A 45,687-nucleotide genomic window follows, 5' to 3' on the forward strand; every position below is an offset into this window, starting at 1 on the left:
GGCGCGGGACGCTCCGCCGTCCGGGGGGCGGGGGAGACGGTCCGCACCTGGGGCTGGGCAATGGGCGGCGCGGCGGAGACGGCGGCGGAACGGGTCCAGTCCGACAGCATCACGCCGCCGGCCAGGGACCGGTACTCTCCGGCGGTCATATGGACCTGTCCTCCGGCGGAAAGGCGGGTCTGGTTGGGGGTGACGGTATCCTTGGGTGCGGGCTTGGGGAGCACTGCGGCGGGGCGTTTTGTGTCCCCTTCCAGGGCGGAGCGGACGGCGTAATAGACCGCCTCAAAGACCCGGCGCTCGTTGGTGAACTTCACCTCCTGCTTGGTGGGGTGGACGTTCACGTCCACCGACCCCAGCCGGGCGGTGAGATGGAGGACGCAGCCGGGGAATTTCCCCACCATCTTCTGGTTGGCGTAAGCCTCCTCCAAAGCGGCCATCATGGTGCGGCTTTTCACATAGCGGCCGTTGACAAAAAAATGCTGATAGCCTCGGGTCCCCCGGCAGCAGGCGGGCCGGGAGACGAAGCCCGCCACCTCCATCTCCTCGCCGGAGCCCTTCACCTCCGTCATGCCCAGGGCCATCTCCCGGCCCAGCACGGCGTACAGGGCGCTTTGCAGCTGGCCGTCGCCGGGGGTGAGCAGCTCCTGCTTGCCGTCCCGCAGGAATTTGACGCTCACCTCCGGATGGGAGAGGGCCTGGCGCTGCACCACGGCAAAGACCGCCGCCCCCTCGGCGCTGTCCTTTTTCATGAACTTGAGGCGGGCAGGGGTGTTGTAAAAGAGGTCCCGCACCACCATGGTGGTCCCCCGGGGGCACCCGGCCTCCTCCTGGCTGAGCAGGACGCCTCCCTCCAGCTCCAGAGAGACGCCCACCTGCGCCTCCTCGGCGCGGGAGAGGAGGTCCACCCGGGACACCGCCGCGATGGCGGCCAGGGCCTCCCCTCGAAAGCCCAGGGTGCCGATGGCCTCCAAATCGTACTCGGTGCGGATCTTGCTGGTGGCGTGGCGGAGGAAGGCGGTCTGGGCCTCACCGGCGGCGATGCCGCAGCCGTTGTCCGTCACCCGGATGAGGCTCATCCCCCCGTGCTGGATCTCTACCGTCACGGTATCCGCCCCGGCGTCGATGGCGTTTTCCATCAGCTCCTTCACCACCGAGGCGGGACGTTCCACCACCTCGCCGGCGGCGATGAGGTCGGCCACATGGGCGTCCAGTTGTTGGATATGAGGCACAGCAATCACCCACTTTCGGAGATAAGAGATAGAGAAACACTCTATCATTGAAAGCGCCATGCGTAGGGGCGGCCCTTGTGGCCGCCCGCCCGTCATAAGGCAAGGGATGTATAGAGCGTAACGCCGTTGAGGGCCATATGGAGGAGCACGGCGCTCCAGATGGATTGTCCGCGCTCATAGCACCAGCACAGGGCCGCCGACATGGGCAGATACTCCAGCGCCAGCAGCAGATACCGCCAGTCTATCACGCCGTAGGCGTAGACGAACTGCCACACACAGTAGACGGCATAGACGGGGACGGCCAGTCCATAGGCAAGGCCCCGGCTGTACCGCCGCAGATTGCCAAAAATCAGCCCGCGAAAGAGGATCTCCTCCACCACCGGCATGAGCAATACCAAAATCACCGCCGTGGCCGCCGGGGACAGGGCGAACTGCTCGGGATAGCTCATGGTATTGGGATTTTGCACCGGCAGGGGGATGAGACCCACCAGAAACCGAAGGGCCGCCGCGGCCGCCAGTCCCACCGCCGCCGCCAGAAGATTTTCCGCCAGCCGGTCCAAAAGCCGGTCGAAACTCTGTCGCAGAAAGGTCCAGAGCAGGAGAAACAGCAGCGCGGCGCACAGAAGATAGTAGAGCACGTTGGTCTCGGCCACCGGCAGCTCGCTGCCGGTCAGCTGTTGGACCGCCCCCATCACCCCGGGAAAGACGGTGAGATAGAGGGCAAAAAACACCCAGCCCCGGAACAGCTCTCCCCGGGTGAATTGGGCGGGCCAGGGGTGACGCGGGTACATGGGGAAGCCTCCTTTTTCGGTCCGTGTGTACGGATTACACCAGTTGTTTGAGCTCGTAGAGGAGATTCATGGCCTCGATGGGGGTCAGGGTGTTCACATCCACCGCCCGCAGCCGCTGGGCCACCTGGGCGGACCCCAGATCCCCCATAGAGACCTGCTCCTCCTCCGGCGGCCGGCGCAGCTCCGGCAGGGCCCGTTCCCCCTCCAGTTCGTCCAGAATTTCTCTGGCCCGGCGGATCACCCGGTCGGGCACCCCGGCCAGCTTGGCCACCTCGATGCCGTAGCTCTGGTCGGCGCCGCCCCGGACAATACGCCGCAGGAAAATAATGTCGTCCTTCCGTTTTTTGGCGGCGATGTTATAGTTTTTGACCCCCGGAATTTGGCCCTCCAGCACGGTCAGCTCGTGATAGTGGGTGGCGAAGAGGGTCTTGCAGCCCAGGCGCTTTTTGTCGGCGCACTGCTCCAGCACCGCCCGGGCGATGGCCATACCGTCATAGGTGGAGGTGCCCCGCCCGATCTCGTCCAGGATGAGGAGAGAACGGCCGGTGGCGTTTTTCAGAAGCTCGGCCACCTCGGTCATCTCCACCATGAAGGTGGAGGCCCCGGCGCTCAGGTCGTCGCTGGCACCGATGCGGGTAAAGACCCGGTCCACGATGCCGATGCGGGCCGAGCGGGCGGGCACAAAGGACCCCATCTGGGCCATGAGGACGATGAGGGCCACCTGACGCATGTAGGTGGACTTGCCCGCCATATTGGGGCCGGTGATGATGGCCACCGTGTTTTCCTTCCGGTCCAGGTGGGCGTCGTTGGGGACAAAGGGAGCGCCGCCCAGCATCTTTTCCACCACCGGATGGAAGCCCTCGGTAATGTCGATGTGGTCCGACAGGTCCACCTCCGGCCGGCAGTAGCCCCGCTCGGCGGCCACCGCGGCAAAGGAGACCAGCACGTCCAGCTGGGCCACCGCGGCGGCGGAGCGCTGAATCTCCCCCACCTTGGCGGCGGAGCGCTGGCGCAGGTCGCAGAAGAGGTCGAACTCCAGGGCGGTGAGCTGGTCCTGGGCGGTGAGGATGGTATGCTCCATGTCCTTGAGCTCCTGGGTGATGAAGCGCTCGCAGTTGACCAGGGTCTGCTTGCGGATATAGTCCTGGGGCACCTGGTCGTAGTAGGATTTGGAGACCTCGATATAATAGCCGAACACCTTGTTATAGCCCACCTTCAGGCTCTTGATGCCGGTCTTTTCCTTTTCCCTGGCCTCGATGGCGGCTACCATACCCTTGCCGTTGGCCTGGATGTCCCGCAGGCGGTCCACCTCCGGGTCGTAGCCCGCCCGGATGAAGCCGCCCTCCCGCACGGAGAAGGGGGGCTCGTCCACAATGGCCCGGCCGATGAGGGCCCGCAGCTCCCCCAGGTCGTCCAGTTCCTCCCGCAGGGACTGGAGCAGGGGGGCGTCCAGGTCTTCCAGCAGGGCCCGCAGGTCGGGGAGCCGTCCCAGCCCGGCGGCCAGGGCCGCCAGATCCCGCCCGCCGGCGGTGCCGTAGACGATGCGGCCGATGGTGCGCTCCAGGTCGGTGATCTCCCGCAGGCAGAGGATCAGCTCCTCCCGGGCGATGGGGGCCCGCACCAGCGCCTCCACCGCCCCCAGGCGGCGGGTGATGGCGGCGGGGGAGAGGAGAGGGCGCTCCACCCAGGCCCGGATGAGCCGCCGCCCCATGGCGGTTTTGGTCTTGTCCAGCACCCACAGCAGCGACCCCTTTTTCTCCTTACTACGCAGGGTCTCGGTCAGCTCCAAATTGCGCCGGGCGGTGAGGTCCAGCTCCATATACTGGCCGCCGGCGGCGTAGCGCAGGGTGGCGATGTGGCTCAGGTCGGTCTTTTGGGTCTCGTACAGGTAGGAGAGCAGCGCTCCCGCCGCCCGGACGGGGCGCTCGTCCCCCGGCGGCAGACAGTCCAGTCCATCGGGGAATTGCCGCTCCACCGTCTGCCAGGTCCCGGCGGCGTCAAAGCGCGCCTCGTCCCCCAGCTCACAGCGGCACTCCAGCTTTTTTTCCAAAAAATCCCGCAGCCCCTGGTCCTCCCACAGGACCTGAGACAGCAGGGCCTCCCGGGGGGAAAACCGCCCCAGCTCGTTGCGCAGGTGCTCCTCCAGGCCCGCCCCGGCGTAGGAGGAGGTCCACAGCTCGCCGGTGGACAGGTCGCAGAAGGCCAGGCCCACCCCGGCCTCCTCTCCGAAGAGGGCGCAGAGGAAGTTGTTCCGCCCCTCGTCCAGCATGGTGGAGGAGATGACGGTGCCGGGGGTGACGATGCGGATGATGTCCCGGTCCACCAGGCCCTTGGCGGCGGCGGGGTCCTCCATCTGCTCGCAGATGGCGATTTTGTACCCCTTGGCGATGAGCCGGGCGATGTAGGCGTCGGCACTGTGGTAGGGCACGCCGCACATGGGGGTCCGCTGGTCCTTGGGCTTGTTCCGGTCCCGGGTGGTAAGGGTCAGGTCCAGCTCCTGGGACACCTTCTTGGCGTCGTCGTTGAACATCTCATAAAAATCACCCAACCGGAAAAAGAGAATGCAGTCCGGGTGCAGCTCTTTCATCTTCTGATATTGTCGCATCATGGGGGTGACTTCCGCCGGCATAGTCCTTGCTCCTTTTTGTGTTCTGAATAATAACAGTCCAACTCCCACTTTTGTGGATTGGTATCAATATAGTGCCAAATGCGGAGAAAATCCGCCTTATCCCGGACAATGTGGTCATAATATCCCCGCTGCCAGAGTCCCGCGGCATGTAATCCACGCTCTGCCGCCAGATAAACCGTCCGGGATTTGAGCCGTCCGATCACCGCGCCAACCGTAGGGGCGGCCCTTGTGGCCGCCCGCTCTATCGTCAATAACAGGTGCACATGATTGGGCATGATTACTTGATGCTCTATCCGGATTCCTTCCTGTCGGAACAGCTCTTCCAGCGCCTGGGCCGTGCATTCTCCCAGAGGCGTGAGATGTACCGGCGGGCGACCATAAAGGTCGCCCCTACGAATGTCAGCAAGGACGCGGCACATTCCGGACGTGCAAAAGGTAATGAAATACGTACCGTTTTCACGGTAATCCCACCCGCTGAGCCGGGGATTTTTTCGCGTGGGTCTGTCCTCCATCTCACCAGCTCCTCTGCTTCCGCAGCGCCGCAGTCATGGCGTCCTGTCCGTCCAATCAGACCGCTTCGCCGGATAGGGACCACTTGTTGGCCCCGGTGATGCGGATGTCCGCGAACCGGCCGATCAGGTCCTCGGCGCCGTTGGTGAGGCGCACCAGACGGTTGCCGCCGGTGCGGGCGGTGAGGCCCTTTTCGTCCTTGCCGTCCACCAGGCAGCGCACCGTCTTGCCGATATAGGCCCTGTGCTTGGCCTCGGAAATCTCGTCCTGCCGGGCCACCAGCCGCTGGAACCAGGCGAGCTTTTCCTCCCGGGAGACGGGGTCCTCCATGGACGCCGCCGGAGTGCCCACCCGGGGGGAGTAGATGAAGGTGAAGAGGGCGTCAAAGCCCACCTCGTCGATGAGGGTCATGGTCTCCTCGAACTCTTCGGCGGTCTCGCCGGGGAAGCCCACGATCACGTCGGAGGTGATGACCACGTCGGGGATGGCGGCCCGCAGGCGGCGGACCTTGTCCAGATAGCCCGCCCGGCCATAGACCCGGTTCATGGCCTTCAAAACCCGGTCGCTTCCCGCCTGGAAGGGGAGATGGAAGCAGGGGGCGATTTTCTCCGAGGACGCCATGGTGTCAAAGAGCTTCTGGGAGGCGTCCTTGGGGTGGCTGGTCATGAAGCGGAGGAGGAACTCTCCCGGGATGTCCGCCGCCGCCTTCAGGAGGTCGGCAAAATCCATGCCGCAGTCCAGGTCCTTGCCCCAGGAGTTGACGTTCTGTCCCAAGAGGGTGATGTCCTTATAACCCTCGGCCGCCAGACCGGCGATCTCCTCCAAAATGACCTCCGGCTTGCGGCTCCGCTCCCGGCCCCGGACGTAAGGTACGATGCAGTAGGAGCAGAAGTTGTTGCAGCCGTACATGATGGACACCCAGGCCTTGACGCTGCCCTGGCGCACCACGGGAATGCCCTCGGCGATGGAGCCGGGGTCGTCGGCAAACTCAAAGACCCGCTTTCCGGCGGCCTTGAAGCGCCACAAAAGCTCGGGGAAGCGCCACAGGGCGTGGGGCCCGAAGAGCAGGTCTACCTGATGATAGGATTCCTTCACCTTTTTGGCCACATGGGGCTCCTGGGCCATGCAGCCGCACAGGCAGATGATCTGATTGGGGTTTTTGCGCTTGGTGTGGACCAGCGCCCCCACGTTGCCCAGCACCCGCTGCTCGGCGTGCTCCCGGATGGCGCAGGTATTGACCAGCACCAGGTCGGCCTGGTGTTCGTCGTCGGTAAAGCCGTAGCCCATCTGAGAGAGGTAGCCCCGCAGGCGCTCCGAGTCGGCCTCGTTCTGCTGGCAGCCGTAGGTATCCACCATGGCCAGGGGGGTATGGTCCAGCGCAGCGTTCATGGCGTGGATTTTCTGGCAGTAATCCATTTGAACCCCGATCTCCTCGGGGGAAATACGTCTTGTCTCGCGCTTCAAATCGGTTCCTCCGTTATCAAAAGCTTATCTAGGTATCATATCACTTTCCGGAGGAAAAGACAAGGCTCCCCTCCCGCTTTTCCCCCCTTCCCGGTCCGTTTTGATTGACGGTTGGCAGGGATGCGTATATAATAGAGGGTACTTATCCGCTTTTGGCAGGCAGAGGAGGGGTGGTCCGTGCGGACGCTGGTGCTGGAAAAAAAAGCTTTGACACAAAATCTGGATGTGGTACGCCAGCGGGCGGGCTCCGCCCGGATCTGGGCCAACCTCTCGGGGGACGCCGCCGGCGCGGGCACGGTGGCCATGGCCCGCTTCCTCCGGGGGCAGGGGGTGGGCAGCTTCACGGTGTCGGAGCCGGAGGAGGCCCGGGCCCTGCGCAAGGCGGGCTTTGTGGATGAGGACATCCTCATGCTCCGCTCGGTGACCCACCGGGAGACCCTGGACCTGCTGCTGGACCTGAACGTCATCTGCACGGTGGGCTCCCTGGACGCGGGCCTGGCGCTGAACACGGCGGCGGAGGCCCGTTCCACCGTGGCCGAGGCCCACGTACAGGTGGACAGCGGCCTGGGCTTCGGCGGCTTTTTGGCCGGGGAGCCGGAAAAGCTGCTGGCAGTCTACCGCAATCTGTCCAACGTGGCCTTTTCGGGCATTTATACCCAGGTCCACGGGGTCCGGCCCGACGGACGGGACGCCGCCGGACAGCTGGAGGCCTTCCGGCAGATGGTCCGGGCGGTGGTAGACGGGGGCTACGAGACCGGGGAGGTCTATGTGGGCGGCTCCTTCGCCCTGCTCCACTGCCCGCTGGAGGGCATGGACGCGGTGCGGGCCGGGTCGGTGCTGCTGGGCCGCTGCCGCCGGACCCGAGGGGACGGCCTGGTCCGGGTGGGCTACGGAGAGGTCCCCATCCAGGAGGTCCGCTGGTTCCCCAAGGGGCGGACAGTGGGCTGTGAGACCCTGGTGACCCTGCGGCGCAACACCCGCCTTGCGGTGCTGCCGGTGGGGTATCAGAACGGCCTGGGCCTCTCCCGCAGCCGGGACCCGGGTCTGTGGGCCGCCATCCGCCGCTGGTGGCGGAGCCGCCGGGTGACGGTGCTGGTGGGAGACCACAAGGCCAGGGTGGTGGGGCCCATCGGCGCTTCCGAGACCCTGGTGGACGTGACCGACCTGAAATGCGCCCCGGGCGACCCGGTGCGCTTTGATTTGGACCCCATGTTTGCCAAGGGCTTTTCCATCGAATTTTTATAAAAGACAAGGAGTTTTACCAATATGCGTGCGGTTGTTACCCGGGTAAAGAACGCCTCGGTGGTCATTGACGGCAAGGTCAACGGCGCCATCGACCAGGGCCTGCTGGTGCTGCTGGGGGTGGGCCCCGACGATACCGAGGCCCAGGCGGAGAAAATGGCGGACAAAGTGTGCGGGCTGCGTATTTTTGAGGACGAAAACGAGAAAATGAATTTGAACCTGGCGGCGGTGGGGGGGAGCCTCCTGGTGGTATCTCAATTCACCCTGTACGCCGACACCCGCAGCCGCCGGCCCGGCTTTTCCGGGGCCGCCGCCCCGGCGGTGGCCATCCCCCTCTATGAGAAATTCATGGCCGAATGCGCCGGCCGGGGCTTCCGGGTGGAGCACGGGGAATTCGGCGCCGATATGCAGGTCTTTTCCCAGAACGACGGGCCGGTCACCATCCTGCTGGAGGTGGCCCCCTGACGGCCCGGGCTTTTATACTGAACGAGGTGATTTCCCATGAAGATCAAAATGATGCAGGTGGGGCCCATCGGCACCAACTGCTATTTGGTGGAGAACGAGCTGTCCCACACCGCCGTGGTGGTGGACCCGGGCGGAGAAGGGGAGCGCATCCTGTCCGCCGCCAGGACCGACGGGGTGACCATCCAGGCCATCCTCCTCACCCACGCCCACTATGACCACACCGGCGGCGTCCAGGCCCTGCGGGCCGCCCTGCCCGGCCTACCGGTGTACCTCCATCCGGAGGACGCCGCTCTCCTGGGCACGCCGGTCTTTCCCGACGTGGGTCCCGTCACCCCCTGCACCGACGGGATGGACCTGCAAGCGGCCGGCCTCACCTTCCACGTCCTCCACACCCCCGGCCACACCCCCGGCTCGGTGACCTTCCAGGTAGAGGATGTGCTCCTCACCGGCGACACCCTCTTCCAGGGCTCCATGGGGCGCACCGACCTGCCCGGCGGCAGCTATACCCAGATCATGGCCTCCCTGGCCAAACTGGGCCGGCTGCCCGGCAACCTCCACGTGCTGCCCGGCCATATGGACCTGTCCACCCTGGACCGGGAGCGGGCGTCCAACTACTATATGAAGGAGGCGCTGGACGGCTGAGCCTGTCCCCTTGCCTGTTATGAACCTCTATTTTCACGGTCACGACTATAAATACGCCGCCGAACAGATGCTTTTGACCCTCTTCCCCCAGGAAAGGCCGGTCTATCCCGACCATCCCCCGGCGGCGGGGGCGGACCGTCTGGTCCTCACCCTGGAGGAAGGGGACAACGGGCGTCTCACCGCCCGGGCCGACCTCCTCTTTCAGGGGCGGCGGGCCGCGGGGGAGGACACGGGCTGCTGGACCGGCGGCGCGCTGGAGCGGGACCGGACGGCGCAGCGGGTGCTGAAAATGGCCTTTTACCGGGCGGGCACCCGGCTCTTGGGCAGGGAGCCCCCCTGGGGGGCGCTGACCGGAGTGCGCCCCGTGAAGATCCCCACCCGGGCCATGGCCGCCGGCGCGTCCCGGGGGGAGACCCGGCGCCGTCTGGTGGAGGACTACCGGGTGTCCCCCGGCCGGGCGGAGCTGGCCATGGACTGCGCCGACGCCAGTCTGAAAGCCGCCGCCTCCCTGAAGCCCGACGAGCTCTCCCTCTATATCGGCATTCCCTTTTGTCCCACCCGCTGCGCCTACTGCTCCTTTGTGTCGGCAGACGTGAGCCGCACCCTCAGGCTGCTGCCCCCCTTTGTGGACCTGCTGCTGGAGGAGGTGGACATGGCCGCCGCCATGCTCAAAGCGCAGGGCTTTTTCATCCGCACCGTCTACATCGGCGGCGGCACCCCCACCACCCTGAGCGCGCCCCAGCTGGACGCCCTGCTGGCCCGGGTGCGGGAAAGATGCGACCTGTCCCGCTGTACCGAGTTCACCGTGGAGGCCGGACGGCCCGACACCATCACCGCCGAAAAGCTGGCCGTTCTCCGCCGCTGGGGGGTGGACCGGGTGTCGGTCAACCCCCAGACCATGGAGGACCACGTGCTTTCCGCCATGGGCCGGGCCCACACCGCCGATGACATCCGGCGGGCCTTTGCCCTGGTGCGGGAGGCGGGCTTCCCCTGCGTCAATATGGACCTGATCGCCGGACTGCCCCAGGACACCGTGGCGGGCTTTTGTGCCTCCCTGGACGAGGTGCTGTCCTTCGGGCCGGAAAACATCACCGTCCACACCCTGGCCCTGAAAAAGGGTTCCCGTCTGCTGGGAGACGGCTCCGGCCCCGCGCCGGCCCTGCCGCCGGCGGAGGCGGTGGACGAGATGCTCTCCTACGCCTGGCGGTCGCTGCGGGCGGCGGGACAGCGGCCCTATTACCTCTACCGTCAGAAATACATGTCCGGCTCCTTTGAAAACGTGGGCTGGAGCGTCCCCGGCTGGGAAAACCTCTACAACATCTGCATGATGGAGGAGCTTCACACCATCCTCTCTCTGGGCGGCGGCGGCATCACCAAGCTCATCGACCCCGTCACCGGCCACATTCAGCGCCTTTCCAACCCCAAATACCCCCATGAATACCTGCAAAGCCGGGAAAAACTGCGGTCCATCAAGGCGCAGACCGCCGCCTTCCTGGCAGCTGGAAAGGAGTGACCCCTTTTGCCCTATCAGCTCCGCGAAATCACCCAGGCCCTGGCCGCCGATCCGGCGGATTTTATGGCCCAGTGCGACCAGCAGTACCAGCAGCGGGTGCGCAAGGCCGCCGAAACCATCCTCAAGCGCATGAAGGAAAGCCCCATCGTCCTCCTGTCCGGCCCCTCCGGGTCGGGCAAGACCACCACCGCCCTCAAGCTGGAGGAGGAGCTGGAGCGCCGGGGGGTGTCCACCCACACCATCTCCCTGGACAACTACTTCAAGACCATGGACCGGTCCACCGCCCCCAGAACCCCGGAGGGGGACATCGACCTGGAGTCCCCCCAGCTGCTGGATATGGACCTACTGGACGAGACCTTCACCAAACTCACCCGGGGGGAGGAGGTCATCATCCCCAAATTTGAGTTTTCCCGGCAGATGCGCAACGACGCCCGGGGCCGGCCTCTCTCCCTGGGACCCAACGAGATCGCCATTTTCGAGGGCATCCACGCCCTCAATGACGACATCGCCGGCCGGCATCCCGAGGCTACCACCCTCTATATCTCCGCCCGGGCCAATATCCTGGACGGGGAGGCCCTGCGCTTCAAGGGCACCTGGATGCGCATTACCCGCCGGACCGTCCGGGATCTGAACTTCCGGGGGACCGACATGACCACCACCCTCTCCATGTGGCACAACGTCCGCCGGGGCGAAAAGCGCTACATCTCCCCCTTCAAAAACCGGGCCCATATCATCATCGATTCCTCCCTGCGCTATGAGGTCCCCCTCTTCGCCAACTACGCCTTCGCGCTGGAGGCGGCGCTGAAGGATCTGGACCCCCGCAACCCCCGCTGGAAGGAGCTCCATGAGATGGTGGCGTCCTTCCGCTATTTCCCCACCGTGGACCCTGCTCTTGTCCCCGCCAGTTCCCTGATCCGGGAGTTCATCGGCGGCGGGAGCTATCATTATTCCTGAGCGTCCAAGTCAAACCATGAAAGAAGGCACGAACTATGTCTGAATGCACCCACGATTGTTCCTCTTGCGGCGAGAGCTGTTCTGAGCGCACCGAGGCCCAGAGCTTTGAGGCCCCCGCCAATCCCCTCTCCCACGTCGGCAAGGTCATCGCCGTAGTCAGCGGCAAGGGCGGCGTCGGCAAGAGCCTGGTCACCTCCTCTCTGGCGGTGGCCATGCAGCAGCGGGGCAAACAGGTCGGCATCCTGGACGCCGACATCACCGGCCCCTCCATCCCCAAGGCCTTTGGCCTCCACCAGCGGGCCACCGCCGACGACAACGGCATTTATCCCGTCATCTCCCAGAGCGGCATCAAGGTCATGAGCCTCAACCTCCTCATGGAGAACGAGAGCGACCCGGTGGTGTGGCGCGGTCCGGTCATCGCCGGCGCCGTCAAGCAGTTCTGGACCGATGTGGTCTGGGGCGATCTGGACTATCTCTTTGTGGATATGCCGCCCGGAACGGGCGACGTGCCCCTGACTGTGTTCCAGTCCCTGCCGGTGGACGGCATCATCGTGGTGACCTCCCCCCAGGACCTGGTGCGCATGATCGTGGGCAAGGCCCTGCGCATGGCCGAGCTGATGAACATTCCCATCCTGGGTCTGGTGGAGAATTACAGCTACTACCAGTGCGAAAACTGCGGCAAGCGCCACGCCATTTTCGGCGAGAGCCACATCAACACCGTGGCCTCCAACCACGGCCTGAAGGTGCTGGCCCGGCTGCCGGTGGACCCCAAGGTGGCCGCCTCCTGCGACAAGGGCTCCATTGAGCGTTTGGAGACCAACTACCTGACGGATGTGGCCCGTCAGCTGGACGAAATGAACTGACAGAAGAAATCCCCGTCCGTTGGGACGGGGATTTCTCTTGCTCAAATACCCCCCACCGTCTCCGCCAGCAGGGCGGCGTAGCGGGGGAGGGTGTCCAGTCTGGCCCGCTCGTCCACCGAGTGGGCGTCCAGGATGTCGGGTCCGGTGCTGACCAGGTGCATGGCCGGGTTTTTGGCCCCCAGTACCGACGGCTCCAGCCCCACATGGACGGCGGACACCTCCATCTCCCGTCCCTCCACCCGGCGGAAGGCGGCGCACACCCGCCCCACCAGCGGGTCCTCCGGACTGCCCGGCCAGCCGGGATAGCGGGAGAGGGCCGAGAGGGTAAAGCCGTGGCGTCGGGCGTTTTCATCGTGGGCGGCGGCCAGGCGGTCCTCCTCCCGCTGGTCGGCGCAGCGCAGGAAGGCCATGACCCCCAGCGTTTTTCCCTCCCGCTCCACCTTGCCCAGATTGGCCGACGCGCCGGGCACGGCGGGGAAGCGGGGGTGCATGGCGCAGACCCCGTTGAAGAGGGTGGCCAGAAAGTCCAGCGCGTCCCGGGCGCAGTCCGCCGTCCAGACCTTGCGGGGCAGGGGGACCGCCCGGAGGGGAAAGCGCAGATGGGGGTCGGTCTCCCGGTGGGCCTCACCGGCCGCGGCGGCAAAGTCCGCCCAGCGCCGGCGGAACCAATCCGCCCGGCCGTCAGGCAGCACCACCACCGCCTCCGCCCGGCCGGGGATGGCGTTGTGGGCCGTCCCGCCGGAGAATTCCGCCACGGCGCACCCGGCGTCCCGCAGAAAGCCGGCCAGCGCCTGGATGGCGTTGATCCGTCCCCGGTGGATGTCGTCGCCGGAGTGGCCCCCGGTCCCGCCGGAGATCTCTACCGCCAGGGCGGTCCCGGCGGGGCAGTCCGTCTCTTCCATGGTCCGGCGGTAGCTCTCCCGCCGGCCGCCGGCAGAACCGGCAATGGCCCGTCCGTAGTGGAAGCCGTCGGTGTTCAGAAGGCCCCATGCGCCCTCCAGCCAGCGGGGCGGCACCTGAGCCGCTCCCACCAGCCCCACCTCCTCCGCCGTGGTGAAGAGGAGGCGGAGAGGCCCGTGGGGCACTCCCTTTTGGAGAAGCCACAGCACCGCCGCATTGCCCAGATGGTTGTCCGCCCCCAGGGAGGACCGGCCGTCGGTACGCACAAAGCCGTCCCTTACCCGGATGACCGGGGCGTCGGTCAGCCTGTCAAAGCCGCTCCCCGGCCGGACGGCGCATACCATGTCCATATGCCCCTGCAATACCAGCAGGGGACGGTCCTCCCGGCCGGGCGTGGGGGGGACGGAGACGAGCAGGTTGCCCGCTCCGTCCCGCTCCGCCGGTCCGATTCCCAGGGCCTCCAAAAAAGCCTCCAGCGCTTTACCCGCCGCTTCCTCGTGGCCCGACGGCCGGGGACAGCGGGAAATCTGCCGGAAAATCTCCAAAATTTCCTCCGTGATCTGTTGGGCCCCGCCCAGCGCTTCCACCGCGTCCATGCTCCCATCCCTCCGTTTTTTCTCTATCTTATCCCTCTTTTTCTCCCTTGGCAAGACTTACGGTCCAATCACCGCCCACAGGCCCAGCAACGCCAGCAGTCCGCCGCCCAGGGGCGCCAGCCACCGCCCGCCCAGCCGCAGGCCCGCCGTCCGGCCCAGAGCCAGCGCACCCAGGGTCACGGCAAAGTTGCATCCCATTCCCCACAGCACATCCACGCCCATGGCGCCCGCCGCCGCGCCGGCCGCGGCGTTGTTCACCCCCAGCGCCGCCGCCAGGGCGCACCAGGCCCACCAGCTTTCCTCCATCGGCGCTTCCTCCGCGCCCGCGCCGCCCCGCAGGGCGTCCAGCACGCACCACAGACCCACCGCCAGCAGCGCCACGCCGCCCAGCCGTTCCGCCCGGCCCAGCTGCCACAGCGCCGCCGCCGTATGTCCCACCGCCAGCGACAGACCCGTCACCAGCGTCGTCAGCGCCGCCAGCGTCAGCGCCTGCCGCCGGCTGATCCGCTGCCCCCGGCTCCTGGCCACCGCCGCCAGCAGCACCGTATCCAAATTGCAAGCCAGCGTAAACGAGAGCGCCGGCCATATCGCATCAAACATGGTTCATTCCTCCCGGTCCATCTTATGAGCCCGGCGGAAGGTGGTGCCCTTCTTCCACTGGCCGGCGGCGGCCTTTGTGTGGTATACTGAAAAGCCGGAATGGACTTTTGCCCGAAAGGACGGTTTTGTTTTATGAGCGCCCGTGAGGAATTTATCGAGCTGTACACCACCCATATCCACCGGGACGGCAGCGCCGCCCTGCTGGACTACCTGACCAGCAGGAGCGACTTTTTTACCGCCCCCGCCTCCGCCCGGTTTCACGGCGCCTACGCCGGCGGCCTGTGCGACCACAGCGTCAACGTCTACCACTGTCTCACCGATTACCTCGCCCGGGAACGGGTCCAGGAGCTGTACGGCCTGGACTATCCCCCGGAGAGCGTGGCGGTGGTGTCCCTCCTCCATGACCTGTGCAAGATCGGCTGCTACAAAAGCGGCACCCGCAACGTGAAAAATGCTGAGGGCAAGTGGGAGGCGGTGCCCACCTTCCACTTTGAGGACCCCTTGCCCTATGGCCACGGGGAAAAGAGCGTCTACATCATCAGCGGCTTTATGCGCCTGACCCGGGAGGAGGCCATGGCCATCCGGTGGCACATGGGCTTTTCCGGCAGCGAGGACCCCCGGACCATCGGGCAGGCCCTGGAGCAGTATCCCCTGGCCTTTGCCCTGAGCGTGGCCGACATGGAGGCCACCTATTTTCTGGAGGGGGAGCGGGTCTGACGGCGTTGCCAGCCCTCCGCCGGTCTGGTATAATAGGGAGAAAAGGAGGGAGTCTCATGGATCTCATTACTTGCAGTGAGTGCGGCAAGCACTATGACTATGACAAGGACGAATTTTGTCCCAAATGCGGCGTATATAACCCCTCCAGCCAGCATAAGGCGTCCATGCGCGCCAGGCCCGCCTCTCGTCCGGCTGCCCGCCCGGCCGCCAACAGAGGGTATCCGTCTCCGTTCCGGCAGGAGACACGCTCCGCCCGGAGCGCCGGCCAGGGGTCTGAGGGGAAAAAGAAGGGGCTCACCCTGTCCCAGATCATCATTATTCTGGTGGCCATCTACTTCCTCATCAGCTTTCTGATCCCCCTCTCCCGCATGGCCTTCCTTTTCTGAACGAATGGAGGTTTTCCGCTTTTGAAAAACATTACGCTTATCGGTATGCCCGGCTCAGGCAAGAGCACCATCGGGGTGCTGCTGGCCAAGTCCCTGGGCTTCGGCTTTATCGACACCGACCTGGTCATCCAGCAGCAGCAGGGCGTCCTGCTCCAGCAGGTGCTGGACCGGGTGGGCACGGAGGCTTTTCTCGATCTGGAGGCCGACGCCATCGCCGGCGTGGTCTGTGACCGGTGCGTCATCGCGCCGGGCGGCAGCGTGGTCTGCCGGGAAAAGGGCATCCGGCATTTGAAGGACATCAGCACGGTGGTTTATCTGGACATCCCCTGCGGCGTGCTGGAGCAGCGCATCCAGAACATGGGCTCCCGTGGCATCGCCTTCCAGCCCGGCGAGACCCTGGCCGACGTGTACCGCTACCGCGCCCCTCTGTACCGGCGCTACGCCGACCTCATTGTGGACGGCGACCAGCGCTCCCTGGAAGCCTCCCTCTCCGCCGTGCTCCAGGCCCTCATCGGCGTATAAAAAACGCAGTCCCGGACGAAACATCACGTCCGGGACTGCTTCTTTTTTCTCATAAAGCAGCGCGTCCCTTTTCAGGGGGACGCGCTGCGCTGTCAGGAGGGGAGAGGATCAGTCCTCGTCCTTCTCCTTCTTGCCGCGGATGGCGAGGGTCAGGCCGGTACAGGCCAGGCCCACCCCCACCACAGAGAGGGCCACCGCAATGGCGATGTCACCGCGGCTCACATTCATGCCCGTCTGGGGCAGATCGCCCATCGGCATGACGCCGTCCGTCAGAACGACGGTCTCGGTCATGGTCTCCTCCGTGTCCAGGACCGGCTGAACCTGGGCCTCGTCGGACAGGGGAATCTGCGCTTCTTCCAGCTCGGTCATCTCGTCCTGGGGCTCCTCGACGGGCTCCTCAGCGGGGAGCTGGGGCGCAGCGTCCAGGGGGGTCTCTTCGTCCTCGAGAGAGATCTCCTCCTCGTCCAGGTCGGCCTCGTGGCGGATGCCCTCGTGGCCGGTGATGACAGTGGAGCCGGTGTCTCCGGGCTGCTCGGGATCGGTGGTATCATCGGGATCGGGCTTGGTATCGGGATTGGTGTTGTCGCCAGTGTTGTCGCCAGTGTTGTCGCCGGTGTTGTCGCCGGTGTTGTCGCCGGGGGTCAGGGCATCGTCCGAGAGGAAATACTCGGCAAAGGACAGGCCCATGCAGGGGTCATAGCTGGCATAGTTCAGGTCCTCGGCAGGGATGGTGACGTCCACCCACTCAAAGCTCCAGGGCAAATGATAGGTCAGGGTAATGGAGGCAACATCCTCGGGCTGGTGATTGGCAGGGTCGATAGGAGTCGCGGACCAGGTGCTGTAAACATCATTCCAGCCGCTGAGAACCCAGTAGTCATCGCTGAAGTTGAACTTTACGATGTCGCAGGTATAGTCCTCCAGGTCCATGTCCAGCGCCTCTTCGGCGTAGGTCTTGAAGTCAGCCAGCGCGGCGCCGGTCACATGATGCTCACGGACAAAGACCTCATCGGGATAGTCCTCGCCGGGAATCTCCTCCTCGAAGATATCCACCAGCATGTCATCGTCGATGGGAAACTCAGAGTTGTCAGGTTCGGCCACGATCTCCTGATCCACCATCATGTCGTCGTCGATGGGGAACTCAGAGTTGTCAGGTTCGGCCACAATCTCCTGATCCACCATCATATCGTCGTCATTGGGGTCGCCGGGCTCCGCCGTGATGTTGTCCCAGCCGTTGTGGTTGCCGTTGTCGGGCTTGCCGTTGGGCTTTTCGTGGTAGTTGCCGTTCTCGGGGCGGCGCTCCTGCTGGACCAGAACGTCCGCGGGGGTGTTGTCGCTGTGGGTCTGACCCTCGGCGGCGAGGGCGGCGGGGGAAAGCATGCTCAGGGCCAGTACGCCGCTGAGCACCAGGGTAAGGGGTTTCTTATTTGCCATCATCGTTCATTCTCCTCAAAAATTGAAGTTTGAGAATAAACTCAGTGGCGGCCGGACGGGCATAGCGCCATAAGACGCCTTAGCCTCCAAAGCTTTGCGTCCCGGTCTTTCGGCCGGTTTGCCCTTTTACGCTGAGCCGGCCCCCCTTGGGAGGACCGGTTCTCTGTGTGCCGGTTTTATGAGGAGAGTATAACACACGACGGTTACATTTACAGTAACATTTGCTATTAAAATATTAAAAAGTAATCATTCTACGAAACCGTCAATAAATGCCATCCAATACCTGGATAATCTGTGCAATACAGCTCTCATCACAGGAGCTCACCAGCTCCGCCCCCCACTGCTTCACCACCGGGGCGCAGTTGGAGGGGGCGAAGGGAATGGCCGATACCGCCAGCATGGGGATATCGTTCTCATTGTCCCCCACGCAGTAGATGTCCTTTTTGGCCACCCCCAGATGCTCCGCCAGCCGGAGCACCATGCCCCCCTTGGTGCTTCCCTTGGCGGTCACCTCCAGCAAAACGTCGTTGGAAAAGATGATCTCGTAGTATTCCTGCCACCGCCCGGCCATATAGGCCCGGACCTCCTCCAGCACCGCCCGCTCCTGCTGCAAAATCACCTTGGTAAAGGGGGTGGTCATCTGCCGGATGGGCAGCTCCGTACCGGTGCAGCCCGCCCGGCGCAGGTGGTTCCAGGTGACCTGGTTGGGGTTGTGGAGGTAGATGGTATCGCCGTGGTAGGCCTCAAAGCCCACGGCGGGGACGGCGGCGGCGGTCTCCATCAGGTCCTCCCGGATGCGTGGGGGGAGGAAGGTCTCACAGATGGTCTCGCCGGTGCGGAAGTCGTAGATGGCGGCCCCGTTGGAGATGATGACGGGGGCGTTGATGGGGGCCAGGTGGAAATAGCGGGCGAAGGTGGGCCGGGCCCGGCCGGTGGCCACGGTGAAGTAACCCCCTTCCCGGATAAAGTAGGAGATGGCCGCCACGTTTTCGGGGGAGACGGTGCGGTCAGAGCCGTACAGGGTATCGTCAAAGTCGCTGGCCAGCAGGACATTCTGGAATTTTCCCATATCAAAACACCTCTTCTGTGACAAAATACAAAAGGGACCGGACCCCATAACGGGTCCGATCCCATGATACCGTTCCTTGTTTGGTTTGGCAAGTGTTCAGGCCAGGTCCCGGCCGGTGAGGTAGCGGTTCAACGGGCGGTAGAGCACGCCAAAGACGATGAGGCACAGCACCGTGTCAATGAGTACATAGCTGCCGTTATAGGCCAGAGAATACATCCAGGGGCTGGTAAAGGTGGCGTTGAACAGCTCGGTGGGGGCCAGGATGCGGTAAACAGTGATGCCGCTGATAAAGTGCATCACAAACCGGGCAAAGGCGCCCAGCACGCTCCCCCAGAAAATGCCCCACTTGTGCCCCCGGGCCAGACCGGCTGCGCTCAGCACGGCAAAGGCCAGCACATAGTCCAGCAAAATGGACTGCCAGGCATAGCTCACGACCCCTTGGACAAAAATTTGCAAAATTCCAAAAGCAAAACAGCCGATCAGGCCGCTCTTTACGCCCCAGCGGACGCAGAATAGAAAGAGGGGCAGCATCTCCAGGGAGATGGAGCCGCCCTGGGGCAGCTCAAAGAGCTTGATCAGCCCCAGAATGAGGGACAGGGCCACCATAAGGGCCCCCTCGCACAGCATCTGTACCGTCCTGTGATGGATGGGCCGTCTTTTTCCCGCGGTTTTTTCCATATCGGTTCCTCCCAAATAAAAACGTACCGCAGCCCACATCTGATGAGCGGCTGCGGTACGAAAAAACAACACGGACAGCCCCAACTTCCTACGCCGGCATTACCCGGATCAGGTGTGAGGGACACGGGCGGCATGACTACGCCCCGATCTCAGCCGGACTTGACATCCAGCGCCCCTTGGGAACGGTATGCAATTGCTGCGGTCGGGTTGATTATACCATCCTGCGAAGCTTTGTCAAGAGGGCCTCGAACCAGTCGGGGAGGGGACACTCCACCGTCATCTCCTCCCCCGTCCGGGGATGGGTAAAGGTGAGGGTGCGGGCGTGGAGACACTGGCCGGTCAGACCCGGATAGGGGGTCTTGCTGCCGTACACCGTGTCCCCCAGCAGCGGATGGCCGATGTGGGCCATATGGACCCGGATCTGGTGGGTACGCCCCGTCTCCAGCCGGCAGGCGATGTGGGTACAGCCGGGAAAGCGCTCCAAAACGGTGTAGTGAGTCACCGCCCGCCGTCCGGTCTGCCAGTCCACCGCCATTTTCTTCCGGTCGGTGCGGTGGCGGGCGATGGGGGCGTCGATGGCGCCGCTGTCCTCCTTCGGCCCCCCCACACAGACGGCCTCATACCCCCGGTAGAGGGAGTGGTCCTGCAATTGTTCGGCCAGGGCCAGGTGGGTAAAGTCGTTCTTGGCGGCGATGAGAAGCCCCGAGGTGTCCCGGTCGATGCGGTGGACGATGCCGGGCCGCAGCTCCCCGTTGATGCCCGACAGGCTGCCGTTGCAGTGGTAAAGCAGGGCGTTGACCACGGTACCGTCGGGGTGGCCGGGGGCGGGGTGGACCACCATGCCCACCGGCTTGTTGATAACGATCAGGTCCCCGTCCTCATAGACCACATCCAGCGGCAGGTCCTGGGGGAGGACGTCCACCGGCGACGGGTCGGCGATGACCACCGTAATGAGGTCCGCCTCCCTGAGCCGCTCATTTTTTTTCAAAGCCTTTCCGTCCCGGGTGACCTTCCCCTCCTCCAGCAGCTTCTGGGCGGCGGAGCGGGTGAGCTGGGGGAGGGACCGGGCCAGAAAGGCGTCGCACCGCTCGCCGGTCCGGTCAGCGGTGAGAGTCAGCGGAGTCATGGCCGTCCTCCTTCTCCCCGAAGAACAGGTAATACACCACAAAGGAGATCCCGCCGCAGACGATGCAGATATCGGCCACGTTGAAAATGGGGAAGGTGATAAACAGGGTCTGAAACATATCGGTGACGTAGCCGAAAATGACACGGTCGATCAGGTTGCCCACCGCGCCGGCCAGCACCACCGCCAGGGAGCACATGGCCCACCGCTGGGGGAAGGTACGCCGCGCCAGCAGCACCACCAGCAGCACCGACACCACCAGGGAGGTGAGGGTTAGAATCCAGGTGTGCTGATGGAAGATAGAGAAGGCGGCGCCGGTGTTCTGGGCATAGGTGAGACCCAGCACATGGGGGAGAAAGGGAAGCTGAGCGCCCACGGGGATATACAGGCGGACCAGGGCCTTGACGATCTGGTCGGCGGCCACCAGCACGGCGGCCAGGAAAAAATAGAGCATGGCGGAACCTCCCCGGTCAGTCGTCGCTGAGGTAGTAGGGCTTCATCAGGCTGGGCTGCTCGGTGGAGTCCTTCACCGCGCCGGAACGGGGGGCCAGCTCGGGACCGCCCGACCGTCTGGGGGCGTTTCCGCCCCGGCGGCGCTTCTTCTGCCCTCCGCCATTAAGCACCTCCAGCGCGCTGGCGGGGGCGCGCTCCTTGCCCCGGCGGGTTTTCTGTTCCGTCTTGGGCTCCTTGGGCTTCCGGGCCGGCTTGGCCTGCCGGGCAGACTTGGGCTCCTGAGCCGGTTCCTGGGCGGGCTTTTTCCGCTTTTGGCCGGCGCTCTTCTCCCGGACGGTCCGGCTGGAGGTCCGGGGAGCCAGAAGCCGGGCGGTGGCGTCCATGATGACGTCGCCGGCCAGGGGGTCCCGGCGGAAGGCGGGAGAGACCGGCTCGGCGGGCGGGACGGTACGGGGCGCGGTGGCGGTGAGGGCCTCCTCCAGGGTGGCGGAGGCACGGTGGGCCCGGCCCCGGCGCTTCTTTTTCTCCGGCTCCGCCGGTGCGGGCGGGGCAGAGGGAATGGTCACTGGCTCCGCCGGACGCTCGGCCTTGGCGGGGCGCTCACTCTTGCGGCGCTCGGCCTTGCGGGCCCGGGCGGCGGAACGGGCTTCGGCGTCCTCCGGGTTGACCAGCCGGCCCTTCTTGTCCCGGGGCAGGGGGGTGAGCACCTCCATGGGCCAGGGATGGTCCTTCACCTCGGGGATGGGCTTACCCAGCAGCCCCTCGATGGCCTTGAGCTCGTCGGCCTCGTTCACGTCGCAGAAGGAGATGGCGGTGCCGCCGTGACCGGCCCGGCCGGTGCGTCCGATGCGGTGGACGTAGGTCTCGGGCACGTCGGGCAGGTTGTAGTTAAAGACGTGGGACAGCTCCTCGATGTCCAGACCCCGGGCGGCGATGTCGGTGGCCACCAGGGCCTTCACCCGGCCGGCCTTGAAGTCGGCCAGGGCCTGCTGCCGGGCGGTCTGGCTCTTGTTGCCGTGGATGGCGGCGGCGGGGACGCCCCCCTTTTGCAGCTCCCCGGCCACCTTGTTGGCTCCGTGCTTGGTGCGGGTAAAGATCAGGGCGTTTTTCACCCCTCCGGTCATCAGCAGGGAGAGGAGGAGCTTGGTTTTGTTGCCCCGGTCCACCCGGTAGAGCTTCTGGTCGATGACCTCCACCGGGGAGGACACCGGCGTCACCGCCACCCGGACCGGGTCCCGCAGCAGCTGGTCCACCAACTCGGTGACCTCGGGGGGCATGGTGGCCGAGAAGAAGAGGGTCTGCTTGCGCCTGGGCAGCCACTGGAGGATCTTTTTCACATCGTGAATAAAGCCCATGTCCAGCATCCGGTCGGCCTCGTCCAGTACAAAGATTTCCAGCTTGCCGAAGTCCAGCAGCTTCTGCTGATAGAGGTCGATGAGCCGGCCCGGCGTGGCCACCAGGATATCCACCCCCCGGCGGACGGCGTCCACCTGGGGCCCCTGTCCCACGCCGCCGAAGATCACCGCCGAGCGCAGGCGGAGGTTTTTCCCATAAGCCACAAAGCTCTCCTGGATCTGGAGGGCCAGCTCCCGGGTGGGGGTGAGGACCAGGGCGCGGATGGGGCGGAGGCCCCGGGTGTGGGTGGCGGAGAGGCGCTGCAAAATGGGCGCAGCAAAGGCGCAGGTCTTGCCGGTGCCGGTCTGGGCGATGCCCAGCACGTCCCGCCCGTTCAGGGCCGGCGGGATGGCCTGTTCCTGGATGGGGGAGGGCCGCTCATAGCCCAGGTCGGCCAGCGCCCCCAGGATGGGCTCTATGAGGCCGAGAGATTGGAATGTCATAGTATACAAATTCCTTTACCAAATGATTTTCCGGGCGGCGCGCCGCCATGACGCACCCGCGCCCGCTGGCAGGGGGACCAGCGGGCGCGTTGCGATTTGGTTATTAGTATAGCATATTTACCCCCAAAATACAAGCGGCGCGGCGGGACTACTATGACACCGGTTATGACAACCTTTCCTCCCCTTTTGTTCTTGCACGAATAAAACCGATGGTCTATAATGATAGTCTAGGCAGTATCTACAAACAGCAGCTGTGAAGGGAGCGAGCAGATTATGGAATATTCGATTCAGATTGCCAAGTGGGTCAAGCAGTTTTTGGACGAGGACGACTGGCACTATGAGTTCAACGAGGAGAAGGGCACCTTTAACTTCAACCTGAAGCTCAAGGGCAAGCTGCAAAGCGCGAAATACCGCATCCTGGTGCGCAAGTACGACTACTCCGTCTATGTAGTCTGCCCCATGTCCGCCGAGGATTGCCTGCCCCAGATGGCCGAGTTCATCAGCCGCGCCAACTACGGCCTTGCCAACGGCAACTTTGAGCTGGACTTCCGGGACGGCGAGATCCGCTACAAGTGCTTCGTCAACTGCGACGAGACCGTCCCCGGCAAGGAGACCATCAAGGACAGCATCTATGTCCCCGCCCGTATGTTCATGCGCTACGGCGACGGCATCGTGGCCGTCCTCTTCGGCATGAAAACCCCCGAGCAGGCCGTCAAGGACTGCGAGTCCGCCAGCTGAATTCCCGTTACATAAGAAAAACGCCGCCCATCCTCCCGGATGGACGGCGCTTTTTCATGCGCTTCTATACAAATACCCGCTGGATGAGCACCATGTAAAACACCGTCCCGCCGAAGATGGACAGGAGGTTGTTGTGCTTCCAGAGATGGAGGACCACCACCACAATGACCGACAAAAAGGCGGGCAGCCAGCTGCTTACGGCGGCCAGCTCCAGCCCGGTCCCGGCAGAGAACAGGGTCCCCAGCCAGGTGAGGAAATGGGCCTCCCGCAGGCAGTAGACGATGAGCATGGCGATGATGGCCGGCGGCAGCACCCGGCCCAGATAGAGCACCAGGGCAGGGGGATGCTCCCCCCGGTCAAAGAGGAGAAAGGGTACCGCTCTGGTAAAAAAGGTCACCAGCGCCATGACGGCGATGGCGGCGATGGCCTGGGGTACGGTCAGCATAGGATGTCCTCCTTTTCCTGGGTCTCCTGCTTCTGGTCCAGCCGGCCCCGCAGGAGGAGCAGCGCCCCCACCATCACAAAGAGGGCGGGAATGAGCATGTTTTCCGCCCCCACAATGAGCAGGCTGACCAGCGTCACCCCAAAGCCCAGCAGGGCGGGCAGGTGCTGTTTGACGCTCTCCCACTGCTCCACGGCGATGACCACGAAGAGAGCCGTCATGGCAAAGTCCACGCCGGTGGTGTCGATGGGGAGCACCGCCCCCGCCACCGCGCCGATCACCGACCCGGCGATCCAGTAGGACTGGTCCAGAATGGCAATGGCAAAGTAAAAGTTCCGCGGGTCCACCCCCGCCGGAGCCTTGGTGCCACTCAGGAGGGCGTAGGTCTCGTCGGTGAGGGAGAAGATCATGTACAGCTTGCGCTTGCCCATGCCCCGGAATTTTTCCAGCATGGACAGGCCGTAGACCACATGGCGCAGGTTGATGAGCAGAGTCATGAGCGCCACCGTCCCCAGTCCGGCCGCCGTGGCCAGCAGGGTGACCCCCAGATACTGCCCCGACCCGGCGTAAATGGTGAGACTCATGAAAAAGGCCCAGATGAAATTGTAGCCGATCCCCTCCAGCATGAGCCCAAAGGCGATGCCGATGGCCAGATACCCCATCAGCACCGGCAGGGTCACGGGAAAGGCCGCCGCCAGGGCTTTTCGGTCCATTGCGTATCACTTCCTCCGATTTGTTCAACTCGATATTGTACTAAAGTTTTTCCCCGATTGCAAGCCCGTCCGGCTTTTTTCCGCCGGACGGTTGTTTTTATCAAAAAAAACGCTATAATAATACTCTGATATGCTGAAAAAGGAGGAAACGGTCCCATGCGCCGTATGCTGTTTATCTACAACCCCCATGCCGGCAAAGGATACGTCAAAAATCACCTGGCGCTCATTCAAAACGCCTTTGCCCGTGCCGGCTGGCTCATCGTGGCCCACCCCACTCAGGCGCCGGGCGACGCCAAGGATACCGCCGCCCTCCTGGGCGGCTGGGTGGACCGGGTGGTATGCTGCGGCGGAGACGGCACCCTCCACGAGGTGGTCAACGGCCTGATGGCCCTCCCCAGCCGGCCGGAGATCGGCTACATCCCCACCGGCACCACCAACGACTTCGCCCGCAACCTTCAGCTCCCCAGAAGCCTGGAGGGCAAGGCGGAAAACGCCGCCGGAGGCGTTCCCAGACCGGTGGATGTGGGCCGGTTCAACGACCGATGCTTTATCTATGTGGCCGCCTTCGGCGCCTTTACCGACGTCTCCTACGATACGCCCCAGGGCTTTAAGAGCGTCTTTGGGCACCTGGCCTACGTCCTGGAGGGCGCCGCCCGGCTGCCCAGCCTCCAGGCCTACCATTTGCAGATCACCTGGGACGGCGGGACGGTGGAGGACGATTTCCTCTACGGCATGGTGAGCAACACCATCTCGGTGGGGGGCTTTCAGAGCAGGGAGCAAAAGGATGTCCGGCTGGACGACGGCCTTTTTGAGGTCTTGCTGGTCCGCTTTCCCCAAAATCCCGCCCAGGTGCAGAGCGTACTGGGCTACCTCATGCAGGGGGGGAAGGGAGACGCCGACGGCATGGTCCTCTCCCTGCGCACCGCCCTGCTGGAGGTGGAGGGAGAGGTCCCCGTCCCCTGGACTCTGGACGGCGAGTACGGCGGTGACCCCCAGTCGGTGTCCATCCGGGTGGAGCGGCAGGCCGTGTCCATCGTTTACGGCAAGTGAGCCTCCCGTAAGCTCCGGCGGCTGCGGCGGAGGAACAGCCAGGACACCGCCGCAATGACCAGCTCGGCGGCCGGCATGGCCCACCAGAGGGCCTCCGGCGCGATACACACAGGCAGCAGCACAATCAGCGCGCCGCTCACCGCCAGCCCCCTGCTGACCGACAGCCCCAGCGCCACCGGCGCCGCCATCACCGACTGGAAGTAGTAGGGCATGAAGATATTGAAGGGGAGCAGCACATAGGAGAGGGCATAGACCCGGATGATGTCCGGTGCGATGTCCAGCACCGCCTGGGTGGGACGCATAAAGAGGCGCACCATCCCTCCGGGAAACAGCTCATTGGCGGCGCACCACACCGCGCCCAGGACAAAGGCCGTCCCGATGGACAGTCCCAGCACCCGCCGCACCCGGTCGTATTTCCCCCCGCCGTAGTTGGTGGACAGGAGGGGCTGGGCGGCGTTGCCCACGCCGTAGGCACAGGACTGGACCAGGATGGTCACGTTGGCAATGACGCCGTACACCGCCAGGGCGTCGGACCCGAAATACCGCATGATCTGGTTGTTGAACAGGGTGGACAGCACCCCCACTGCTATGTCGGTGAGGAAGCTGGACGCGCCGGAGGCGGTCACCCGGCCCAGTACGGCCAGGGGACGCTCCACCCGGCGGAAGCGCAGGGTGCATTTGGGGGAGATAAAATGGGTGCACAGCACCAGAAAGGCCACCAGCTGCCCCAGCGCCGTGGCCAGACCCGCCCCGGCAATGCCCATGTCACAGGTGAACACAAAGAACACATCGCCGCATATGTTGCACACACCTCCGGCGATCACCGCCAGGGTAGCCTTCTGGGGAGCTCCGTCGTTGCGCAGGAAGGTGCTCAGCAGCTGCCCCACCAGAAAAAGCGGAGCGGCCAAAATCACCCAGTCCACATACCGCTGGGCCAGGGGCAGCAATTCGGCCGACGCGCCGAACAGGGTGAGCAGCTCATCCCGGAAGAGGAACAGCCCCGCCCACAGCAGCGCCGCCGCGCCGCAGCCGCCGAAAAAGGCCACCGTCCAGTATTGGTCGCCCCGTTCCTTGTCGCCCGCGCCACGGGCGGTGCTCATCAGCACCGCGCCGCCCACCCCGAACAGCATTCCTAGGCTGAAAAACATGCTCCACAGCGGCATGATGACCGCCAGCGCCGCCGCGCCGTCAGGTCCCTCATACTGTCCCACCACGATGCAGTCCACCAGGGCGTAGATGGAGGTGATGAGGGAGCTGCCAAAGCAGGCGGCCAGATAGCGAAAATAGAGCGGCTTGATGGGCCGCGTCAAGAGATCCACTGCCTTTTCATCCTTTCCGTCTGATGGTTTGCGGAAGGTTCAAAAAAACCGGATAAGACCGAAGGCCGCGCCCCCCATCTTATCCGGTACCCAAGATACCCTCCGATGACGGAACTTATCCTAGCATAGTCCCCACCCAAAGTCAATAGGGGCATTTTCTGCGCGCATAGGGAGAGAATACCATGAATTATCACGCCGGAACTTACGATATCGCGGTCATCGGCGCCGGACACGCCGGCATCGAGGCCGCCCTGGCCGCCGCCCGCATGGGTCTGGAGACCATCTGCTTCACCGTCAACCTGGACGCGGTGGGCAATATGCCCTGTAATCCCGCCATCGGCGGCACCGGCAAGGGCCACCTGGTCCGGGAGCTGGACGCCCTGGGGGGTGAGATGGGAAAAGCCGCCGACGAGGCCTGCATCCAATACCGGGTGCTCAACAAGGGCAAGGGGCCGGCGGTGTGGTCCCTCCGGGCCCAGGCCGACCGCCGCCGCTATCAGGAGCGGATGAAGCACACCCTGGAAAACCAGCCTCACCTGTGGGTCAAACAGGGGGAGGTAACCCAAGTCCTCACCGACGAGACCGGCGCGGTCTCCGCCGTACGCACCGCCACCGGCGCCACCTACGCCGTGAAAGCCGCCGTCATCGCCACCGGCACCTATTTGGGCGGGCGGACCATCACCGGCGAGGTGGAGCGCACCTCCGGCCCCGACGGCATGGCCGCCGCCCTGGCTCTTACAGACTCCCTCCGGAGCCTGGGCCTTACCCTCCGGCGCTTCAAAACCGGCACGCCTCCCCGCATCCACCGCCGCAGCGTGGATTTTTCCAAAATGGAGCTGCAATTGGGGGACGAGATCCCCGTGCCCTTTTCCTTTTCCACCCGGACCCCGCCGGAAAATCAGGCCGTATGCTACCTGACCTACACCAACCAGGCCACCCACGACGTGATCCGGGCCAATCTCCACCGCTCGCCCCTCTTTTCCGGCGTCATCGAGGGGGTGGGCCCCCGTTACTGCCCCTCCATCGAGGACAAGGTGGTCCGCTTTGCCGATAAACCCCGCCACCAGCTCTTTTTGGAGCCCATGGGGCTCAACACCGAGGAGCTCTACTTGCAGGGCTTTTCCTCCTCTCTCCCGGAGGAGGTACAGGCGGAGATGCTCCACACCATCCCCGGCCTGGAGCACGCCCAGATGACCCGGGCCGCCTACGCCATTGAGTACGACTGCGTGGACCCCACCGAGCTGCGCCCCACCCTGGAGTGCAAGGCGGTTCCCGGCCTCTACGGCGCGGGACAGTTCAACGGCTCCTCCGGCTACGAGGAGGCGGCGGTGCAGGGCTTTGTGGCCGGTGTCAACGCGGCGCTGAAGATTTTGGGCCGTCCGCCCCTCATCCTCCGGCGGGACCAGGGCTATATTGGGGTACTCATCGACGACCTGGTCACCAAGGGTACCAACGAACCCTACCGCATGATGACCTCCCGGACGGAGTACCGCCTCCTCCACCGGCAGGACAACGCCGACCAGCGCCTGGCCGCCATCGGCCATACTCTGGGCCTGGTGGACGACGCATTTTATGGGCAGGTGGTGGAAAAATACGACCGGGTGGACCGGGAGGAAAAGCGGCTGGAGCACACCGGCGCAGCCCCGTCGGCGGCGCTGGACGAGATGCTTTCCGCCCACGGAGAGCCCCCCGCCCCCAACGGAGCCCGGCTGGCCGACCTGCTCCGCCGGCCCCGCATCGGCTACGACGACCTGGCCCCCTTTGACCCCAACCGCCCGGACCTGCCGGCGGCGGTCCGGGAGAGCGTGGAGATCTCCGTCAAGTACCGGGGTTATATCGAAAAGCAGCTGCGCCAGGTGGCCGAAATGCGCCAGCTGGAGGAAAAGCCCCTCCCCGCCGATTTGGACTACCTGCACATGGAGGGCCTGCGGCTGGAGGCCCGGCAGAAGCTGGACCGCATCCGCCCGCTGAACATGGGTCAGGCCAGCCGTATTTCCGGCGTCAGCCCGGCGGACATCGCCGTTCTGCTGGTGGCGATGCAGAAAGAGTAACGCGTGAAAAATGGAGCGTGGAGATATCTTCCGTGTATCCATCCACATAAAAAGGAGCATGTATGAAAGAAAAGCTGGTATTGGGCCTTTCCGGCGGGGTGGACTCGGCGGTGGCCGCCCGGCTGCTGGCCCGGGACTATGACGTGACCTGCCTGTGGCTGGACATCGGCCTGGGCGGGGAGGAGGACGCCGCCGCCGTGGCCCGGTCCCTGGACTTACCCTTCCGCAAGGGGGACATCCGTTCGGCGCTGGAGCGGGAGGTCTGCGCGCCCTTCGCCGCGGCCTATCAGGCGGGCAAAACCCCCTTGCCCTGCGCCATGTGCAATCCGGCGGTAAAATTCCCCGCCCTGCTGGCCCTGGCCGGCGAGATCGGCGCGCCCTATGTGGCCACCGGCCACTACGCCCGCAGAGACACCGGCCCCGACGGACGGGCCCGGCTGCGCAAGGGCAAACCCGCCAACGATCAGTCCTATATGCTGGCCCGTCTGCCCCAGGAGATTTTAAGCCGGTGCGTCTTTCCCCTGGGGGACTACGAAAAGACCGAGGTGCGGGAACTGGCCCGGTCCTTCGGCATTCCGGTGGCGGACAAGCCGGACTCCATGGAAATCTGCTTCATCCCCGACGGGGATTACGCCGCCTGGCTGGAACGCCGGGGTTTTTCCACACCGGGGGGGAATTTTGTGGACAAAGAGGGCCACATCCTGGGCCGCCACAAGGGCATCCACAACTACACCTTAGGACAGCGGCGGGGGCTGGGGGTGTCGGGTCCCCACCGGTATTTCGTCTCCGCCATTCGCCCCGACCGGGCGGAGGTGGTGCTGTCCGACGGCTCCGACCTCTACGTCTCCCGGGCCCGGTGTACTGCCCTCAACTGGGTGGCGCTGCCCGGATTGACCGAGGACCGGACGTGCACGGTGCGCTTCCGCCACTCCAAGGCGGAGACCGAAGCCGTTCTCCACCCGGACGGGGAATTTGTGGACATCTCCACCCTGACGCCCGCCCGGGCCCCCACCCCGGGCCAGCTGGCCGTCTTTTATGAAGGCGACATCGTGCTGGGCAGCGGCTGGATCGTATGAAAAACGCGGACGTCCCTGTTTGGGGATGTCCGCGTTTTTTGAAAAGGAATTGCTACTGTTGATGCCTTATTTTTATTTCCTTTACTGCTAGTTAAGTTCTATTCCATGAAACTCCTTATACAGCCGAGACTGGTCATATCCAGAACGAGTCCAAAGAAGTGTATATGAAATGGGAACATAGTTAGCGCTCCAAATCCAATCAACGTCTGATTGAAGTAGTTTTTTCTCCTTTCCGTTATACAGATATAAATCTCCGTTTGAAATATAGACTAGAGCCGATTTGTCAGAACGAATATATTGTGTTACACCCTCTGCAATAATATTCTTTTTACCTTTGCCGTCAATGATAGCCAATTCTTGATAATCTGTATAGGCCATAATAATGTCGTCGTTATAAATATTGATATCTCTCCAAATCACATCTTCAGCTAATAAAGTATTATTTCTATTTTGATATAAATAAAGGCTACAATAAGTATTTTCATTATCTTCATAAATATCATCTATATAATAAATAGAATTATTACGCATAGATTGAATGGAGCCTTTATCTGAAATAATTGAAAAATCACTGACTGTTCCTTGATCAATTTCAGCCACAGATAAGAATCCACTGCTGTCCTTTAAATAAGCGTTTTGGGAATCAAAATAGAAAATCACTTTTTTCTTCTCTGAAATAGTCTTTGCAGCACTGGCCGATATTTGACAACAAGTACCTCCGGATACAATAACAACATAATTTTCATCTGTATAATTAATTTCAAAAAGAGCTACTACATCACTAACTGAGGTAATGGAACTGATATCTCCTGTTTTAGAAATCACATCGGGCGTATTAAAAATGATACCTCCTGAACAGTTTTCAGTACTAAGAACATTTTCGTTAATTATTGTCAGGGTCCCGTTTTTATAACAGTACAATGTATGGAGCGGATAGTTATTTGCTGTATTTTGAAGTTCCTCACGCAGTTTGCTGTCAAAAATCTCCTGGCCATATTTTTCTTTTACAAAGTTGTAAAGATTAATACTGCGACCATTATCAGCAATAAAGTATGACGCATTATTATCTATATCATACGCTATCATATCTATTTTTTCAGCGATTTCCTTACTTGCTCCATTGAAATCTACCACATACAAGGTTTGAGTGTTATCATCCTCATTTTTCCTGTATAAAATGTGGTCAAAATCCGCATATAAAGTATGATAATCATTAGATTTTTGTGAAGCAAAAAAGCAATTGGTTGCCAGCTCCCTTGAAAAAGCTGCATTATCGAGATCAACGCCGTATATACTTAGTCCATCAGTGTCATTTCCAATAGTATAGACCAAGTGGCCCAAGTCATCTATATAATAGTTATCAACATGGTTAGATATTTGAGTCGTAATTCCCTCTTTCCAATAGCGCAACTCATTTTCATTAGCCAGATATAGAATAGAACCATCGTTCAATTCAGAAAAATCTGTTAGCGCATTGGTTGCTATGGTTTCAATATAATTGCCATTAATATCAGCACGGCATAAAGTATACAGTCCAGTATTATTATCATAATTTGTATAGTAGTATATATATTTTTTATCCTTGCTGAACATCACCATATTATACGTAATGCCCTTATCATCGCTATCCGCGATATATGTACTGCCATCTTCATTTTCATCGGAAATCAGCATATATTTCCCGTTGGAAAGACAGACATACGTATTTTTTTCGCCAAAGAGATCGGGTAAGCCTATGCCCATTGCATCGTCAGAAACTACCGGCGCAGCCACATCCTTTGACGGCGAGGGCGCCGCCCCTTGCTGGCCGGACGGCGGCGGAGACGAAAGGGTATCGCTGTCTTTGGAGGAGGAAAACCCCATCACAACCGCCGCCAGTACGCCCACAAGAACGACCGCCGCCAAAGCCGAAATGCCGATGATTTGCTTTGAATGTTTGGAGGTATTGAAAACAGAAAAATTGTGGTCTTTTTTCCCGCCCGGCGGATTGCTTCGCTCCGGTTGTACACCGCCCGGCTGCTCGACGCGGCTGCCGCATTTTGCGCAGGAGTCCGCGCCGGGCGGCAGCTCACTGCCACATTTCTTGCAATACATCTAACTCCCCCTTTTCAGGGGCCGCCATTCCCCTTTTATCTTCTGGCGGCCTGCCATCTCTGCCGGATAAGGTCAAAGGCTTCTTTCGCGTTTTCTACATGAAAATAGAACCAAGTCCCACTGGCAAAAATTTTAATATAACCAGTTATATTTATATTATTGATAGACATGAGTTGCTTGGGTATAGATGTCTGCACATCATCCATATCCTTATAGCTAATCATTATATCCTTGGTAGGACCAAGGCGCAGCCACCCCAACACTTTCCCGCTCCTGCCTCTTCCGCTAATTCCGTTGGGTCCTACTTCAATTTTTGTCTTTACCTCTTGGTAATTTTGATAGACCGAAACCATGATACAGACGATAATTATAATCATCAAAAATGCCAAAACATCATCGTAGTAGCCAAAATAGGACCTGTTTTCGATTTTGACATACAGCCACCACATAAAAAATACAAAAATCACATCTGAAATGACACTTAAAATAACTACCGCCCTTTGATACCCAAATATTCTGGTGTATCCAGAATCCTCGACCTGGGACACGGAGGGGGCATAGGAGTGATTCTGCCCCATACCGCCCGGCATACCGCCAAACGGGTTGGGATTGCCTGGCCGGGGCGGGGAAAAGCGGCTGGATACCTCATTCTGTCCCGTGCTGCCCGGCGTGCCGCCAAACGGGTTGGGATTATCCGGCCGGGGCGGGGAAAAGCGGCTGGATACCTCATTTTGCCCCGCACTACCAGGCATACCGCCAAACGGGTTGGGATTGTCCGGCCGGGGCGGGGAGAAGCGGCTGGACACCTCATTCTGTCCCGTGCTGCCCGGCGTGCCGCTATACGGGGTGGGATTGTCCGGCCGGGGCGGGGAGAAGCGGTTGGATACCTCGTTCTGTCCCGCTCTGTCCGGCGCAGCACCATACGGGTTAGGGTTACTTTGCTGTGATTGAACGGATCCGTTGGACATACTGTGCGGCTTCCACACACAACTGCCGCAGTTGGCGCAAAAGGCCGCGTCTGGAGCTAACTCACTGCCACATTTACTGCAATACATCTAACTCCCCCTTTTCTCTTTTCTTCCCGCTGGAAGTTGTTTCTATTCTAGTAAATATCTTTTTTGTAGTCAAGAATAATTACCCAACTTATGTTATTTTTAATCGTTAATTCTCCTGTCATAACTCTGTTATAATCAAAACCAAAAATTATTTTTTAAGAACATAGTATTCTTAGCCCGGTAAAATAGCAAAAAAGCCTGGTTCCCTGGCACACCGCCAAGAGGGAATCAGGCTTTTTTGTCTTTTTTTCAGAAGATCAACAGACCGGTCAGATAGCGCCGCACCAGGTCAAAGGCGTGGTGGGACGCCACGGTGCGGATGCGCTCCCGGCCGCTGCCGGCCCGCACCTCCCGCACATAGGTCCCCTTGTCCGTGGCAAGGGCCACATACACCAGCCCCACCGGGTTGCCCCGGTCATCCTGGTCGGGACCGGCCACGCCGGTGGCAGACACCGCCAAATCACACCCCAGCACCCGCCGGGCACCCTCCGCCATGGCCTTGGCCACCTGGGCGGACACCGCGCCGTACTTATCCAGCAGGTCCGCCGGCACGCCCAGCACCGACTTTTTGATCTCGCTGGAATAGCTCACCACGCCGCCCCGGAACACCGCCGACGCCCCGGGCAGATCGGTCATCCGCTTGGCAATGAGGCCGCCGGTGCAGCTCTCCGCCGTGCCCAGGGTCTTTTTCTGTCCCTTCAAAAGGGCCAGCACCGCCTCCTCCAAAGAGCCGATGTCCGCGCCGTAGACCTTGTCGCCAAAGATGCCCCTTAACTGGGCCTCCACCGGCGCGATGAGGGAAATGGCCTGGTGGTGGTCCGCCGCCTTGGCGGTGATGCGCAGCTCACATTCCCCCTCCTTGGCGTAGGGCGCCAGGGTGGGATTGGTCATGACCTGCATCTCGTCCCGCAGCCGGGCCTCCATGGCCGACTCGCCGATGCCGAAGAGCTTCAACGTCCGGGAGACGATCACCCCGTCGGCCAGGTCCTGCAAGTAGGGGATGGCCCGATAGCGGAACATGGCCCGGCACTCTCTGGGGGGACCGGGCAGCATAATCACCCGCACGCCGCCCGATTCAAAGGCGCAGCCGGGGGCGGTGCCCCAGTCGTTGGAAAAGATGGTGCACCCCTCGGGGAGCATGGCCTGCTGGAGGTTGTTGTCCGTCATGGGCCGGTCGGGGTGGAGGCGGGCAAAATAGTCCCGGATGCGCTGGGCGGACCCCTCGTCAAAGACCAGCTTTTTGCCAAAACACTCGGCCAGCACGTTTTTGGTCAGGTCGTCGCAGGTGGGCCCCAGTCCGCCGGTGGTGATGATGAGGTCGGCCCGTGTCTTGGCCAGCTCCACCGCCGCCTTGAGGCGCTGGGGATTGTCGCCCACCACGGTGTGATAATAGACGTTGATCCCCAGGGTGGAAAGGCCCTGGGAGAGCATTTGGGCGTCGGTATTGGCGATGTTGCCCAGCAGCAATTCGGTGCCCACGGCGATGAGCTCGGCGGTATGTGACATAACAATGCACTTCCTTTTCTGGTTTGAACGGGGGAGGGCGTCCGGCCGTCAGGGGTCGATCTTGATGCGCTCGATGCCCTCCACCGCCGCCCGGACCATGGCGTCAATGTCCAGGCTGGCCTCGGCGGCCCGGCACTCCTCCTCGGTGGGGCGGAGCCGGGGATGGCGGGGGGTAAAGACGGTGCAGCAGTCCTCATAGGGGAGGATGGAGGTCTCAAAGGTGCCGATCTTCCGGGCAATGGTGACGATTTCCTCCTTGTCCATGCCCACCACCGGCCGCAGGATGGGCAGGTCGGTAACCGCGCTGGTCACCCCCATGGCCTCCATGGTCTGGCTGGCCACCTGGCCCAGACACTCGCCGGTGACGATGGCCCCGGCCTGGACCCGGCCGGCCACCTGGGCGGCAATGCGCATCATAAAGCGGCGCATGATGATGGTAAACAGATCCTCGGGGCAGGAGCGGCGCAGCTCCTCCTGAATGTCGGTGAAGGGCACCACATGGACGATGAGCCGCCCACACCAGGGGGTCAGCTCCTTGGCCAGGGTGAGGACCTTTTCCTTGGCCTCTTCGGAGGTGTAGGGGTAGGAGAAGAAGTGGACCATATCCAGGGCGATCCCCCGCTTGGCAATCATCCAGGAGGCCACCGGCGAGTCGATGCCGCCCGAAAGGAGGGACACCGCCCGGCCGTTCACCCCCACCGGCAGGCCGCCGGCGCCGGGCTTGGGGTCGGCGTGGACATAAGCCGCCGCGTCCCGCACCTCCAGGTGGACGGTGAGCTCCGGGCTGTGGACGTCCACCTTCAGATTGGGGTAGCGCTCGTCCAGCTCGCCGCCCACCCACTGGGACAGCTGAATGGAGGTCATGGGGAAGGTCTTGTCCGCCCGCTTGGACTCCACCTTAAAGGTCTTGGCCTTGGAGAGCTCGTCGCCCAGGTAGGAGCAGGCGGCCTCCAGCATTTCCTCCTTGGTCTTGCCGCAGGCCCGGGCCCGGGACAGCCCCACAATGCCGAATACCCGGCTCATGGCCTCGTAGGCCCGGTCCATGTCGCAGTCGGGGCTCTGAGGCTCCACGTACATGGTGGACTGCTTGGTGTACACCTTGAATTTGCCCAGGGCGCGGAGGCGGCGCTGGGCATTGGCAATGAGCTTATCCTCAAACCGGCGGCGGTTGAGGCCCTTGAGCACCAGCTCGCCCAGCTTGAGCAAAATAATTTCTTCCATAATCGGTTTCCTTTCTGGTTCTTTCCCTTTGGTAAGGTACATTATATCCGATTTGGAGGTGGGAGGCAAGGGAAACGGGAGCGCGCAAAAAAGTCCCCCGGACGCTTGCGCGTCCGGGGGACTGTGCGATCCCGCCGCAGGCGGGAATCAGATCTTACTTGTAGAGCTCGGTCAGCTTGACCAGGTGCTCGTAACGGGCCTTGGCGGCCTCCTCGTTCTGGGCGAAGAGCTCCTTGGCGCGGTCGGGGAAGGACCGGGTCAGGGAGGAGTAGCGGGCCTCGTTCAGCAGGAACTCCTGGTAACCGCCGGCGGGCGCCTTGGAATCCAGGGTGAAGGGATTCTGGCCGGCAGCCTTGGCGGCGGGGTTGAAGCGGAACAGGTTCCAGTAGCCGCAGTCCACGGCCTTCTTCATCTCGCCCTGGCAGTTGGTCATGCCGCCCTTGATGGAGTGCATCTCACAGGGCGCATAGCCGATGATGAGGGAGGGGCCGTTGTAGTTGACGGCCTCGTTGATGGCCTTCAGGGTCTGGGCCTGGTTGGAGCCCATGGCCACCTGAGCCACATAGACGTAGCCGTACTGCATGGCGATCTCCGCCAGGCTCTTCTTGGGCGTGGTCTTACCGGCGGCGGCGAACTGCGCCACCTGGCCGATGTTGGAGGACTTGGAGGCCTGTCCGCCGGTGTTGGAGTACACCTCGGTGTCGAACACGAAGACATTGATGTCCTCGCCAGAAGCCAGGACGTGGTCCAAGCCGCCGTAGCCGATGTCGTAGGCCCAGCCGTCGCCGCCGAAGATCCAGACGGCCTTCTTGGAGAGGTACTCCTTGTCAGCCAGGACTTCCTTGGACAGCTCGCAGCCGGCGGCAGCGGCCTTCTCCAGCTCGGCAACCAGAGCCTTGGTGGCGTCGGCATTGGCCACGCCGTCCTCGGCGGTCTCGAAGTACTTGTCGGCAGCGGCCTTCAGCTCGGCGGAAGCCTGCTCGGCAGCGGCGATCTCCTTGACCTTGGCCTGGAGACGCTCGCGGATGGCCTTCTGGCCGTAGTACAGGCCCAGGCCGTGCTCGGCGTTATCCTCGAACAGGGAGTTGGCCCAAGCGGGACCCTTGCCGTCCTTGTTGACGGTGTAGGGAGAGGTAGCAGCGGGGCCGCCCCAGATGGAGGAACAGCCGGTGGCGTTGGAGATATACATACGCTCGCCGCAGACCTGGGTCACCAGGCGGGCATACGCGGTCTCGGCACAGCCGGCGCAGGAGCCGGAGAACTCCAGCAGAGGCTGCTTGAACTGGCTCTCCTTGACGTTGTTGGTGCTCTCCATGTCGGCCTTGGGGGCAACCTTGGCCACCATGTAGTCGAACACGCCCTGCTGAGCGGCCTCGCCCTCCTGGGGAACCATGGTCAGGGCCTTCACGGGGCAGATCTTGGCGCACACGCCGCAGCCCATACAATCCAGAGGAGACACGGCGATGGAGAACTTATAGGTGCCCTTGCCCTTGCCGGCCTTGATGTCCACGATCTTGGCGGCCTCGGGCGCGGCGGCGGCCTCGGCGTCGGTCAGAGCGTAGGGACGGATGGTGGCGTGGGGGCAGACGTAGGAGCACTGGTTACACTGGATACACTTGGTGGAATCCCAGGTGGGAACGGTCACGGCAACGCCGCGCTTCTCATAGGCGGAAGCGCCCTGCTGGAAGGTGCCGTCCACATAGCCCTCAAAGGCGGAGACAGGCAGGGAATCGCCGTCCATCTTGTTGATGGGAACCAGCAGATCCTTCACCATCTTCACGGTGCCCTCGCGGCCCTCCATGACGCTCTCGGTGGTCTCGTCCTGCGCGGTGGCCCAGGAGGCGGGAACCTCGAACTTCTTGAAGGCGGTGGCGCCGATGTCGATGGCCTTGTGGTTCATGTCCACGATGTCCTGGCCCTTCTTCAGGTAGGAGTGGGTGGCGGCATCCTTCATGTACTGGATGGCCTCCTCAGAGGGCATGACCTTCGCCAGAGCGAAGAAGGCGGACTGGAGGATGGTGTTGGTACGCTTGCCCATGCCGATCTCGATGGCCAGGTCGATGGCGTTGATGGTGTAGACCTGGATGTTGTGCTCGGCGATGTAGCGCTTGGCCACGGCGGGCATGTGGTGATCCAGCTCCTCATCGCTCCACTGGCAGTTGATGAGGAAGGTACCGCCGTCCTTCACGTCGCGGACCATGGGGAAGCCCTTGACGATGTAGGAGGGCACGTGGCAGGCCACGAAGTCGGCCTTGTTGATGTAGTAGGGGGCGCGGATGGGCTCGTCGCCGAAGCGCAGGTGGCTGATGGTCACGCCGCCGGTCTTTTTGGAGTCGTACTGGAAGTACGCCTGGACATACTTGTCGGTGTGGTCGCCGATGATCTTGATGGAGTTCTTGTTGGCGCCCACGGTGCCGTCGCCGCCCAGGCCCCAGAACTTGCACTCGATGGTGCCGGGAGCCGCGGTGTTGGGAGAGGGCTTCTCCTCCAGGGACATGCCGGTCACGTCGTCCACGATGCCGATGGTGAACTGGGCCTTGGGGGCGGCCTTGGTCAGTTCCTCATAGACAGCGAACACGGAAGCGGGCGGGGTATCCTTGGAGCCCAGGCCGTAGCGGCCGCCGATGACGGTCTTGTCGGTGATGCCGGCATTGGCCAGAGCGGTGACCACGTCCAGGTACAGAGGCTCGCCCTGGGCGCCGGGCTCCTTGGTGCGGTCCAGCACGGCAATCTTCTTGGCGGTGGCGGGGATGGCGGCGATGAGCTTGTCGGCGCGGAAGGGCCGGTACAGGCGGACCTTCACCAGGCCCACCTTCTCACCGTGGGCGTTCAGGTAGTCGATGACTTCCTCGGCCACGTCGCAGATGGAGCCCATGGCGATGATGACGCGGTCAGCGTCCTCGGCGCCGTAGTAGTTGAACAGCTGATAGTTGGTGCCCAGCTTGGCGTTGACCTTGCCCATGTACTCCTCGACGATGCCGGGAACGGCGTCGTAGTACTTGTTGGAGGCCTCACGATGCTGGAAGAACACGTCGCCGTTCTCGTGGGAGCCACGCATGACGGGACGGTCGGGGTTGAGGGCGCGCTTGCGGAAGGCTTCCACAGCGTCCATATCCACCATTTCCTTCAGGTCGTCGTAATCCCAGATGGCGACCTTCTGGATCTCATGGGAGGTACGGAAGCCGTCGAAGAAGTTGATGAAGGGCACGCGGCTCTTCAGGGTGGCCAGGTGCGCGACGGCGGCCAGGTCCATGACCTCCTGCACGTTGCCCTCGGCCAGCATGGCGAAGCCGGTCTGGCGGCAGGCCATGACGTCGGAGTGATCGCCGAAGATGTTCAGCGCGTGGCTGGCCACGGTACGGGCGGACACGTGGAACACGCAGGGCAGCAGCTCGCCGGCGATCTTGTACATGTTGGGGATCATCAGCAGCAGGCCCTGAGAGGCGGTGTAGGTGGTGGTCAGGGCGCCGGCGGCCAGGGAGCCGTGGACGGTACCCGCAGCACCGGCCTCAGACTGCATCTCGATGACCTTGACGGTGGTGCCGAAGATGTTCTTGCGGCCCGCGGCAGCCCACTGGTCCACATTGTCGGCCATGGGGCTGGAGGGGGTAATGGGGTAGATACCCGCGACCTCGGTGAAGGCGTAGGATACATGGGCGGCCGCTGTATTGCCGTCCATCGTTTTCAGCTTTCTCGCCATGAAACGATTCCTCCTTAAGTGGTGGTTTTCCTTTTCAGCAGCGTCTATATTTTAGCACCATCTCTTCCGTTTGTAAATCATTCTGTGGGAAAACTGCCCAGTTTTTTGGGAAAAAATTTTTCCTCCTCTAGTCGCCTCCGCCAAAGGAGGGGCTTTTTATTTTTTGCGTTCCGGCGTATTGCGCATTTTCTCTTGTCCGAATATACTATATTTGGCAAAATTTTTTCATCTGTATCCAGTCCGGGCCATTTGTTTCCGGCGGGGCCCGGAGTCCGGGCGTCATGCCGGTCTCCGCGCCGCCGGGGCGGCGGAAACTGTAAAAAACAGGGAGGTCCTTTTATGCTGTGTGTGATACGCTCGCTGGGTCTGAGCGGGGTCAACGGATACGAGGTGCGGGCCGAGTGCGACCTGTCCAACGGCCTGCCCGCCTTTGAGGTGGTGGGCCTCCCCGACGCCGCCGTCAAGGAGGCCCGGGACCGGGTGCGCTCCGCCATCCGCAACTGCGGCTTTTCCTTTCCCGTCTCCCGCATCACCGTCAATCTCTCTCCCGCCGACCGGCGGAAAGGGGGTACGGTGTACGACCTGCCCATTTTGACCGGCATCCTGGCCGCCGGCGGACAGCTCCCCCCGCCGCCCCCGGACGCCGCCTTTGTGGGGGAGCTCTCCCTGGGAGGCGCGCTCCGTCCGGTGGCCGGAATGCTCCCCATGGCCCTGGCCGCCAAGCGGGCGGGCATCAAAGCCCTCTTTGTCCCCGCCGACGCCGCCGCAGAGGCCACCCTGGCTGGGGACGGCCTCACCGTCTACCCGGTAGAAAATGTGACACAGTTAGTCCATCATCTACAAGGCCGCGCCCCGATCCCCCCGGCGGAGCGGTGGACGCCCGCCGCCGGGGCGGCGTGCTGCCCCGATTTTGCCGACGTAAAGGGACAGGAACAGGTTAAGCGCGCCCTGGAGATCGCCGCCGCCGGCGGGCACAACATCGCCATGATCGGTCCGCCCGGGTCGGGCAAGTCCATGCTGGCCCGGCGCTTACCCTCCATCTTACCCGACCTCTCCCCCCGGGAGGCCCTGGAGTCCACCGAGATCCACTCCGTCATGGGTCTGACCTCCCGGGAAATGCCCATGGTCATTCTCCGGCCCTTCCGGGCCCCCCATCACAGCATTTCCGCCACCGGCATGGCCGGCGGCGGCTCCCCCATCCCAAAGCCGGGGGAAATCTCCCTGGCTCACAACGGCGTTTTGTTCCTGGACGAGTTGCCCGAATTCCACAAGGACGTGCTGGAGGTCCTCCGCCAGCCCCTGGAGGAGGGGGTGGTCCACATCACCCGCTCCGCCGCCAGCGAGACCTTTCCCAGCCGCTTCATGCTGGTGTGCGCCATGAATCCCTGTAAATGCGGGTGGTACGGTCAGCCCGGCGGACGGTGCCGCTGCTCCCCCCAGGAGGTCCGCCGCTATCTGGGCAAGCTGTCCGGGCCCCTGCTGGACCGCATCGACCTCTATGTGGAGGTGCCCGCCCTCACCTTTGAGGAGCTGTCCGCCAAGCCCCGGGCCGAGTCCTCCGCCGCCATAAAAGCCCGGGTCAACGCCGCCCGGGCGGTCCAGACCCAACGCTTCGGCCCGGATGGCCCCGACTGCAACGCCCATATGTCCCCCCGGGAAATGGGGGAGCACTGCGCCCTGGACCCAACCTGCCAGGCGGTGATGGAGGGGGCCTTTCAGCGTATGGGCCTCACCGCCCGCAGCTACGACCGTATTTTAAGGGTGGCCCGCACCATCGCCGACCTGGACGGCGTCCAGACCATCCAGGTCCGCCACCTGGCCGAGGCCATCCAATACCGGGAAAGCGCCTATTTCCGGCGCTGAATTTGGGACTCATTTTATAGAACAATCGTTTGTATTTTTCTCCCCGGTATGGTATAATAGCACCAGGACCTCCCTAACTTCACTCATTCCACCGGAAGGAGGCATCGCCTGATGAAGGCCATTACACCCAAACAGCAGCAAGTTTATGATTTTATCGTCGCCTTTCAAAACCAGCACGGTTATCCCCCCTCCGTTCGGGAGATCGGCGCCCAGGTGGGGCTGAAATCTCCCTCTACCGTCCATTTCCACCTCAAGGGTCTGGAGCGGGCCGGACTCATCGAAAAAGCCGAGGGCAAGACCCGCGCCATTACGGTGGTGGCCGCCTCGGGCGGCCGCGCCGCCGCCGACACGCCCAAAGCCCCTGCACGCCGGGAGCGTATCCCGGTGGTGGGCAACGTGGCCGCCGGCGCGCCCATCCTGGCCGAGCAGTGCATCGAGGATTACCTCACCTTTGACACCGGCGGGCAGGAGGAGGAATACTTTGCCCTGCGGGTCCGGGGCGAGTCCATGCTGGGGGCCGGTATCCTGCCCGGCGACCTGGTGGTGGTCCACCAGCAGACGGAAGCCCACAGCGGTCAGATCGTCGTGGCCCTTTTCGAGGACGAGGCCACGGTCAAGACCCTGCGCCGCCGGGGCGGCAAGATCTGGCTCATGCCGGAAAACCCCGATTATGAGCCCATCGACGGCACCAAGGCCCAGATCATCGGCAAGGTGGTGGCGGTGGTCCGCCGGTACTGAGCATGGAGCGCCTCACCTGCTCCACCCCCCTGGGGACCATGACGCTGGTGGGGGAGGGGGAGGCCATTACCGGCCTGTTCCTCCCCGGCCAGAGGGCCCCCGCCGTCCCTGAGAGCGCCTCTCCGGTGCTGGAAAGGGGACGCGCACAGCTGTTGGACTATCTGGCCGGACGGAGGCGGGTCTTTGACCTTCCCCTCCGCCCGGCGGGCACCCCCTTCCAGCGCCGGGTGTGGGCGGCGCTGTCCGCCATCCCCTGGGGCGAGACCCGCACCTATGGTCAGATCGCCCGGAACATCGGCGCGCCCAAGGCCGCCCGGGCTGTGGGTCAGGCCAACCACCGCAACCCCATCCCCATTTTCATCCCCTGCCACCGGGTGATCGGCGCCGGCGGCGCCCTCACCGGCTACGGCGGCGGGTTGGAGCTGAAACGAATGCTATTGCAATTGGAGGGAATCCTATGAAAACACTGTTTTCCGCCGCGGACGACTACATCGCCCAGATGACCTGGAAGGACCTGGGGCTGGTCAAGCTGTGCCTTTGCTCCATGGGCGTGCTGCTGGGCCTGGCCACGGGGAAAAAGGCCCGGAAATGGGTCGCTCTGGTGGCCGTCGTGACCTTTTTGGCCACCTATATCCCGCTGATACTGGATTTCCTGCCCCATCTGGGCCGGGCGCTGAAGGAGGACTGAACCGTTGAAGCTCATTTCCTGGAACGTGAACGGCCTGAGGGCCGCCATCGGCAAGGGGTTTTTGGACTTTTTCCAGGCGGCCGACGCCGACGTGGTCTGCCTGCAGGAGACCAAGCTTCAGCCCCATCAAATCGAGCTGGACCTGCCCGGCTACCAGATCTTTTGGAATTCCGCGGTGAAAAAGGGCTATTCCGGCACCGCGCTCTTTACCCGTGTGCCGCCGCTGGCGGTGACTTACGGCATCGGCATTCCGGAGCACGACACGGAGGGGCGGGTCATCACGGCGGAATTTGACGGGTTTTATCTGGTCAACTGCTACACCCCCAACGCCCAGCAGGGCCTGGCCCGCATCGACTACCGCATGGCGTGGGAGGACGCCTTCCGGGCCTATCTCCAGGGGCTGGACGGGAAAAAGCCGGTGATCCTCTGCGGCGACCTGAACGTGGCCCATGAGGAGATCGACCTCAAAAATCCCAAGGCCAACCGGGGCAACGCGGGCTTTTCCGACCAGGAACGGGGCAAGATGACCGAGCTGCTCTCCGCCGGCTTTGCCGACACCTTCCGGCGGCTCTATCCCGACGTGACCGGGGTCTACTCCTGGTGGAGCTACCGCTTCCGGGCCCGGGACAACAACGCCGGGTGGCGCATTGACTATTTCATCGTTTCGGAACGGCTCATGCCCCGGGTGGCGGACAGTCAGATCCTCACCCAGGTCATGGGCAGCGACCACTGCCCGGTGCTTCTCTCGCTGACCGAGTGACACCCAGTTTCCCTTTACCCGCAGGGGGCTCCATGCGTCGGAAGTAACATCCATATCACCCCGCCGCTCCACCTCGTAGGGGCGGCCCTTGTGGCCGCCCGCTTCCATGCAGGTACTTTGACGTCTCCTGCACCGCGTTCCACTTCTTTGACAGGCGGGCGCCATATATGGCGCCCCTACGTTGCTCTTCCAGTAGGGGGCGCACACTGTGCGCCCCGTTGGTACCCATGGAGTAGGGGCGACCCTTGTGGTCGCCCGCCGTCCATCGCCGCATTTTGAAAGAAGGGGGCAAAGGGGGTCTAAATCCCCCTTTGCAATTCCCCGGGCGGTCCGCTCCGCGGAGGGGAAAATGGGTCGGTATTTGACCCTTTTTATTGTTCCTCTTCTTTCTGACCATTCGGTAAAATAATTAGGTTTTCTTCCGGAGCTTCTATATACGCTTCTTCACATTTCCGCTGGGCGGCAATGAGAAGCTGGATGGCTTGCTCCGTAGCGCGAAATAAAGCGAAATACATTTCCTTATAATCCGGCATTCTCTCACCTCTTGTTCGCATAATTTAGAACAATTTGTTCAAAATGCCAATAGAACGTTTTGTTCTAAATTATACTGGCTCCGGTGATGAGGATGGAACGCTATCAGAGAATCCGCGACCTGCGGGAAGATCACGATCTGACCCAGGCCCAGGTGGGGCAGGCCATCAACGTGCCCCAGAGGACCTATGCCTACTATGAAAGCGGGCAGCGTATGGTTCCTCCCCAGGTGCTGTGCGATTTGGCCGACTTTTACGGCGTCAGCGTGGATTACATTTTGGGCCGGACAGAGAAAAAGGAAATGAATCCATAATCCATAAGTGAAAGGACCCGACACAGGCTGTACAAAGCTGCGTCGGGTCCTTTTTGAATGATGCGGCCTCTTTACTGTTCCAGCTCCAGCAGCACCTGGCCGGCGGCCTGGGCGAAGTACCGGGCGGCGCGCAGGGCCTCCTGCAGGGTGTTGCCGTGGGTGCCCACCTCCACCAGCAGGGAACCGGGGGTCAGATTCTGGTTGTAAACCGAGCCCCGCAGGGTCATGGGCCGGGCCAAGGTGGGGTAGAGGGTATCCAGCCGCTTTTGGATGCGGGCGGCCAGGGTCAGATTTTCCAGATAGTTGGGGTGTTCGCTGCCGCTGCCCAACACCAGCATCACCTGGGCGGTCTGCTGGCCGTCGATCTCGGTCACCGCCTTATAGACCGTGCCGTCCTCTCCCACCAGGGCGTCCCGGTGGACATCCAGCACGATGGAAATGGTGGGGTACTGCTCCAGATAGGCCGAAATGGACACCCCCGACCGGCTGTACGCCCCGTTGTACTGGGGGTAGTCGTAAAGGGTCTCGTCGTGGACCACCGAAAGGCCCATCTCCTCAAATACTTCCTTCATCTCGTTGCCCACCCGCACCACGTTATACTGGGTGTCCAGCGTGCGGGCGTTCTGGTCGCTGGGGGTGTAGATGTCGGCGCCGTCGGGGGTGTAGGCCTCCGAACCGTGGGTGTGGACGATGAGGATCTGGGGTCCTTCCTCCGCGGCCTCCATCCGGATGTCCACCGGCGCGGACACCGCCGCCGCCAGATCCACTTCCAGGTCGGTGGTATTGTAGAGATACAGCCCGCCGGCGCAGACATAGCCCGACGCAGAGGCCGGTGCCAGGGTCCGGGGGACGATGCTGTCCGGCGCGGTGGTGGTGGCCGGCGGCGCGGTCTCCTCCTCCAGGGGCTCGCCGGTGGCGATGGGCAGCGATTCCCCCCCGTCCTCCACCCACAGCGTCCCGCCGTTATCCGCTCCCAGACCGGAGAGCAGGGCCGATTCTCCCACCGCCATCCGCTCCAAAAAATCCAGGCCGTCCAGCAGACGGTCCGACGGTCCCTGCACGCCCATCTCCGCCCGCAGCAGCGCCTGGGCGGTCTCCCCCTGCGATACCAGCGCCCCCGTCTCTCCCGACGCAGGGTTTCTCCCTGGCCGAGCTGGCGGCGGAGATGGAAGCCCTGGCCCCCCGCTGCCGTCTGCTGGCGGTGGTGGATACCC

The 45,687-nt window shown here is 62.7% G+C and carries 42 protein-coding genes, 1 pseudogene and 2 riboswitches; of the genes and pseudogenes, 19 read left to right on the forward strand and 24 right to left on the reverse strand.

The genetic code is table 11. From position 1 onward, the window contains the following. The 5 genes from mutL to miaB all read right to left on the reverse strand — a co-directional run. On the reverse strand, positions 1–1,229 hold a 1,229-nt coding region (mutL, locus tag H7U37_RS05645), incomplete at its 3' end, for a DNA mismatch repair endonuclease MutL (RefSeq protein ID WP_338049787.1). Between the two features lie 92 nt (positions 1,230–1,321). Further along, positions 1,322–2,020, reverse strand: a complete 699-nt coding sequence (locus H7U37_RS05650; protein WP_243414252.1) for a CPBP family intramembrane glutamic endopeptidase — start codon at positions 2,018–2,020, stop codon at positions 1,322–1,324. Positions 2,021–2,054: 34 nt separating this feature from the next. After that, on the reverse strand, positions 2,055–4,649 hold the full coding sequence (mutS, locus tag H7U37_RS05655) for a DNA mismatch repair protein MutS (RefSeq protein WP_204874305.1): 2,595 nt from the start codon (positions 4,647–4,649) through the stop codon (positions 2,055–2,057). Then, positions 4,625–5,161: a transposase gene (locus tag H7U37_RS05660; protein ID WP_204874306.1), complete on the reverse strand. Its 537-nt coding sequence runs from the start codon at positions 5,159–5,161 to the stop codon at positions 4,625–4,627. The genes mutS and H7U37_RS05660 overlap by 25 nt, the downstream gene beginning before the upstream one ends. 55 nt (positions 5,162–5,216) lie before the next feature. Further along, a complete protein-coding gene (gene miaB / locus H7U37_RS05665) occupies positions 5,217–6,623 on the reverse strand; it encodes a tRNA (N6-isopentenyl adenosine(37)-C2)-methylthiotransferase MiaB (protein ID WP_243414253.1) in 1,407 nt (468 codons plus the stop codon). Between the two features lie 177 nt (positions 6,624–6,800). On the opposite strand from miaB, the gene H7U37_RS05670 reads away from it, so the two are divergent. The 6 genes from H7U37_RS05670 to H7U37_RS05695 are packed head-to-tail and all read left to right on the forward strand — an operon-like array spanning position 6,801 to position 12,302. Further along, positions 6,801–7,868 carry an alanine racemase gene (locus H7U37_RS05670; RefSeq protein WP_204874307.1) on the forward strand — a complete coding sequence of 356 codons (1,068 nt, stop codon included), beginning with the start codon at positions 6,801–6,803 and terminating at the stop codon, positions 7,866–7,868. 21 nt (positions 7,869–7,889) lie between these two features. Continuing rightward, the gene (dtd, locus tag H7U37_RS05675) at positions 7,890–8,330 is read left to right on the forward strand and encodes a D-aminoacyl-tRNA deacylase (protein WP_204874308.1); all 441 of its coding nucleotides are present in this window, start codon (positions 7,890–7,892) and stop codon (positions 8,328–8,330) included. Between the two features lie 36 nt (positions 8,331–8,366). Next, positions 8,367–8,972: an MBL fold metallo-hydrolase gene (locus H7U37_RS05680; RefSeq protein WP_204874309.1), complete on the forward strand. Its 606-nt coding sequence runs from the start codon at positions 8,367–8,369 to the stop codon at positions 8,970–8,972. A 19-nt stretch (positions 8,973–8,991) separates the two neighbouring features. Then, positions 8,992–10,485, forward strand: a complete 1,494-nt coding sequence (hemZ, locus tag H7U37_RS05685) for a coproporphyrinogen dehydrogenase HemZ (RefSeq protein WP_204874310.1) — start codon at positions 8,992–8,994, stop codon at positions 10,483–10,485. Positions 10,486–10,491: 6 nt separating this feature from the next. Next, entirely contained in the window at positions 10,492–11,439 is a 948-nt protein-coding gene (locus H7U37_RS05690) for a uridine kinase family protein (RefSeq protein ID WP_204874312.1), read from the forward strand. Positions 11,440–11,474: 35 nt separating this feature from the next. Further along, entirely contained in the window at positions 11,475–12,302 is an 828-nt protein-coding gene (locus tag H7U37_RS05695; RefSeq protein WP_204874314.1) for an Mrp/NBP35 family ATP-binding protein, read from the forward strand. 41 nt (positions 12,303–12,343) lie between these two features. On the opposite strand, the gene H7U37_RS05700 is transcribed toward H7U37_RS05695, so the two are convergent. Then, positions 12,344–13,798: a M20/M25/M40 family metallo-hydrolase gene (locus H7U37_RS05700; RefSeq protein WP_204874316.1), complete on the reverse strand. Its 1,455-nt coding sequence runs from the start codon at positions 13,796–13,798 to the stop codon at positions 12,344–12,346. Between the two features lie 57 nt (positions 13,799–13,855). Continuing rightward, entirely contained in the window at positions 13,856–14,398 is a 543-nt protein-coding gene (locus H7U37_RS05705; RefSeq protein WP_204874317.1) for a sporulation protein, read from the reverse strand. 132 nt (positions 14,399–14,530) lie between these two features. On the opposite strand from H7U37_RS05705, the gene H7U37_RS05710 reads away from it, so the two are divergent. From H7U37_RS05710 to H7U37_RS05720, 3 genes are read left to right on the forward strand one after another with little or no spacing between them, the layout of a single operon-like run. Further along, positions 14,531–15,115: a hydrolase gene (locus H7U37_RS05710; RefSeq protein ID WP_204874319.1), complete on the forward strand. Its 585-nt coding sequence runs from the start codon at positions 14,531–14,533 to the stop codon at positions 15,113–15,115. A 56-nt stretch (positions 15,116–15,171) separates the two neighbouring features. Further along, complete coding sequence (locus H7U37_RS05715) at positions 15,172–15,501, forward strand: hypothetical protein (protein WP_204874321.1); 330 nt, start codon at positions 15,172–15,174, stop codon at positions 15,499–15,501. Positions 15,502–15,522: 21 nt separating this feature from the next. Beyond that, a complete protein-coding gene (locus H7U37_RS05720) occupies positions 15,523–16,023 on the forward strand; it encodes a shikimate kinase (protein WP_204874323.1) in 501 nt (166 codons plus the stop codon). Between the two features lie 108 nt (positions 16,024–16,131). Here H7U37_RS05720 and H7U37_RS05725 read toward each other — a convergent pair whose 3' ends face one another. The 6 genes from H7U37_RS05725 to H7U37_RS05750 all read right to left on the reverse strand — a co-directional run bounded on the left by H7U37_RS05725 (position 16,132) and on the right by H7U37_RS05750 (position 22,615). Continuing rightward, positions 16,132–17,457, reverse strand: a complete 1,326-nt coding sequence (locus tag H7U37_RS05725; protein ID WP_204874325.1) for a hypothetical protein — start codon at positions 17,455–17,457, stop codon at positions 16,132–16,134. 40 nt (positions 17,458–17,497) lie between these two features. Next, a riboswitch (cyclic di-GMP riboswitch) is annotated at positions 17,498–17,587 on the reverse strand. Between the two features lie 129 nt (positions 17,588–17,716). Further along, a complete protein-coding gene (locus H7U37_RS05730; RefSeq protein ID WP_204874327.1) occupies positions 17,717–18,523 on the reverse strand; it encodes an HAD family hydrolase in 807 nt (268 codons plus the stop codon). A gap of 96 nt (positions 18,524–18,619) precedes the next feature. Continuing rightward, a complete protein-coding gene (locus H7U37_RS05735; protein WP_243413586.1) occupies positions 18,620–19,201 on the reverse strand; it encodes an energy-coupled thiamine transporter ThiT in 582 nt (193 codons plus the stop codon). A 66-nt stretch (positions 19,202–19,267) separates the two neighbouring features. Further along, a riboswitch (TPP riboswitch) is annotated at positions 19,268–19,388 on the reverse strand. A gap of 24 nt (positions 19,389–19,412) precedes the next feature. Continuing rightward, on the reverse strand, positions 19,413–20,327 hold the full coding sequence (locus H7U37_RS05740; RefSeq protein ID WP_204874329.1) for an RluA family pseudouridine synthase: 915 nt from the start codon (positions 20,325–20,327) through the stop codon (positions 19,413–19,415). Continuing rightward, the gene (gene lspA / locus H7U37_RS05745) at positions 20,302–20,778 is read right to left on the reverse strand and encodes a signal peptidase II (protein ID WP_204874330.1); all 477 of its coding nucleotides are present in this window, start codon (positions 20,776–20,778) and stop codon (positions 20,302–20,304) included. The genes H7U37_RS05740 and lspA overlap by 26 nt, the downstream gene beginning before the upstream one ends. A 16-nt stretch (positions 20,779–20,794) precedes the next feature. Continuing rightward, the gene (locus tag H7U37_RS05750; RefSeq protein ID WP_204874333.1) at positions 20,795–22,615 is read right to left on the reverse strand and encodes a DEAD/DEAH box helicase; all 1,821 of its coding nucleotides are present in this window, start codon (positions 22,613–22,615) and stop codon (positions 20,795–20,797) included. A 273-nt stretch (positions 22,616–22,888) separates the two neighbouring features. On the opposite strand from H7U37_RS05750, the gene H7U37_RS05755 reads away from it, so the two are divergent. Next, positions 22,889–23,353: a type III secretion system chaperone family protein gene (locus tag H7U37_RS05755; RefSeq protein ID WP_204874335.1), complete on the forward strand. Its 465-nt coding sequence runs from the start codon at positions 22,889–22,891 to the stop codon at positions 23,351–23,353. A gap of 64 nt (positions 23,354–23,417) precedes the next feature. Here the strand turns inward: H7U37_RS05755 and H7U37_RS05760 are convergent, their stop codons facing one another. Together H7U37_RS05760 and H7U37_RS05765 are read right to left on the reverse strand one after the other, a co-directional pair. Beyond that, positions 23,418–23,798 carry a branched-chain amino acid transporter permease gene (locus H7U37_RS05760; RefSeq protein WP_204874337.1) on the reverse strand — a complete coding sequence of 127 codons (381 nt, stop codon included), beginning with the start codon at positions 23,796–23,798 and terminating at the stop codon, positions 23,418–23,420. Next, a complete protein-coding gene (locus H7U37_RS05765; protein WP_204874339.1) occupies positions 23,792–24,508 on the reverse strand; it encodes an AzlC family ABC transporter permease in 717 nt (238 codons plus the stop codon). The genes H7U37_RS05760 and H7U37_RS05765 overlap by 7 nt, the downstream gene beginning before the upstream one ends. A gap of 156 nt (positions 24,509–24,664) precedes the next feature. Here H7U37_RS05765 and H7U37_RS05770 point away from each other — a divergent pair, with 156 nt between their 5' ends. Next, positions 24,665–25,558, forward strand: a complete 894-nt coding sequence (locus H7U37_RS05770) for a diacylglycerol/lipid kinase family protein (protein WP_204874341.1) — start codon at positions 24,665–24,667, stop codon at positions 25,556–25,558. On the opposite strand, the gene H7U37_RS05775 is transcribed toward H7U37_RS05770, so the two are convergent. After that, complete coding sequence (locus H7U37_RS05775; protein ID WP_204874343.1) at positions 25,546–26,877, reverse strand: MATE family efflux transporter; 1,332 nt, start codon at positions 26,875–26,877, stop codon at positions 25,546–25,548. The genes H7U37_RS05770 and H7U37_RS05775 overlap by 13 nt on opposite strands. Before the next feature lie 182 nt (positions 26,878–27,059). Between H7U37_RS05775 and mnmG the strand changes: the two genes are divergently transcribed. Further along, positions 27,060–28,928: a tRNA uridine-5-carboxymethylaminomethyl(34) synthesis enzyme MnmG gene (gene mnmG / locus H7U37_RS05780; RefSeq protein ID WP_204874345.1), complete on the forward strand. Its 1,869-nt coding sequence runs from the start codon at positions 27,060–27,062 to the stop codon at positions 28,926–28,928. Positions 28,929–28,990: 62 nt separating this feature from the next. Next, positions 28,991–30,004 carry a tRNA 2-thiouridine(34) synthase MnmA gene (gene mnmA, locus H7U37_RS05785; protein WP_204874347.1) on the forward strand — a complete coding sequence of 338 codons (1,014 nt, stop codon included), beginning with the start codon at positions 28,991–28,993 and terminating at the stop codon, positions 30,002–30,004. Positions 30,005–30,091: 87 nt separating this feature from the next. Here mnmA and H7U37_RS05790 read toward each other — a convergent pair whose 3' ends face one another. The 6 genes and pseudogenes from H7U37_RS05790 to nifJ all read right to left on the reverse strand — a co-directional run bounded on the left by H7U37_RS05790 (position 30,092) and on the right by nifJ (position 39,580). After that, positions 30,092–32,098: a zinc-ribbon domain-containing protein gene (locus H7U37_RS05790; RefSeq protein ID WP_204874348.1), complete on the reverse strand. Its 2,007-nt coding sequence runs from the start codon at positions 32,096–32,098 to the stop codon at positions 30,092–30,094. Between the two features lie 35 nt (positions 32,099–32,133). After that, positions 32,134–33,066 (reverse strand): hypothetical protein, encoded by a 933-nt coding sequence (locus H7U37_RS05795; RefSeq protein ID WP_243414254.1) that lies wholly within the window; start codon positions 33,064–33,066, stop codon positions 32,134–32,136. Between the two features lie 24 nt (positions 33,067–33,090). Next, positions 33,091–33,153, reverse strand: a pseudogene (locus tag H7U37_RS16445) (zinc-ribbon domain-containing protein); the annotation flags it as partial. 249 nt (positions 33,154–33,402) lie between these two features. Beyond that, complete coding sequence (locus tag H7U37_RS05800; RefSeq protein ID WP_204874350.1) at positions 33,403–34,659, reverse strand: competence/damage-inducible protein A; 1,257 nt, start codon at positions 34,657–34,659, stop codon at positions 33,403–33,405. Positions 34,660–34,707: 48 nt separating this feature from the next. Then, positions 34,708–35,880: a tRNA uracil 4-sulfurtransferase ThiI gene (thiI, locus tag H7U37_RS05805; RefSeq protein ID WP_204874351.1), complete on the reverse strand. Its 1,173-nt coding sequence runs from the start codon at positions 35,878–35,880 to the stop codon at positions 34,708–34,710. 154 nt (positions 35,881–36,034) lie between these two features. Beyond that, positions 36,035–39,580, reverse strand: coding sequence for a pyruvate:ferredoxin (flavodoxin) oxidoreductase (gene nifJ, locus H7U37_RS05810; protein WP_204874352.1), 3,546 nt, complete (start codon positions 39,578–39,580; stop codon positions 36,035–36,037). 339 nt (positions 39,581–39,919) lie between these two features. Here nifJ and H7U37_RS05815 point away from each other — a divergent pair, with 339 nt between their 5' ends. The 5 genes from H7U37_RS05815 (at position 39,920) to H7U37_RS05835 (ending at position 43,629) form a co-directional block, all read left to right on the forward strand. After that, a complete protein-coding gene (locus H7U37_RS05815) occupies positions 39,920–41,443 on the forward strand; it encodes a YifB family Mg chelatase-like AAA ATPase (RefSeq protein ID WP_204874353.1) in 1,524 nt (507 codons plus the stop codon). A gap of 111 nt (positions 41,444–41,554) precedes the next feature. After that, on the forward strand, positions 41,555–42,181 hold the full coding sequence (gene lexA / locus H7U37_RS05820; protein ID WP_204874354.1) for a transcriptional repressor LexA: 627 nt from the start codon (positions 41,555–41,557) through the stop codon (positions 42,179–42,181). Positions 42,182–42,183: 2 nt separating this feature from the next. Beyond that, positions 42,184–42,642 (forward strand): methylated-DNA--[protein]-cysteine S-methyltransferase, encoded by a 459-nt coding sequence (locus H7U37_RS05825; protein ID WP_204874356.1) that lies wholly within the window; start codon positions 42,184–42,186, stop codon positions 42,640–42,642. Continuing rightward, positions 42,639–42,869 carry a permease of phosphate ABC transporter gene (locus tag H7U37_RS05830; protein WP_204874358.1) on the forward strand — a complete coding sequence of 77 codons (231 nt, stop codon included), beginning with the start codon at positions 42,639–42,641 and terminating at the stop codon, positions 42,867–42,869. The genes H7U37_RS05825 and H7U37_RS05830 overlap by 4 nt, the downstream gene beginning before the upstream one ends. Before the next feature lie 4 nt (positions 42,870–42,873). Then, complete coding sequence (locus tag H7U37_RS05835; RefSeq protein ID WP_204874360.1) at positions 42,874–43,629, forward strand: exodeoxyribonuclease III; 756 nt, start codon at positions 42,874–42,876, stop codon at positions 43,627–43,629. A 371-nt stretch (positions 43,630–44,000) separates the two neighbouring features. On the opposite strand, the gene H7U37_RS05840 is transcribed toward H7U37_RS05835, so the two are convergent. Beyond that, on the reverse strand, positions 44,001–44,162 hold the full coding sequence (locus H7U37_RS05840; protein ID WP_204874362.1) for a hypothetical protein: 162 nt from the start codon (positions 44,160–44,162) through the stop codon (positions 44,001–44,003). 92 nt (positions 44,163–44,254) lie between these two features. On the opposite strand from H7U37_RS05840, the gene H7U37_RS05845 reads away from it, so the two are divergent. After that, complete coding sequence (locus H7U37_RS05845; protein ID WP_204874364.1) at positions 44,255–44,473, forward strand: helix-turn-helix domain-containing protein; 219 nt, start codon at positions 44,255–44,257, stop codon at positions 44,471–44,473. A gap of 71 nt (positions 44,474–44,544) precedes the next feature. Here the strand turns inward: H7U37_RS05845 and spoIIP are convergent. Continuing rightward, positions 44,545–45,687: stage II sporulation protein P (gene spoIIP / locus H7U37_RS05850; RefSeq protein WP_204874366.1), on the reverse strand; the 1,143-nt coding region annotated here is incomplete at its 5' end.

Source organism: Pseudoflavonifractor phocaeensis (genome assembly GCF_016901735.1).
In the GTDB taxonomy this organism is placed as follows: domain Bacteria; phylum Bacillota; class Clostridia; order Oscillospirales; family Oscillospiraceae; genus Pseudoflavonifractor_A.

Coding starts and splice junctions, on each gene's coding strand:
- H7U37_RS05845 (WP_204874364.1), top strand. CDS start 44,255: ATGGAACGCTATCAGAGAATCCGCGACCTGCGGGAAGATCACGATCTG.
- H7U37_RS05715 (WP_204874321.1), top strand. CDS start 15,172: ATGGATCTCATTACTTGCAGTGAGTGCGGCAAGCACTATGACTATGAC.
- H7U37_RS05705 (WP_204874317.1), bottom strand. CDS start 14,398: ATGTTTGATGCGATATGGCCGGCGCTCTCGTTTACGCTGGCTTGCAAT.
- mnmA (WP_204874347.1), top strand. CDS start 28,991: ATGAAAGAAAAGCTGGTATTGGGCCTTTCCGGCGGGGTGGACTCGGCG.
- H7U37_RS05825 (WP_204874356.1), top strand. CDS start 42,184: ATGGAGCGCCTCACCTGCTCCACCCCCCTGGGGACCATGACGCTGGTG.
- H7U37_RS05770 (WP_204874341.1), top strand. CDS start 24,665: ATGCGCCGTATGCTGTTTATCTACAACCCCCATGCCGGCAAAGGATAC.
- H7U37_RS05760 (WP_204874337.1), bottom strand. CDS start 23,798: ATGCTGACCGTACCCCAGGCCATCGCCGCCATCGCCGTCATGGCGCTG.
- H7U37_RS05815 (WP_204874353.1), top strand. CDS start 39,920: ATGCTGTGTGTGATACGCTCGCTGGGTCTGAGCGGGGTCAACGGATAC.
- H7U37_RS05725 (WP_204874325.1), bottom strand. CDS start 17,457: ATGATGGCAAATAAGAAACCCCTTACCCTGGTGCTCAGCGGCGTACTG.
- H7U37_RS05660 (WP_204874306.1), bottom strand. CDS start 5,161: ATGGAGGACAGACCCACGCGAAAAAATCCCCGGCTCAGCGGGTGGGAT.
- nifJ (WP_204874352.1), bottom strand. CDS start 39,580: ATGGCGAGAAAGCTGAAAACGATGGACGGCAATACAGCGGCCGCCCAT.
- H7U37_RS05710 (WP_204874319.1), top strand. CDS start 14,531: ATGAGCGCCCGTGAGGAATTTATCGAGCTGTACACCACCCATATCCAC.
- H7U37_RS05830 (WP_204874358.1), top strand. CDS start 42,639: ATGAAAACACTGTTTTCCGCCGCGGACGACTACATCGCCCAGATGACC.
- H7U37_RS05695 (WP_204874314.1), top strand. CDS start 11,475: ATGTCTGAATGCACCCACGATTGTTCCTCTTGCGGCGAGAGCTGTTCT.
- H7U37_RS05755 (WP_204874335.1), top strand. CDS start 22,889: ATGGAATATTCGATTCAGATTGCCAAGTGGGTCAAGCAGTTTTTGGAC.
- H7U37_RS05800 (WP_204874350.1), bottom strand. CDS start 34,659: ATGTCACATACCGCCGAGCTCATCGCCGTGGGCACCGAATTGCTGCTG.
- H7U37_RS05750 (WP_204874333.1), bottom strand. CDS start 22,615: ATGACATTCCAATCTCTCGGCCTCATAGAGCCCATCCTGGGGGCGCTG.
- H7U37_RS05740 (WP_204874329.1), bottom strand. CDS start 20,327: ATGACTCCGCTGACTCTCACCGCTGACCGGACCGGCGAGCGGTGCGAC.
- H7U37_RS05700 (WP_204874316.1), bottom strand. CDS start 13,798: ATGGACGCGGTGGAAGCGCTGGGCGGGGCCCAACAGATCACGGAGGAA.
- H7U37_RS05795 (WP_243414254.1), bottom strand. CDS start 33,066: ATGTCCAACGGATCCGTTCAATCACAGCAAAGTAACCCTAACCCGTAT.
- H7U37_RS05765 (WP_204874339.1), bottom strand. CDS start 24,508: ATGGACCGAAAAGCCCTGGCGGCGGCCTTTCCCGTGACCCTGCCGGTG.
- H7U37_RS05735 (WP_243413586.1), bottom strand. CDS start 19,201: ATGGAAAAAACCGCGGGAAAAAGACGGCCCATCCATCACAGGACGGTA.
- H7U37_RS05650 (WP_243414252.1), bottom strand. CDS start 2,020: ATGTACCCGCGTCACCCCTGGCCCGCCCAATTCACCCGGGGAGAGCTG.
- lexA (WP_204874354.1), top strand. CDS start 41,555: ATGAAGGCCATTACACCCAAACAGCAGCAAGTTTATGATTTTATCGTC.
- thiI (WP_204874351.1), bottom strand. CDS start 35,880: ATGGAAGAAATTATTTTGCTCAAGCTGGGCGAGCTGGTGCTCAAGGGC.
- H7U37_RS05790 (WP_204874348.1), bottom strand. CDS start 32,098: ATGTATTGCAAGAAATGTGGCAGTGAGCTGCCGCCCGGCGCGGACTCC.
- H7U37_RS05730 (WP_204874327.1), bottom strand. CDS start 18,523: ATGGGAAAATTCCAGAATGTCCTGCTGGCCAGCGACTTTGACGATACC.
- lspA (WP_204874330.1), bottom strand. CDS start 20,778: ATGCTCTATTTTTTCCTGGCCGCCGTGCTGGTGGCCGCCGACCAGATC.
- mutS (WP_204874305.1), bottom strand. CDS start 4,649: ATGCCGGCGGAAGTCACCCCCATGATGCGACAATATCAGAAGATGAAA.
- H7U37_RS05840 (WP_204874362.1), bottom strand. CDS start 44,162: ATGCCGGATTATAAGGAAATGTATTTCGCTTTATTTCGCGCTACGGAG.
- dtd (WP_204874308.1), top strand. CDS start 7,890: ATGCGTGCGGTTGTTACCCGGGTAAAGAACGCCTCGGTGGTCATTGAC.
- hemZ (WP_204874310.1), top strand. CDS start 8,992: ATGAACCTCTATTTTCACGGTCACGACTATAAATACGCCGCCGAACAG.
- H7U37_RS05680 (WP_204874309.1), top strand. CDS start 8,367: ATGAAGATCAAAATGATGCAGGTGGGGCCCATCGGCACCAACTGCTAT.
- mnmG (WP_204874345.1), top strand. CDS start 27,060: ATGAATTATCACGCCGGAACTTACGATATCGCGGTCATCGGCGCCGGA.